Source organism: Curvibacter sp. EU05-FHT14A10 (assembly GCF_058791075.1).
In genome coordinates this window covers 169934-226515 of record NZ_JBYTDE010000005.1, presented here as the reverse complement: position 1 = coordinate 226515, position 56582 = coordinate 169934, and the positions used below count along the sequence as shown (strand labels likewise).

Here is a 56582-nt window from a genome sequence, read left to right as displayed (position 1 = left end):
ACCCGGCTGGCATCGATCGACACTTCGGCAAACTCATCCACAAAACGGCCTGCTGTGTCATGCTCGAGCAGGCTGTAAAGCGCTCCCAGTGGATCGTACTGGGCGTCGGCGCTGGCCTTGTCGATCTCGTCAATGACGATCACCGGGTTGGCATACTGACCGTCGACCAGGGCTTCAAACACCTTGCCGGGCCGCGCACCCTTCCATTGAGACGACGCACCGGAGAGCAGCCAGCCCGCCGTCATCGAACTCATCGGCACCAGTGACATGCCTGTGCCCAGCAATTCGGCCAGTTGACGGGCGAAATGGGTCTTGCCAATGCCTGGGGCTCCCAGCAGGAGCATGGGGGTCACCTCCAGGCCGTCACGGCTGTCCTGAGACAGGGCCAGGTGGCGCTTGACGTCATCCAGCACCTCGGTGAAGTTGGGCAAGGCCTCATAAAGAGGTGTCATCTCCGGAACCCCGCAGGGACGAACCTCGAAGCGATCAGGCCCGCGCTCCAGCATGCGTTGGTAGGTGCTGCGCAGGGATTCATGTTCGCGCTCGCTGAGCTTGGCCAGCTTGCGTTCCACTTCCGAGGGTTCGAACACGCTGCGCATCTGGGCAATGGGCAGTTTGAAAGCGGTCGAATGGGGGACAAGGCTGCGGGATTCCATGACGCTCTCCAGATCAGGACACACGCTTTGATTCAAGCACAAGCCGTGCCCGTCCTCAAGCGCTGGCGCTGACGCCAGAAGCAGAAAAGCCACTGTAGACAGTGGCTTTTCGAGAGGGTGGGGGCAGGGCTCAGCCGGGCTGGCCGCCGATCACCTGTTGCAGCTCACCCGATTCGTACATCTCCATCATGATGTCCGAGCCGCCGATGAACTCACCCTTCACGTAGAGCTGCGGAATGGTGGGCCACTGGCTGTATTCCTTGATGCCCTGACGGATTTCCGGGTCTTCCAGCACGTTCACGGTCTTCAGGCTCTTGGGGTCGACGCCGCAGGCCTTGAGGATCTGAATGGCGCGGCCGGAAAAGCCGCATTGGGGAAAGCTGGCAGTGCCTTTCATGAACAGCAGCACGGGGCTGTTCTTGACCAGGTCATCGATGCGTTGTTGGGTGTTGCTCATGAAGTTTCCTCTTGGGGCGGGCCCGGTGTGCGGGCAGATAGCGACAGATTATCTCAGTCCTGGCCAGAGTCCGCCCGAGCAGCGCTCAATGCCGGCGAGGTCTTTGCGGCTTTGCACCTGTTCAAACCCCCGGGCTTGCAGCAGTTCGCGCACCTGGGGGGCCTGGTCCCAGCCATGCTCCAGCAGCAGCCACCCGCCCGCCATCAGGTGTGCGGGGGCCTGCGTGATGATGCGCCGCAGGTCATCCAGGCCATCGGGCCCGCTCACCAGGGCCTGCAGCGGCTCGTGACGCAGTGCCGGCAGATGCGGGTCGTGGTCGGCAATGTAGGGCGGGTTGGACAGCAGCAAGGCGAAGGGCGCATCACCCAGTGGTGCGCACCAGTTGCCCTCAAGAAAGCACACTGCCAGGCCCAGGCGCTGGGCATTGCCCGTGGCCACGGCCAAGGCCTCGGCGCTGGCATCCACGGCGTAGACCTCGGCATCTCGGCGCTGGCTGGCCACCGCCAGTGCGATCGCACCGCTGCCGGTGCCCAGGTCGGCCACCCTGGGGCGGGGCCATGGGGCCATTACTTCCAGGCCCCAGTCGACCAGGGTTTCGGTGTCGTCGCGCGGGTCCAGCACCCGGGCATCCACGGCCAGGTCCAGCCCATAGAACTCGTGCCTGCCCGTGAGGTAGGCCATCGGTTCGCCTGCCAGTCTGCGGGCCACGACTCCGGCCAGGTGGGCTTGTTGCGTCTCGGTCAACGTGTCGGTGTCGTGGGCCATCAGCCAGCCTCGGTCGTGCGGCGCCCGTTGCACGGCCAGCAACACCAGCATCTGGGCCTCCAGCCTGGGCAGGCCCTGCTCCTGGAGCTCGCGCAGGGCACGGGAAAGGGTTGGCCGCGCGTTCAAGACAGCCCCACTTCCAGTTCGGCCAGTTGTTCGGCCTCGTGGGCGGCGCGCAGCGCCGCCAGCACGTCGGCCAGATCGCCTTCCATGATGGCGCCCAGCTTGTAAAGCGTGAGGTTGATGCGGTGGTCCGTCAGTCGGCCCTGCGGAAAGTTGTAGGTGCGAATGCGGTCGCTGCGGTCGCCGCTGCCGATCAAACCCTTGCGCAGGGCGGCATCCTTGGCGGCGCGCTCGCTGCGCTCCTTTTCCTGGATGCGCGCCGACAGCACCTGCAGGGCCTTGGCCTTGTTGCGGTGCTGGCTGCGGTCGTCCTGGCATTCGGCGACGATGCCGGTGGGCAAGTGGGTGATGCGCACGGCCGAATCGGTCTTGTTGATGTGCTGGCCGCCGGCGCCGCTGGCACGGAAGGTGTCGATGCGCAAATCGGCGGGGTTGATCTGCACGGCCTGCGCTTCGTCGGGTTCCGGCAGCACAGCCACGGTGCAGGCACTGGTGTGGATGCGGCCCTGGGTCTCGGTGGCGGGTACCCGCTGTACCCGGTGACCGCCGGATTCGAACTTCAGCGCGCCGTAGACCTGCTCACCCTCCAGGCGCAAGACCAGTTCCTTGTAGCCCCCGAGTTCGCTTTCGTTGGCGCTGACGATCTCGCAACGCCAGCCGGCACGCTCGGCGTAGCGCGTGTACATGCGTGCCAGATCGCCCGCGAACAGGGCCGACTCATCGCCGCCCGTACCGGCGCGCACCTCCAGAAAGGCATTGCGCGCGTCGTCAGGGTCTTTGGGCAGCAACAGGCGCTGCAACTCGCTTTCAAGCTTCAGCAATTCTTCGCTGGCGCTCGCAATCTCTTCCCGGGCCATGTCAGCCATGTCCGGGTCTGTCAGCATCTCTTGGGCGGTCTTCAGGTCGGATTCGCACTGCCGATAGCGCTGGTAGCGCCCGGCCACCTGGGTGACCTCGGCGTGTTCGCGCGACAGCGTGCGGTACTGCGCCATGTCGCCCATGATGTCTTCGCGCGACAGCAGAAAGTCGAGCTCCTCAAGGCGCGCGGCATAGCGTTCAAGTTGCTGGCGTAGGAAGTCTTTCATGGGGCACTTTGCAGGGCCGCTGGCTGTTGCATCAGAAGCGGCAGGCTGGAGAAGGCTTGCGCCCGAGCAGGCGCAAGAGCAAGCAGGTCGGGCCACAGGGCCGCGCCACACCTGCGCCGCTAACGGTCTTTGCGCAGGAAGAAATGCTGGATGGCCTGGCTGGCGCGTTCGCGCGACGGGCCATCGCCGGTGTGCAACTCGGCCATCGCGCCGTGCAGCATTTTCTGGGTCAGGCCCTTGGCCATGGCTTGCAGCACGGCCTCGACATCTTCGCCGCGCGCCAGCAGCTTGCGGGCACGTGCCAGTTCGGCTTCGCGCCAGGCTTCGGCCTGGCTGTTGAGCTGCCGGATCAAGGGCACGGTGCCGCGCTGGTCCATCCAGTGCAGAAAACTCTGCACGCCGGCGTCGATGATGGCTTCGGCCTGGGCCACGGCAGCCTGCCGGTTGGCCTGGCCGGTCTGCACCACGGTGGCCAGATCGTCCACGGTGTAGAGGTAGACGTCTTCGAGGGCCTTGACTTCGGGCTCGATGTCGCGGGGCACTGCCAGGTCAACCATGAACATGGGGCGGTGGCGCCGTTGCTTGAGGGCGCGCTCCACGGCACCGAGACCAATCAGGGGCAGGGTGCTGGCCGTGCAACTGATCACGGCATCAAATTCGTGCAACCGGGTGGGCAGGTCGGCCAGTCGCATCACCTCGCCCCCAAACCGTCCGGCCAGCTTTTCGCCGCGCTCCAGGGTGCGGTTGGCAATGGCAATGGCCTTGGGGTTGCGGGCCGCGAAGTGGGTGGCCGCCAGTTCGATCATTTCGCCCGCGCCCACAAACAGGATGCGGATCTTGCTCAGGTCTTCGAACAGCTGACCGGCCAGGCGCACGGCAGCTGCGGCCATGCTGATGGAGTGGGCGCCGATCTCGGTCGAGCTGCGCACCTCTTTGGCCACGGCAAAACTGCGCTGGAACAGCTGATTCAGCGTCGTGCCCAGTGCACCAGCGCTTTCGGCGGCACGCACAGCGTCTTTCATCTGCCCCAGGATCTGGGCCTCACCCAGCACCATCGAGTCCAGCCCGCTGGCGACGCGGAAGGCGTGGCGCGCCACTTCGTCGTGTTGCAACAGGTAGGCATGTGAGCGCAGCACCGACGGGGTCACCCCGCCGGTCTGGGCCAGCCAGCCCAGAGTGTGGTCCAGTGCCTGCTGGTCGCCTGCGCAGTAAATCTCGGTGCGGTTGCAGGTGGAGATGATGGCGGCTTCGACGTCCGGGTGGCGCTGGTTGCCAAAGGATTCTCGCAGGCCATGCAGCGTGGGAGCCATTTGATCGACGGCAAAGGCAAAGCGACCGCGCAGATCGAGCGGTGCCGTCGTGTGGTTGATGCCCAAAGCCCAGACTGCTGCCATCGGATGATTATAAAATTGATCGAGGTCGAGGCGGGCGCGCTATCTTTGCCCTTTCCTATGGCCGCCATTGTCCCGCATGGTCTTGAATGACCCGGGTCAGGGCCTCAGAACCTGATCAACATGGGCCCCATCGAGTTGCTTTTTCACCTGGCCAACTTTGTTGCACCGGCACTTTGCGTGTCGGTGTTGCTCACTTTGGTCAGCCCGATTTTGGGCGGCGAAAGCCCCTTTCGCCTTGCCTGGCATTGGAAGCTTGCTATCAATTTTGCTGTCGGTGTGCTGGCGTTGATGCTGGCCGTGCTGATTTTGGGGCGCGATGGCAAGGTGGCGGGCTATGGCCTGCTGGTGCTGTCCGTGACCACCAGCCAGTGGTTTTTGCAGGGCGCCTGGCGCCGCTGAGGAAAACGGGTTTTCTTGATATCGGTCAATTGAGGTCCAGAGACCGGGGCGGGCCGACTGGTTTGGCCTCAGCCCTGCGGGCTGAACAGGTCCACCCGGTCGGTGATGATGCCGTCGGTACCCAGTTCGATCAGCCGTTGCGCGGCCCATTCGTCGTTCACGGTGTAGCTCAGCGTTCGAAGGCCGGCAGCCTGGGCCTTGGCCACGGTGTCGGCATCCCACAGCGCGTGATTCAGGACCACGGCCACACAGCCCAGTTCCACAGCCTTCTCCAGCCAGCCGCGAAAGAGCGTGTCGGCCAGCAGTCCGCGGGGCAGGTGCGGGGCGGTGGCGGCAGCGCCTTCCAAGGCCTCGATCTTGAACGAGGTCAACAGCGGCGGCTCCGAAGCCGAGGCCCACAGGTGCGAGGCATAGGCGGCCACGATTTCGCCGGTGGCGCGCTCGGTGTCGGGGGTGGGCTTGATCTCGATGTTCAGAAAGTAGCCGTTGTGCAGGCAGTAACGTGCCACATTTTCGAAGCTCGGGATGACCTCGCCCGCATAAGTGCGCGAATGCCAGCTGCCGGCATCCAGTTGGGCCAGTTCGCCGTAACTCAGGTCACCGGCGATGCCGCGGCTGTTGGTGGTGCGCTGCAAGGAGGCGTCGTGCAGCAGAAACGGCACGCCGTCGGCGCTCAGCTTCACGTCGCATTCGAACATGGTGTAGCCGAAGCTTGCACCGTGCCGGAACGCGGCCAGGGTGTTTTCGGGGGCCAGCTTGCCGGCGCCACGGTGGGCAATCCAGCGGGGGTAGGGCCAGTGGGGAAGGCTGGGGTTCATGGCAAGGCGAAGGCAGAAGTCTGGGTCAGAGACGCTTGCTGGTGGCGGCGTCGAAATGGTGGATGCGGTCTTCACGGGGCGCCACGTGGATCAAGCTGCCAGGTGCAGGCACCTGGGCGCTTTCCTCGATGCGCACGATCAGTTGCTCCTGGGCCGAACCTTGGCCCAGTCGGCCGTAGATCAGCCGTTCGGCACCCAGCAGCTCGGTGGTTTCCACCGTCACGGCCCAGCCTGTGCTCGTCACGTCCAGGTGCTCGGGGCGGATGCCCGTGATCACGCCTTCGCGGGTCCCGGGGGCGTGTTTCAGCAGGTTCATGGAGGGGGATCCGATGAAACTGGCCACAAACGTGGAGGCCGGGCGGTGGTACATCTCTTCGGGCGTGCCGAACTGTTCCATCACGCCGGCGTTCATCACGATCATGCGTTGCGCCAGCGTCATGGCCTCGACCTGGTCGTGGGTCACGAACAGCGAGGTGATGCCCAGCTCGCGGTGCAGCTTCTGGATCTCAAGGCGGGTCTGGCTGCGCAGCTTGGCGTCCAGGTTGGACAGCGGCTCGTCGAACAGGAACACCTGAGGCTGGCGCACGATGGCCCGGCCCATGGCCACACGCTGGCGCTGGCCGCCCGACAGCTCACGCGGCTTGCGCTGCAGCAGGTGGCCCAACTCCAGAATGGTGGCCGCCTTGTCCACGCGCTGCTTGATCTCCGCCGTGGGGACCTTGGCGATCTTGAGGCCATAGGCCATGTTGTCGAACACGCTCATGTGCGGGTACAGCGCGTAGTTCTGGAACACCATGGCGATGTCGCGCTCGGCAGGTTCGAGCTGGTTGACCACTCGGGGGCCGATGGCGATCTCGCCACCGCTGATTTCCTCGAGACCGGCCACCATGCGCAGCAGGGTGGATTTGCCGCAGCCCGAGGGCCCGACGATGACGATGAACTCGCCGTCGGCAATCTCGGCGTTCACGCCGTGGATCACCTGGTTGGCCTTGGGGCCCTGGCCATAGCGTTTGACGACGTTGCGAAGGGAAATGGAAGCCATCGTGTTGCTCTCTTATTTCTCGGTATCAACCAGGCCCTTGACGAACCATTTCTGCATCAGAACCACCACCACGGCGGGGGGGAGCATGGCCAGCACGGCCGTGGCCATGACCACGTTCCAGTCCACGGGCGATTCACCCGCGCCGATCATCTGCTTGATGCCGACCACCACCGGGTACATGTCTTCACTGGTGGCTGCGATCAGGGGCCACAGGTACTGGTTCCAGCCATAGATGAACTGGATCACGAACAGGGCAGCAATGCTGGTGGCCGACAGGGGCACCAGGATGTCCTTGAAGAAGCGCATCGGGCCTGCGCCGTCGATGCGGGCGGCCTCGACCAGTTCGTCGGGCACCGTCAGAAAGAACTGCCGGAACAGAAAAGTGGCGGTGGCCGAGGCGATCAGCGGCACCGACATGCCGGCGTAGGTGTTGATCATGCCCAGATCGGCCACCACCTGGTAGGTGGGGCCGATGCGCACTTCCACCGGCAGCATCAGCGTGATGAAGATCAACCAGAAGCACAGGTTGCGCAGCGGGAAGCGGAAATACACCACCGCAAAGGCCGACAGCAGCGAGATGCTGATCTTGCCCACGGTGATGATCATGGTCACCACCAAGCTCACCCACATCATGCGGGCCACCGGGGGCGTGGAACTGATGCGGCCCGAGCCACGCAGTGCCGCCTCGTAGCTGGCCCAGAAGTTGTGCCCCGGCCACAGCGGCATGGGGGCTTGCATGATCTCGGGTGCGGTGTGGGTGGAGGCCACAAAAGCCAGGTAGATCGGAAAGGCGACGATCAACACGCCGACGATCATGACCAGATGGGCCAGCACGTTCAGGGCGGGATTGCGTTCAACCATGACGGCGGCCTCCGGGCTGGGCGAAAAGGGAAGGGCGGGCGGGCTTCATCAGTACTGCACCTTCTTTTCGACATAGCGGAACTGCACGATGGTCAGGGCCACCACGATCACCATCAGCACCACCGACTGGGCGGCCGAGCCGCCGAAGTCCATGCCGCGGAAACCGTCGAAATACACCCGGTAGACCAAGGTTGAGGTGGCCTTGCCCGGCCCGCCCTGGGTGGTGGCGTCGATGATGGCGAAGGTGTCGAAGAAGGCGTAGACCATGTTGATCACGCCGAGGAAAAAGGTGGTGGGCGACAACAGCGGGAACTGGATGCTCCAGAAACGACGCCAGGGGCCTGCGCCATCGATGGCCGCAGCCTCGATCAGCGACTTGGGAATGGCGCTGAGCCCGGCCAGGAAGAACAGGAAGTTGTACGAGATCTGCTTCCACACCGAGGCCATCACGACCAGCGCCATGGCATGCTGGTCGTTGAGCAGGTGGTTCCATTCAAAACCGATCTGGCGCAGGCCATAGCTGACCACCCCGATCGAGGTCGAAAACATGAAAGACCACAGCAGGCCTGACACCACCGGCGCCACGGCATACGGAAGAATCAGCACCGTCTTGTAGAACGTGGCCCCCCGCGTGATGCGATCGGCAAACACCGCCAGCAGCAAGGCCAGGCTCAGGCCCAGCACGGTCACCAGCGCTGAGAAGATCAGCGTGGTCTCGAACGATTCCACGTAGGTGGCATCCGCCCACAATGTGCGGAAGTTGTCCAGCCCGACCCAGGTCACGGTGGTGCCAAAGGCATCCTGTTGCTGCAGCGACTGGATCAAGGCCTGGCCTGCGGGCCAGAAGAAGAAGACGCCGACGATGATCAGCTGGGGTGCCAGCAAGGCCCAAGGCAGCCAGCCGGACCTGAATAAAACTCGTTTTTCCATGGAGGGTGCCCTGGTGAGTCAAACAGCCCGTCCGCTGGTGGCGGGCGGGCTGTCAAGGGGCGTGCAGCGCCCCTTTGGGCGCATGCACGTTTGTGAAGGGCAGGCAGCATAACGCAGCCTGACGGGCCTTCTTGTCGCCTGAGCGGCTTATTTGTTGGCGGCCTGGAACTTCACCAGCAGCTCGTTGCCGCGTGTCACGGCCGTGTCCAGGGCTTCCTTGGCTGTCTTCTTGCCGGTCCAGATCTGTTCGGTTTCCTCGTCCAGGATGGCGCGGATCTGCACAAAATTGCCCAGGCGCACGCCACGCGACTTGTCGGTGGTCTTGCGGATCATCTGGTTCACGGCCACGTCGGTGCCCGGGTTCTTCTTGTAGAAACCCGACTTCTCGGTCAGCTCGAAAGCGGCGGTGGTGATGGGCAGGTAGCCGGTGCGCTGGTGGCTGGCGGCCTGCACATCCGGCTTGGACAGGAAGTTGAAGAACGAGGCCACGCCCTTGTAATGGGCTGCTGGCTTGCCTGCCAGCACCCACAGGCTGGCGCCGCCCACGATGGTGTTCTGCGGTGCGCCCGGCACATCGGGGTAGTAGGGCAGGGTGGATTCGGCAAACTTGAACTTGGAGTCGCGCTGGATGCTGGCGTAGCTGCCCGACGAACCCACGAACATCGCGCATTCACCCGAGGTGAACGAGGTGATCGCCTTGCTGGCGCGCCCCTTGTAGACGAACAGGCCTTGCTTGGCCATGTTGCCCAGGTTCTCGAAATGTCGCACATGCAGGGGCGAGTTGAACTCCAGGCGGGCGTCCAGACCGCCAAAGCCATTGCCCTTGCTGGCATAGCTGGTGTTGTGCCAGGTGGAGAAGCTTTCCAGTTGGGCCCAGGTCATCCACGAAGTGGTGAAGGGGCACTTGCTGCCGCTGGCCTTGAGCTTGGCGGCGACCGAGACCACATCGGGCCAGGTCACCGGGGCTTTTTCGGGGTCCAGGCCGGCCGCCTTGAAAGCGTCCTTGTTGTAATAGAACACGGTGGTCGAGCTGTTGAAGGGCAGCGACATCATCTGGCCATTGGGGGCCGTGTAATAGCCGGCCACCGCTGGGATGTAGGCCTTGGGGTCGAACTTGACGCCGCCTTCCTTCATCACTTCGGCCACGGGCTTCACGGCACCCTTGGCGTACATCATGGTGGCTGTTCCCACTTCGAACACCTGCAGGATGTCGGGGGCATTGCCGGCGCGGAAGGCAGCGATGCCTGCGGCCATCGATTGGTCGTACTCGCCCTTGTAGGTGGGCACCACCTTGTATTCGCTCTGGCTCTCGTTGAACTGCTTGGCCAGGTCATTGACCCAGTCGTTGAGGGCGCCATCCATCGAGTGCCACCACTGAATCTCGGTCTGGGCCTGGGCGGGTGCACCGATCACGGTGGCCAGCGCGGCCACGAGGGCCAGGTTGCGGAATTTCATGCAATCTCCTGCGGGGGGTACGAAAAGCGCGGATGCTAGTCGCAAGGTGTGACAAAAGGAAGTCGGTTTTGTCATACGTGTTGCAATCACTCCATCCGGAGATTCCCTGGGCCCCTGCCGCAGATAACCCTGAAACTCGTCAAGGATTGGGTGGATGCGTTAAATTGTGCATTGCAACAGTTTCGATTCAGGCCCTGCCTGACCCTGATGCCCGCCATGACCTCACTGCTCACGCTCTTGTCCGATCTGCCTCAACAGCCCGCCCGGGTGCTGGCGTCGGTGCGTGCGTCCTCCTGGCGATCCCGGCGCTGGCTTTGACGCCCTGGCCGGGTTGGCGGCGGGCTTTCCTGCCTTCCATCCGAGCCCTTCTTCCCGGTACCGTAAAATCCGGGCCCCAAGGTCCATGGGCATGTCCATGCCCACCCCCCAGGTTTACTCCATGAATGCACCCACCGCGTTGGCCGCCATCTTGTCGCAGGCCGCAGAGCCTGCCCGACTTCGCGAAATTCCGTACAACTACACCTCGTTTTCCGACCGGGAAATCGTCATCCGCCTGCTGGGCTCGCGGGCCTGGGAGCTGCTGAGCCAGTTGCGCGGTGAGCGCCAGACCGGCCGTTCTGCCCGCATGTTGTACGAGGTGCTGGGCGACATCTGGGTGGTGCAGCGCAACCCCTACCTGCAGGACGACCTGCTGGACAACCCCAAGCGCCGTGGCCTGCTGGTGGAGGCCTTGCGCCACCGCCTGGGCGAGATCGAGCGCAGGCGCACCCCGGGTGATGACGCTGCCCGCGATGCGTTGGTGGGCGAGGTGCTGGGCATGGCTGAACAGGCCGTCAAGACCTTCGATGCGGCATTTCAAGAGGCCGCCACCCTGCGCGCCCAGGTCAGCAAGCGCCTGCGCAAGGTCACGGCCAAAGACAACATCAAGTTCGACGGCCTGTCGCGTGTGGCCCACGTCACCGACGCGACCGACTGGCGGGTGGAATATCCCTTCGTGGTGCTGACCCCGGATTCCGAGGCCGAGATGGCGGCCCTGGTGCGTGCCTGCATCGAGCTGGGGCTGACCATCATCCCGCGTGGCGGTGGCACCGGTTACACCGGTGGCGCCATCCCGCTGACCTGGAAGAGCGTGGTCATCAACACCGAAAAGCTCGAAGCCATGACCGAGGTCGAGAAGGTGCAGCTGCCCGGCATTGCCGAGTCGGTGGCCACCATCTGGACCGAAGCCGGTGTGGTCACGCAACGCGTGGCCGACGCCGCCGAGCGAGGTGGTTTTGTCTTTGCGGTCGACCCGACCTCGGCTGAAGCCTCGTGCATCGGCGGCAACATCGCCATGAATGCAGGCGGCAAGAAGGCCGTGCTGTGGGGCACCGCCCTGGACAACCTGGCCAGCTGGCGCATGGTCACCCCCGATGCCCAGTGGCTGGAGGTGACGCGACTGGACCACAACCTGGGCAAGATCCACGACGCCGAGGTGGCGACCTTCGAGCTGAAGTATTTCGAAGCCGACGGCAAGACCCCGGTGCGCACCGAGCGCCTGGTGATTCCGGGCAAGACCTTCCGCAAAGAGGGCCTGGGCAAGGACGTGACCGACAAGTTCCTGGCCGGCCTGCCGGGCATCCAGAAAGAAGGCTGTGACGGCCTGATCACCAGCGCGCGCTGGGTGGTGCACCGCATGCCTGAACACACCCGCACGGTGTGCCTTGAGTTTTTCGGCAATGCCAAGGATGCGGTGCCCAGCATCGTCGAGATCAAGGACTTCATGTTCGCCGAGCAAAAGCGCAGCGGCGTGTTGCTGGCCGGTCTGGAGCACCTGGATGACCGTTACCTGAAGGCGGTGGGGTATGCCACCAAGAGCAAGAAGGGCAACGGCGGCCTGCCCAAGATGGTGCTGATCGGCGACATCGCGGGCGACAACGCCGACGACGTGGCCCGCATCACCTCCGAAGTGGTGCGCATCGCCAACTCGCGCCATGGCGAGGGCTTCATCGCCATCAGCGCCGAGGCGCGCAAGAAGTTCTGGGCTGACCGCAAGAAGACGGCTGCCATCAGCCGTCACACCAACGCCTTCAAGATCAATGAAGACGTGGTGATCCCGCTGCCGCGCATGGCCGAATACACCGACGGCATTGAGCGCATCAACATCGAACTGTCGCTGCGCAACAAGCTCAAGCTGTGCCACGAGTTGGAGGCCTTCTTCAAGCAAGGCAAGCTGCCCCTGGGCAAGGCCGACGACGCCAGCGAGATGCCCTCGCCCGAACTGCTCGAACAGCGCGTGGCCCAGGCCATCGCGGTGCTGCAGGAAACCCGTGACCTGTGGGCGGGCTGGCTCAATGACGTCGACACCCTGTTCCCGCAATTGCAGGATCACAGCCTGCGTGCCAGCTGGAAGGCGCAGATCCGCAGCCCGCTGCAGGGCATCTTCACTGGCGCGGCGTTCAAGCCCATCCTGGACGAAGTCAACACCCTCCACCAGAGCGTGCTCAAGGGCCGTGTCTGGGTGGCGCTGCACATGCACGCCGGTGATGGCAACGTGCACACCAACATCCCGGTCAACAGTGACAACTACGAGATGCTGCAGACCGCCCACGAGGCCGTGGCCCGCATCATGGTGCTGGCCCGCAGCCTCGATGGGGTGATCTCGGGTGAGCACGGCATCGGCATCACCAAGCTCGAATTCCTCAGCGATGCCGAGCTGCGTCCGTTCACCGAGTACAAGCAGAAGGTCGACCCCGAAGGCCGGTTCAACAAGGGCAAACTTCTGCGTGCCCCGGCCGGTACGCTCGAAACCCTGCACGCCGACCTGACCAATGCCTACACGCCGAGCTTCGGCCTGATGGGCCATGAGTCGCTGATCATGCAGCAAAGCGACATCGGCGCCATCGCCGATTCGGTCAAGGACTGCCTGCGTTGCGGCAAGTGCAAGCCGGTGTGCGCCACCCACGTGCCGCGTGCCAACCTGCTGTACAGCCCACGCAACAAGATCCTGGCCACTTCGCTGCTGGTCGAGGCCTTCCTGTACGAGGAACAGACCCGCCGGGGTGTGTCGATCAAGCACTGGCAGGAGTTCGAAGATGTGGCCGACCACTGCACGGTGTGCCACAAGTGTCTCAGCCCTTGCCCGGTGAAGATCGACTTTGGCGACGTCACCATGAACATGCGCAACCTGCTGCGCAAGATGGGGCAGAAGAGCTTCCGCCCGGGCAATGCCGCGGCCATGTTCATGCTCAACGCCACCAACCCCGAAACCATCAAGCTGGCCCGCTCGGCCATGGTGGGCGTGGGCATGAAGGCGCAGCGGGTGGCCAACGATCTGCTGAAAGGCTTGGCCCGCAAGCAGACCGGTGCGCCGCCGGCCACGGTGGGGGCGGCTCCGATCAAGGAGCAGATCATCCACTTCATCAACAAGAAGATGCCGGGCAACCTGCCCAAGAAGACGGCGCGCGCCCTGCTCGACATCGAGGACAAGGACTACGTGCCCATCATCCGCAATCCGCAGGCCACCACCGCGGACAGCGAGGCCGTGTTCTATTTCCCGGGCTGTGGATCGGAGCGCTTGTTCAGCCAGGTGGGTCTGGCGACCCAGGCCATGCTGTGGCACGCCGGGGTGCAGACCGTGCTGCCGCCGGGCTACCTGTGCTGTGGCTACCCGCAGCGCGGCAGCGGCCAGTTCGACAAGGCGGAAAAGATCATCACCGACAACCGGGTGCTGTTCCACCGCATGGCCAACACGCTCAACTACCTCGACATCAAGACCGTGGTGGTGAGCTGCGGCACCTGCTACGACCAGTTGCAGGGCTATGAGTTCGAGAAGATCTTCCCGGGCTGCCGCATCATCGACATCCACGAGTACCTGCTCGAAAAGGGCATCACGCTCGACACCTCGGGCGGCGGTGTGGGCTATCTGTACCACGACCCCTGCCACACCCCCATGAAGCTGCAGGACCCGATGAAGACCGTCAAGGCCCTGATCGGTGACAAGGTGCTCAAGAGCGAGCGTTGCTGCGGCGAGTCGGGCACCCTGGGCGTGACCCGCCCCGACATCTCCACCCAGGTGCGCTTCCGCAAGGAAGAGGAAATCCGAAAGGGTGAGGCCGCCTTGCGTGCCTCGGGCGCCGTCGGGCCGAAAGACAATGTCAAGATCCTCACCAGCTGCCCGAGCTGCCTGCAAGGCCTGACCCGCTACGGCGATGACCTGAACACCGGCCTGCTGGAGGCCGACTACATCGTGATCGAGATGGCTCAGCAGATCCTGGGCGCCGACTGGCTGCCGCAGTACGTGTCCGCTGCCAATGCCGGCGGCATCGAGCGCGTGCTGGTCTGATTTCGTCGTCAACTTTGTTGTGGAGCATGTCATGTCGATTGTTCGTCGAGCCCTGATGGTCAACACCCTGCGCGGCTTGGTGGCCGCCGCAGCCCTCACGGCCGCCGGCCTGGTCGGGGCGCAGACTGCCAAACCCATCCGTCTGTTGGTGGGTTTTCCGGCCGGCGGGGGTACCGATGTGATCGCCCGTACCCTGGCCGACAGGCTCAAGGACGAGCTCGGTGTACCGGTGGTGGTGGACAACCGCCCCGGTGCGGGGGGGCAGGTCGCGGCACAGGCCCTCAAGGCCTCGGCCCCGGACGGCAGCACCTATTTCCTGAGCCATGACCACACCATCTCCATCCTGCCGCTGGTGGTGAAGAACCCCGGCTTCGACCCGGCGCACGATTTCGTGGCTGTGGGCGGCTTGGCCACTTTTGTGAATGCCTTTGCGGTGTCGAGCGGCACGCCAGCCAAGTCGTTCAAGGACTACGTGGCGGCGGTGCATGCGGCGGGCGGCAAGGGCAACGTCGGGGTGCCGGCACCGGCCTCGGTGCCGGAATTCCTGGTCAAGGTGATTGGCGAGAAGAACAAGCTGGACCTGGTCTCGGTGCCCTACCGTGGCAGTGCGCCCATGTTGGCCGACATGCTGGGCAATCAGATCGGTGCGGGCGTTGCCTCAGTGCCAGATTTCATCGAGAACCACCGTGCCGGCAAGCTGCGCGTGGTGGCCGTGCTGGGTGACAAGCGTCAGGCGGCCCTGCCGGATGTGCCCAGCTTTGCTGAGCTGGGCTTGGCCGGCTTTGAGGATGTGCCCTACTACGGCATCTTCGCTGTCGCTGGCACGCCCAAGGCCTCGCTGGACCAGTTTTCTGCCGCACTCGCCAAGGTGCTGGCCCAGGCGGATGTGCATGAGCGCCTGACGGCCATGGGCCTGAGCGTGGGCTACTCGACCGGGGCTCAACTGGCTGCCCGCGAGCGCAGTTATGCCCAGACCTGGGCGCGCATCATCAAATCCAGCGGGTTCCAGCCTCAGTGAGTGGGTTGACTTGAGGGGCCGCCTTGACGCGGGTCAGGTTCGAGGAGGCCTGGCCTGGCCGATTTGCCCCTTCTTGTCGCAGGCTTCCTGCGGGTGGTGGGACAATGCGGGCTGTGCCGCTCCAGGCGGTTTCACCCTCAAGCAAGGCAGGTAGGTATTCATGGCAGGACTCACGGCTGGCGCCCCAACCCCCACGGCGCTCACGGTGCACGGGCAGTCGCGCGTGCTGGAGGTGGCATTTTCGGACGGTGCCGTGTTTCGCCTGCCTTTTGAATTGATGCGCGTCTATTCGCCCTCGGCCGAAGTGCAGGGCCATGGGCCCGGGCAGGAAACCCTGCAGACCGGCAAACGCGATGTGGGCCTGCTGGGCCTGGAGCCGGTGGGCAACTACGCCGTCAAGCCCTTGTTCACCGATGGTCACGAGAGCGGCATCTTCACTTGGGATTACCTGTATTCGCTGGGCAACCGCCAGGCCGAACTCTGGGCCGAGTACGAGGCCCGCCTGCAAGCCGCTGGCCGCGGCCGCGATGACCCGATGCCCGTCAAGGGCGGTCATGGCTGTTCCAGTCACTGAACCCCTCCGCCCGGACCGGGCCACCCCTGCCGCAAGCGGGGTTGTCGCCGAGGCCCGAGGCACTAACGTATAGCATTCAGCCATGAGCACGACACATTTCGGTTTTCAGTCGGTGGACGAGCAGGAGAAGGCTCGCAAGGTCCGTGGGGTCTTCGACTCGGTCGCGTCACGCTACGACATCATGAACGACCTGATGTCCCTGGGCCTGCACCGGGCCTGGAAGGCCTACACCGTCATGGTGGCCAACCTGCACGAAGGCGATCAGGTGCTCGACATCGCAGGGGGCACCGGTGATCTGGCCATGGCCTTCTCCAAGAAGGTCGGCCGCAGCGGCCGCGTGGTGCACACCGACATCAACGAGGCCATGCTGCGCACCGGCCGCAATCGTCTGCTGGACGCGGGCGTGGTGCTGCCCACCCTGGTATGCGACGCCGAGAAGCTGCCTTTCCCCGACAACCATTTCGATGTGGTCAGCGTGGCCTTCGGTTTGCGCAACATGACCCACAAGGACCAGGCCCTGGCCGAGATGAACCGCGTGCTCAAGCCGCGTGGCAAGTTGCTGGTGCTGGAGTTCTCCAAGGTGGCGGCGCCGTTGGCCAAGCCCTACGACTGGTATTCCTTCAAGATCCTGCCCCGCCTGGGGCAGATGGTGGCCGGCGATGCCGACAGCTACCGCTACCTGGCCGAATCGATCCGCATGCACCCTGGGCAGGAAGAGCTCAAGGCCCTCATGAAGCAGGTTGGCTTTGGTCATGTGGACTACCACAACCTCACCGGCGGGGTGGTGGCCCTGCACGTCGGCATCAAGTGCTGAGGGCGCGCGCCCGAACCGAATGAACGGGGCTTGCCCCACTGTACGAGAAGATGGAGATGACATGAAGAAGCTTTGGTCTGTGGTGCTGGCGCTGGCGCTGGTGATGGCTGGCCAGGAGGCCGAGGCGGCACGCAGGCTGGGGGGCGGCCAATCGATCGGGCGTCAATCCTCGAACGTGACCCAGCGCGCGGCAGCATCGCCTGCACCGGCAACCCCCGCTTCGCCCTCTGTGGCACCCGCCGGCGCCCCTTCTTCGGTTGCGAAACCAGCACAGGCACCCGCCCCGGCTGCGGCGCAGGCGCCGCGTCGCCCGTGGGGGGCCATGCTCGGTGGTCTGGCGGCCGGCCTGGGTCTGGCCTGGCTGGCGCACTCGCTTGGTTTTGGTGAAGCCTTTGGTCAGATCCTCATGGTGGCCCTGCTGGCCATGGTGGCCATGGGCGTGATCGGCTGGATCATGCGCAGCCGCCGTGGCGCGGCATCAGTCTCCGGTCCTTACGCCTTCCAGGGGGCGGGCTCACCCGCGGCGGCGCCTGCCCTGCGTCAGTACAGCCCCGATCACGTCGGCAACGACGCCTCTGCCCGGCCCTGGGAGCGTCAGAGCCAGTTCGGCGCTGAGGCTGCGGGCCGCCAATCCGGCGGCGCCTTGATCGGCACTTCGCTGGGGGGCAATCAAAGCTGGGGCATTCCGACCGGTTTTGATACCGAAGGGTTCTTGGGCGCCGCCAAACGCAACTTTGTGTCACTGCAGGCGGCCTGGGACCGTTCCGACATCCCGACCCTGCGCGCCATGATGACCGATGGCATGCTCGACGAGATCCGTGTGCAGCTCAACGAGCGTGAGGCCCATCGCCCGGGGCAGCAGAACAAGACCGACGTGGTCATGATCGAGGCGCAATTGCTGGGCATCGAGGATCTGGGCGAGGGCTACATGGCCAGCGTCGAGTTCTCCGGCATGATCCGCGAGGAACCCTCGGCCGGCCCGAATCCTTTCCGCGAAGTCTGGAACATGACCAAGCCCAAGGATGGCAGTGCAGGCTGGCTGGTGGCTGGCGTGCAGGCTCTGCAGTGAGCCTGAGCCCGCTTTGAGGCTGCCGCCTGCCCAGGCCCGTGCAGGGTCATCGGGCTGGCGACCTACTTTCGGGGAATAATCGCCGGCTATGGCCCAAGCAACCCCTTTCTCCCTGATCGATCAACTGTTTGACCGTGTCACCAGCACATTTCAGCCCCCTGCCTGGCTGGTGAGCGAGTTGCAGCACCGTGGTGTGCTGCTCATCAACCACGTGCTGATGCAAGAACCCGAGGCCATGGCCCGGCTGGCTCGCCAGAAGGGCCGCGTGGCCAGCGTGCAGTGGCGGCTGTTCGACATCAAGCTGCTCATCACCCCGGCGGGGCTGATCGACCTGGCCGAGCCGGGGGCAGCCTCTGATCTGCATCTGGCCGTCACCGAGAGTTCGCCTGCGTCCCTGGTGCAGGCGGTTGTGGCGGGTGAAAAGCCGCCGGTGCGCATCGAAGGCGATGTGCAATTTGCGGCTGAAATCAACTGGATCGTCGATCACGTGCGCTGGGATCTGGAAGAAGACCTGGCCCGTGTGGTGGGCGATGGTCCGGCCCACGCAGCCGTGCAGGCTGTGAAAAACCTGGCCCGCGGCCTCAAGGACTTCGTCACCCGCTTCCCCGCCACCTCCATCGTGCGTGACAAGGACGGGCTATGAGCCGTCTGTTGCGGGGGTGCTACATCCTCTGGGTGGTGCTGCGCTATGGCCTCGATGAGATGGCGCTGACCCATTTCGGGCGGCCCTGGATGATTCGGCTGGCACGCATCATCACCGTTGGCCGCTCGCTCGACGCACCGCGTGGCCAACGCCTGCGCGAGGCGTTGGAGCAACTGGGTCCGATCTTCGTGAAGTTCGGCCAGGTGCTTTCCACCCGGCGCGACCTCTTGCCACCCGACATTGCCGAAGAACTGGCCCATCTGCAGGACCGGGTGCCTCCGTTCAGCTCCGACGTTGCTGTTGCCACCATCGAGCGCGCCTTCCGTCGCCCGGTGGATCAGGTGTTTCAGTCCTTTGACCGTGAGCCCGTGGCCAGTGCCTCGATCGCCCAGGTGCATTTCGGTCTGGTCCGGACGGCCAACGGTCAAGAGCGCGAGGTGGCGATCAAGGTGTTGCGTCCGGGCATGCTGCCTGTGATCGACAAGGATTTGGCGCTGATGCGCATGATGGCCGGTTGGGTCGAAGGCCTCAGCTCGGACGGCAAGCGCCTCAAGCCGCGCGAAGTGGTGGCCGAGTTCGACAAGTACCTGCACGATGAGCTGGATCTGGTGCGCGAGGCCTCCAATGCCGCCCAATTGCGGCGCAACATGACCGGGCTGGATCTGGTGCTGATCCCCGAAGTGTTCTGGGACTTCTGTCACCCCGAGGTGATGGTCATGGAGCGCATGAAGGGCGTGCCCATCAGCCAGCTTGAACGCCTGCGCGAGGCTGGGGTCAACATTCCCCAACTGGCGCGCGATGGCGTCACCATCTTCTTTACCCAGGTGTTCCGTGATGGCTTCTTCCATGCCGACATGCACCCGGGCAACATCCAGGTCAGCCTGGCGCCTGGCACGTTCGGGCGCTACATTTCGCTGGACTTCGGCATCGTCGGCACTCTGACCGAGTACGACAAGGAGTACCTGGCGCAGAACTTCACGGCGTTTTTCCGGCGCGACTACAAGCGGGTGGCCGAGTTGCACATCGAAAGCGGCTGGGTGCCTCCGGAAACCCGGGTGGATGAATTGGAGGCCGCCATCCGCAGTGTGTGCGAGCCCTACTTCGACCGGCCGCTCAAGGAAATTTCGCTGGGCATGGTGCTGATGCGCCTGTTCCAGACCTCACGTCGATTCCAGGTCGAGATCCAGCCCCAGTTGGTGCTGTTGCAGAAGACCCTGCTCAACATCGAGGGCCTGGGGCGACAACTGGACCCCGAACTGGACCTCTGGAGCACTGCCAAGCCCTTCCTGGAGAAGTGGATGCTCGATCAGGTGGGCCCGCAGCGCCTGTTCAAGCAGTTGCGCGACGAGTTTCCGCGCTACGCCAAGCTGTTGCCTGAGCTGCCGCGCTTGCTGGCCGGCTACCTGGAGCAAGGGCCGGCCGGTCACAAAAAGGAACTGGCGCTGTTGCTGGCCGAGCAGCGGCGCACCAACCGCCTGCTGCAGTCCATTGTTTACGGTGGCATGGGATTTGTATTGGGCCTGCTGGTGTTGCAACTGGTGATCAGGATCCGCCTGTTCTGACGCCAGGCCCGATTTCGGGATAATCCGCCGTCTTCCTGGAGGTTTCCGTGCTGCTGACCCTGGTCATCATCTACTTGCTCGTCACGATTGCCATCGGCCTGTGGGCGGCCAAACGGGTGAAAAACACCGCCGATTTCGCGATCGCGGGGCGCCATCTGCCCCTGTTCATGATCGTCACCACCACGTTTGCGACCTGGTTCGGGTCCGAGACGGTGATGGGCATTCCGGCCACCTTCATCAAGGAGGGCTTGCATGGCGTGGTCGAAGACCCGTTTGGCGCCGGGTTCTGCCTGATCCTGGTGGGGTTGTTCTTCTCGGCGCGGCTGTACAAGATGTCGCTGCTCACCATCAGCGACTATTACCGCGAACGGTATGGCCGGGTGGTCGAGATCCTTTGCTCGCTGATCATCCTTCTCAGCTACCTGGGCTGGGTGGCGGCCCAGGTCACGGCCCTGGGGCTGGTCTTCAATGTGTTGTCCGAAGGCGCCATCTCGCAACCGGTCGGCATGTTGATCGGCACGGCCTCCATCCTGGCCTATACCCTGTTCGGTGGCATGTGGTCGGTGGCGGTGACGGATTTCATCCAGATGATCATCCTGGTCTGCGGGTTGCTGATCCTCGCCGTGTTTGCCGGACAGCAGGCGGGTGGGGTGGACAAGGTGCTGGCCTACGCCCAGGAAAAGGACCTGTTCGCCTTCTGGCCGCCCATGCAGTTCAAGGACATCCTGTTTTTCATCGGTGCCGGCATGACCATGATGCTGGGCTCGATCCCGCAGCAGGACGTGTTCCAGCGGGTGATGTCGGCCAAGGACGAGCGGGCTGCCACCCGGGGCCCGGTGATCGGTGGCATCTGCTACATCTTGTTTGCCTTCGTGCCCATGTTCCTGGTCACCAGCGCCTTGATCATCATGCCCGAGACCACGGGGCAACTGTTGTCCACCGGCCGCAAGGTGGACAGCCAGATGATTTTGCCCACCCTGGTGCGCACGCACATGCCTTTTGTGATGCAGGTGCTGTTTTTTGGTGCCTTGCTGTCGGCGATCAAAAGCACTGCCTCGGCCACTTTGCTGGCGCCCTCGGTCACTTTTGTGGAGAACATCTGGCGTCAGTTCTTTCCGCGCCAGAGTGACCGGCAGGAGCTGCGCACCATGCGCATCACCGTGCTGATCTTCAGCGTCTTTGTGTGCACCTATGCCATCCTGTCCAAGGACAAGCCCATCTATGAGATGGTGTCGGGCGCCTACCAGGTCACCTTGGTGGGGGCCATCGTGCCCTTGACGGCCGGGCTGTACTGGAAACGGGCCACCACCCAGGGGGCACTGTTCTCGATCGTGCTCGGCATTTTGTGCTGGCTGCTGTTCATCATGACCCCGGCCGGGGAAGAGGTGCCGGCCCAGTTGGCCGGCTTTGTGGCCGCGCTGGTGGGCATGCTGATTGGTTCGCTGGGGCCGCAGGCCATCCGCAACAGCCATGCTGCGCACCACGCCTTGCCGGGCCTTTGAGACCTGGGAACCCATGCACATCGACCGGGCGCCTCTTGCAGAATGACCGCCCGCCTATAATTGAGGGTTTTGGTGCGACACGTAATGTGTCGCTCTGAGAAGAGGTAGCTAGCCTCACAAAATAATTAGCAATACACACCCGCTTGACGGGTACAGAACTGGAGGCGGCTTGCTGTCCTCCAAGTGGCCTCCTTAGGGAGGTCCTTACCACGGTTGGCTGGCTCGCTGGTCCAACCTAATCCGACACCTTCTTGGAGGATGTCGAGAAATAAGACGGCTGTAATGCCGTTTGTGGCGCTCGCGCACATAGCCGACGACTTCGCCACAAGCGGAGTTCTGTCGTCCTGAATGTCCCTATGGGGCGTTCACATGTGCGCAGTGGTTCTGGGTGTTCTATCTCGGAGCGTACTGCTCTGATGTGCCTTGTCACGTCCTCCTAAAAGAGGGCCGTGACCTCGTGTGCGACCACGAGTAGCCTACGGTGGCATGCACGGCTGGTAACGGCCGTGTTTGAAGCCCACCTGACAACGCAACCCCGCGTATGCGGCGGTGTCGGCCCGTGAGGGTCGGCTCCGGATGCTGCCAGCAGAAAGGCGGCAAAGGTGCCAGGCTAGTTCCGCATGGGCAACACATGTGAATCATCGTTTGAACCTGGGTAACAATTGAATGGCCAAATCTGCTGATAGGCCATAACCAAAAGGTACGCTGCCGGCATCACTTGTCGAAACTAAGTGATCGTCGCCACCAGTGCAGCCCCAGGAGAGATGAGCCCTACCCGGATAGACGACCATACGCGCAAGCGGCGGGTCGTCGGTATGTCAGGGAACGTGGTAAGCCCCACCATCCGCCACAGCATGTTCAATGATGTGGCAGGGAAGCCGTAAGGTGACCTGTTGGGTGAGGGGGTATGGGATCGTGGAAAAAGCGAATGGCCGTTAGTAATAGATGGCATAGGGGTTCAAGCTTTGCCCCAGCGTGAAAACGCGCAGACTTCCACGTGGTGCAACCGTCGCTAGACGGCTGCTTATGTTCATTCGACCCCAATGGGATTCGCGGATCCCTTTGGGGTGAAGCGCGTCCTCTGCAAGGTTAACTTCCGGAGGAAAGCATGAGAAAGACCATTGATCTCAATGGTTCTGCGTCCTCACGCGAACCGCAGGATTGGCATTCCATTGATTGGAGGCTAGTTGAGCGATTTGTGCGAACGACGCAGCAAAAACTAGCGAAGGCTTCGCTAGATCAGGATTGGCGCAGGGTTAAGTCCTTGCAACGATCCTTAATACACTCGTTCTCCGCCAGGGCACTGGCTGTGCGACGAGTTACCGAAAACCAAGGCAAGCGAACAGCGGGTGTTGATCGCCAGCTTTGGGACACTCCGATCCAGAAATGGGTGGCGATTGGTCGGTTAAAACAGCAACGAGGTTATAGACCTCTGCCTCTGAGGCGGGTCTTCATCCCCAAGTCGAATGGAAAGGATCGTCCTTTGGGCATCCCGGCGATGTTCGACCGGGCGATGCAAGCACTTCACTTGCTCGGCCTCGAACCCGTGGCGGAATCCACGAGCGACCCCAACAGCTACGGCTTTAGGCGGAATCGCTCCACGGCGGACGCTATGGCGCAGATTTTCGTTTCCACCGCTCAGAGGGCCTCGGCTCATTGGGTGTTGGAGGCGGATATCAAAGGCTGTTTTGACCATATCAACCACGATTGGCTGATCCGACATGTTCCCATGAACACAAGGATTCTGCGCAAGTGGCTGAAAGCCGGGGTGATCCACCAGGGTCACCTATCTCCAACTATTGAAGGAACGCCGCAAGGCGGGATCATCTCGCCTACTTTGGCGAATATGACGTTAAACGGGCTGGAATCTTCTCTAATGGCGCATCTCGATGCGAAATACGGGAAGAGAAAAGTCAAGGAACTGAAAGTTCATGTGGTCCGGTACGCCGACGATTTCGTTGTGACTGGTAACTCCAGGGAGTTGCTGGATACCGAAATCAGGCCTTGGATAGAAACATTCCTTGCACAACGAGGTCTGCAGCTATCACTGGAAAAGACGCGAGTCGTACATTTGGATGACGGTTTCGATTTCCTGGGTTGGAACTTCCGCAAGTATCAGGGGAAGTTGCTAATCAAACCGAGCAAGAAAAACGTTCAAACGTTCTACCGCAAGGTGCAGGAAATCGTGAAGACGCATATATCGGTGAGCCAAGAGAGTCTCATTGCAAAACTGAATCCAATCCTCAAGGGTTGGGCTCAGTACCACCATCCGGTGGTGGCGAAAGAGACATTCAGTCGGATGGATAGTCTGATCTACTGGCGGCTTCTCCGCTGGGCGAGAAGGCGACATCCGAGGAAGTCCCGACCATGGTGCAAAGGCCGCTACTGGCAGAGCACCGGGGGAAGGACTGTGTTTGCTGCAACGATCAAAACGGCAGATGGTCCACTCACGAAAAAGCTGACAAGGCTCTCGGATACAGAGATCGTGAGACACCAAAAGATCAAAGGGGAATACAACCCTTTTGATCCAAAGTGGGAGGCCTACGGTGAAGACTTGAGGACCAAGCGTATGTTGAAAAACATGCACTATCGGTCTGAGACGTTCGAACTGTATGTCTCACAAACGGGGCGTTGCGCGCTTTGCGAGCAGCCCCTGGACTACGAGGGCGGATGGCACGACCACCACATTGTTCGCAAGGTGGATGGTGGTCCGGATGTTCTCTCTAACCGGGTGCTTCTGCACCCGGTCTGCCACATCAGACTGCATGCCTTGGGTCTGACGGTAGCGAAACCGGCCCGTGACGGGCTTAGAGCGCAGACTGTCAAGACGTCTTCGAGTTAAAATCGAAGGTTGTTCGACCAGTTTGCCTATGTTGTGCTTGAGCCGGATGCGATGAAAGTCGCACGTCCGGTTCTTAGGGGGGGATGATCCAGCAATGGATTGTCCCTACCCTCCCAACCCCCTTCCAAGCTCAGAAAGCCATGCCAATCTACGCCTACAAATGCGAGTCCTGCGGGCACAGCAAAGACGTCTTGCAAAAAATCTCCGACGCTCCGCTGACGGAATGCCCCGCCTGCCATGCTTCGGCCTTCCGCAAACAGATCACGGCGGCCGGTTTCCAGCTCAAGGGCTCGGGCTGGTATGTGACTGATTTCAGGGGTGGCAACAGCGGCGGAAACGGTGCCAGCCCAGGCACCAGTGCTCCAGCAGCAGCCCCGGCCTCGGGCGCTGAAGCGGGTACTTCCAGCGCGCCGGCCGAGTCATCGTCTGCCAGCACGGCCAAGTCTGACGCTGCCCCCACCGCCTCGGGTGGTTCGTGCGGCGGCGGTTGCGCCTGTCACTGATGGCCTCCCCCATGGCTGCCATGCGCAAATGGTTGTTCGCGGGTCTGTTGGTCATCGTGCCGGTGGCCATCACCATCTGGGTGCTCGACTGGATCATCGGCACCCTGGATCAGACCCTGCTCATCCTGCCCCAGAAATGGCGGCCAGATGAGTTGCTGGGCTTCCACATCCCGGGCTTCGGGGTGGTGCTCACGCTGCTCATCCTGTTGGTGGTGGGCGCCGTTGCCAGCAACTTTCTGGGCCGCAAGCTCGTCAAGCTGGGCGACGCCATCGTGCACCGCATCCCGGTGGTACGTTCGATCTATTCCAGCGTCAAGCAGGTCTCGGACACGCTGTTTTCGGAAAGCGGCAATGCATTCCGCAAGGCCGTTCTGATCCAGTGGCCGCGTGACGGCGTCTGGACCGTGGCGTTCGTCACGGGTACGCCTGGCGGTGATGTGCTCACCTACCTCAAGGACGACTTCCTCAGCGTTTATGTGCCCACCACGCCGAACCCCACGGGGGGGTATTTCGTCATGTTGCGGCGCAGTGACTGCATCGAACTCGACATGAGCGTGGACGAGGCGCTCAAGTACATCGTTTCCATGGGCGTGGTCGCTCCTGCGGGCCCGGCCATCCTCTCTCAATCTTCTCAGTAATGCGCCTGCTGGCGCTGGATGTTTCTTATGGCTATGCGTTCACACTATTGCGGTCTCGTGACCGAAGCCCTGCTGGGCCAAACCGTTACCTTGTCGGGCTGGGTCAATCGTCGTCGTGACCACGGTGGTGTGATCTTCATCGACCTGCGTGACCGCGAAGGGTATGTGCAGGTGGTCTGCGACCCGGACCGTGCCGAGATGTTCAAGGTTGCCGAAGAAGTGCGCAATGAGTTCTGCGTGCAGGTCAAGGGTGTGGTGCGTGCCCGCCCGGATGGCACGACCAACGACAAGCTCAAGAGCGGCCAGATCGAAGTGCTGTGCCATGAGCTCAAGGTGCTCAACCCCTCGGTCACGCCTCCCTTCCAGATCGATGAGGACAACCTCAGCGAGACCACTCGCCTGACCCACCGCGTGCTGGACCTGCGCCGCCCGTACATGCAGAACAACCTGATGCTGCGCTACCGCGTGGCCATGGAAGTGCGCAAGTTCCTGGATGCCAATGGCTTCATCGACATCGAAACGCCGATGCTGACCAAGTCCACGCCCGAAGGCGCGCGTGACTATCTGGTGCCCAGCCGTGTGCATGACGGCCAGTTCTTTGCGCTGCCCCAGTCGCCCCAGCTGTTCAAGCAGTTGCTGATGGTGGCGGGCTTTGACCGCTACTACCAGATCACCAAGTGCTTCCGTGACGAAGACCTGCGCGCTGACCGCCAGCCCGAATTCACGCAGATCGATATCGAAACATCGTTCATGGAAGAGCAGGACATCCGTGACATGTTCCAGGGCATGATCAAGACCGTGTTCCAGAACACCCTGGGTGTGGACCTGGGCGAGTTCCCGGTCATGACCTACCAGGATGCGGCCTTCCGTTTCGGCTCTGACAAGCCCGATCTGCGCGTCAAGCTCGAATTCACCGAGCTGACTGACGTGATGGCCGATGTCGATTTCAAGGTGTTCTCCACCCCCGCCACCACCAAGGGTGGCCGTGTGGTGGCCCTGCGTGTGCCGGGCGGTGCCAAGGAAGGTACCGGCCTGTCGCGCGGTGAGATCGACAGCTACACCGAGTTCGTCAAGATCTATGGCGCCAAGGGCCTGGCCTGGATCAAGGTCAACGACCTGAGCAAGGGCCGTGACGGCCTGCAAAGCCCCATCGTCAAGAACCTGCACGACAAGGCCATCGCCGAGATCCTGGCACGCACCGGCGCTCAGGACGGTGACCTGCTGTTCTTCGGGGCCGACAAGGAAAAGATCGTCAACGACTCCATCGGTGCCCTGCGCATCAAGATCGGTCACAGCGAGTTTGGCAAGAAGAATGGCCTGTTCGAGAGCCGCTGGGCCCCGCTGTGGGTGGTCGACTTCCCGATGTTCGAGTTCGACGAAGACGGTCAGCGCTGGAATGCGGTGCACCACCCCTTCACCGCTCCCAAGGACGGTCATGAGGACTGGATGGTCACGGCGCCCGAGAAGTGCATCTCCAAGGGCTACGACATGGTGCTCAATGGCTGGGAAATGGGTGGCGGCTCGGTCCGTATCCACCGCGCCGATGTGCAGCAGAAGGTGTTCGATGCCCTGAAGATCAGCCCTGAGGAAGCTCAGCAGAAGTTCGGCTTCCTGCTCGACGCGCTGCAATACGGTGCGCCCCCGCACGGTGGCCTGGCCTTCGGCCTGGACCGCATCGTGACGCTGATGACGGGGGCCGAGTCGATCCGCGACGTGATTGCCTTCCCCAAGACCCAGCGTGCCCAGTGCCTGTTGACCCAGGCCCCGAGCCCGGTGGACGAAAAGCAGTTGCGCGAACTGCACATCCGCCTGCGCAACACCACGCCCGCCGCCTGAGTCCGGCAGATCACCTGAGCGGCCCCGAGCGGCCTGCCAGGACCACAGCGGCCACGGCGCAAGCCCTGGCCGCTTTTTTATTGCCTCGGAGATCGCCATGCCTGAGCCGCGCGCCTACAAGATTCCCGAATCGGTGCTGGTCCTGATCCATACGCCCGACCGGCAGGTGTTGCTGATCCGGCGCACCGATGCCGGCGAGCACTGGCAATCCGTCACCGGCAGCAAGGACCACACGGGCGAAAGCTGGGTCGACACTGCCGTGCGCGAGGTGATGGAGGAAACCGGGATTGATGCGCTGGCCCCAGGGCATCGGTTATGGGACTGGGGCCTGGAGAATGTCTACGACATCTGGCCTGAATGGCAGCATCGCTATGCCCCTGGGGTGCTGCGCAATCGCGAACGCGTGTTGGGGCTGACCGTGCCCACCCCCTTGTCGGTGCGCCTGAGCCCTCGTGAGCACACGGCCAGCCAGTGGCTGCCCTGGTTGGAGGCGGCGGATCGGTGTTTCTCCCCGTCGAATGCCGAGGCCTGTCTGATGTTGCCCCGGTTTCTGGTGTGACTTCAGCCCGGGCCTCAGCGCCCTGGGCGCAGACGCAGCGCGTCCAAGCCCTGCGCCAGGGGCTCTGATTTCGATTCGGCTTGAGGCTTGGGTGGCGCCTCTGCTGGCGCTTGGGCGGCTTGCAGGCTCTCGGCCGCCTGGGCTTTGGCTTCAGCACGTTTGCGCAGGCGCAGTGTCACTCCGCCGGGTTGGCGTTCGCTGTCCTGACCCAGCACGGCCCGAGCCGGGGTGGTGCCGCAGCGGCTTCGCAAGGTGTCGATCTGTTGTTGCAGCGGCTCGGCCTGGGTAATGCGGGCCTGGTGGCGCAACAGCACCTGCTGCGACATGTCGAGCAGCTTGACGTTCAGGGTGGCTTCGCTGTGTTGCAGCAGGCTGCGCACTGCACCGGCCGGATCGCCCGACAGGCTCAGGCCCATGGCACGTTCTGCGGTGCCGTTGATTTCTTGCAGGCACGCGCGGATGGTGTCCGCATAGGGTGTGTGCAGGTGGCAGGCGTTGGCCATCAATTCGCTCAGGCCCCGGGTGTTGGCGTAGCGCATGCCCAGTTGCTTGATCCAGCCACTGCCCTCGGGCAGGTCGATCGATGTGTTGGCCAGGACCGACAGCAGGCCTGCCAGGTTGCAGGACGCTTCGAAGTCAAAGTCGACGGCGCTCAATTGCGCGGCCATGTTGCGCACCATCTCGACTGCGCGCGCAAACTGCCTTTGCAGGATCTGCTGCAGCGCACCCGTCACTTCGACGAAGCGGCGTACGCGGGGGCTGTCAGGGTGCCGCTCCAGGATGCGGGCGCAGTCGGCCATGCAGCGTTCCATGCCCTTGCGGTCGTTGTCCGCAAAATACGCAAAGGCCAGCAACACGATCGATTGAAAGTCAAACAGCTTCGAATCAATGCCCAGGATGGTGGCCCGGGCCAGGGCCTTGGTGGCGGTGACACGGTCGCCCATGTAGAACGCCATCATGCCGAACTTCTGCTGCCGCCCGACCGAGTCAGGTGTCAGCGTGCTGGCGGTTCGGTAGGTCTCCAGGGCCTCGGCAAAATTGCCCACCTCGACCTGGGCGCGTCCGAGCACGTCGTAGGCATCGGTGTAGCTCGCGTCTTCACCGATCAGGCCCATCAAGGTGGTGATGGCCCGGGTGGCCTGGCCTGACTCGACCTGGGCTCGGGCCACGCCCAGCTTGGCCCAGGGCAGGGCACGGGCGGCAATCACCGCCTCGAACAGGGTGCGGGCCTCGTCGTGGCGCCCCAGGCGCAGCAGCAATTCGGTACCGATGCGGGCCGCGTACAGCCAGTAGGGCTGCTGGGTCTCGAAGCGCTGCACGCACAGGCTGGCGGCCAGTTCAAAGTTCTCGTCTTCAATCGCATTGAAGATCGGCATCAGGTGCACCTTGCGCAGTCGGGCCAAACTGAGCCGGTCGAACAGTGCCACGGGGGTGAAGGGCTTGAGCAGGTAGCCGTCGAGGGCGGATTCTGCAGCTTCGGCCACCGACGCGTACGAGGCCTCGGCCGTCACCATGAAGAACACCGTCGAGAACGGCAGCAGGTGGGCTCGGCGCAGGTCATCGAGCAGGGTCTGGCCCGACTCGTTGGTGTCATCAAAATACTGTTCACACAGCACAAAATCGAACACCGTGTGTTCCAGCCGGTTGCGGGCATCCCGCACGCGGCTGCACTGCACCACCTTGCCCACCCCGTAGTCACGCAACTGGCCAGCCAGAATGCTGCGCGAGGTGGCATTGCTGTCGATGACCAGTGCCAGGCAGTCGCCGATGTCGCGTTGTGGGGCTGTTGCCATGTTGTGTTGTGCAATGGAAAGTGGCTACAAGCCAGATATTCTCCAGGCTCAGTGTAAAGCGGGCGACAGATCCGAAAATCAGAAAAATCACCTAGGGTGTGTCGGATTCCGGTCATATTCGCGGCCAGACGGATGGTCCACAATCCCCGGATGGACAAAGATGGCGTTTTCCGGGTAGCCACCTGGAACATTCACAAAGGTGTGCGAGGCGTGGGGCCGACGCGCAGGCTTGAGATTCATGACATCGGTCATGGTGTGGAGCAACTGGACGCCGATGTGGTCTGCCTGCAAGAGGTGCGCAAGGTGCATCGGCGCGAGCAGAGCCACTTTGCGCGTTGGCCTGCCATGCCGCAGGCCGATTACCTGGCCCCTGAGGGGTACGAGGCGGTGTACCGCACCAACGCGATTACCCGCCATGGCGAACATGGCAATGCCCTGCTCACCCGCTGGCCCGTGGTGAACCATCAGCATGAGGACATGTCTGACCACCGTTTCGAGCAGCGTGGCCTGCTGCATGTGGAGATCCAGGTGGCCGATCGGCTGTTGCACGTGATCGTGGTGCACCTGGGCCTGATCCCAGGCAGCCGGGTGCGCCAGGTTGACCAGCTGCGCCGCTTCATTGCCCGTGAGGTGCGGGTCAGCGAGCCCCTGATCGTGGCGGGCGACTTCAATGAGTTTGGTGGCTCGCTGAGCAGGACATTGCGCCACGATGGCCTGATCGAGTTCGAGGCCTCGCGCCACCCCACCTTTCCATCGCGCCTGCCCCTGGCCCAACTGGACCACATCTACGCCCGAGGCCTGGCCCCGATCAGCGCCCAGGTGCCACACGGGCGGGCCTGGGCACGCATGTCCGACCATCTGCCCCTGATCACCGAGTTCCGGTTCTAGACATGCCTCGGGCCCATGGTTTGAGTTACCGCGCCGGCCATGAGGTGCAATTGCTGCAAGGCAGCACCGAGTTTTTTCCGGCGCTGATCTCAGGCATGGACGCCAGTCGCCACAGCATTTGGCTGGAGACCTACATCTTCGATTTCACGGGCAGTGCACAAGGCGTTGCCCAGGCCCTGGAGCGGGCGGCACAGCGTGGCGTGGCGGTGCGTGTGGTGGTGGACGGTGTGGGCACCGATGCCATGCCCGCGCTGTGGCTGCAGCGCTGGCAGGCTGCGGGCGTGCAGTGGCGCGTCTTTTCCCCCCTGGGACCGGGCGGCCTGTTGATCCCCAACCGCTGGCGCCGCCTGCACCGCAAGCTGTGTGTGCTGGATGGGGAACGCCTGTTCTGCGGCGGCATCAATGTGCTGGACGACTGGTACGACCCGCACCATGGGCCGCTCAGGCAGCCGCGCTTTGACCTGGCCGTGAGCCTGTCGGGCCCGGTGGTGGCGGAGGCCGTGGACACCATGTCCCGGTTGTGGTGGCGGCTGGAGGCCGCCCGGGCAATCCGGTCGCGGCGGCTGCCGCATGCACTGGAGGCCTGGCGTCAGGGTTTGCCGGCACCCGCCCCGGGCGCGCTGCGCAGCGCGCCACAGGGCCTGCGCGCGGCCCTGGTGCTGCGTGACAACCTGCGCCATCGCGCGCGCATCGAAAAGGCGTACCTGCGCGCCATCGGGTCGGCGCGCGAAGAGGTGTTGATTGCAAATGCGTACTTTCTGCCGGGGCGAAAGTTGCGCCGTGCCCTGGTGATGGCCGCGCAGCGTGGCGTGCGGGTGCAGCTGCTGCTGCAAGGGCGCTATGAGAGTTTCATGCAACACCATGCGGCGCGCCCGGTGTACGGTCCCCTGCTGGCCGCGGGCGTGGAGATCCACGAGTACGAACCCAGCTTTCTGCATGCCAAGGTGGCGGTGGTGGATGGCAGCTGGAGCACGGTCGGCTCGTCCAATCTCGACCCCTTGAGCCTGTTGCTGGCGCGCGAAGCCAATGTGGTCATTGATGACCGCGAGTTTGCGGCCGGCTTGCGCCGGTCCTTGCAGGCCGCCATGCGGCAGGCTGGGCGCCTGGTCCAGCCTGAGTTACTGGCCCAGCGCCCCTGGCATTTGCGGGTGCTGGACCGGCTGGCCTTTGGTTTGATGCGGCTGGCCTTGTGGCTGACGGGCTACCGCTACTGAGCCCAGGCCCGTTCAACAGGGCTTCAGTGCTATTCATTGTGTAGCTTGAAACCCTTGCGCTGCAGTGGCTATCAGCCCATAAACCCCAAAATTCAATCGCTGTTACCATCCTTGGCTGTTTGGACAGAGTACAAGCCGCAATGAACCCAATCAACCCGGACGAGGGCACCCCCGTCTCGCTGAAAATCCGTGAGCGACTGGCCGCAGCGCGCAAGCGTTTCAACGCCAATGACAACATCGCCGACTTCATCCAGCCCGGTGAACTTGAGAAGTTGCTCGACGAAGTCGAGCACAAGATGCAAGGCGTGCTCGACAGCCTGGTGATTGACACCGAGCGGGATCACAACACCAACAACACCGCCCGCCGGGTGGCCAAGATGTATCTGAACGAGGTGTTCAAGGGCCGCTATGTGGCGGCGCCGCCGATCACCGAGTTCCCGAACGCAGAACACCTCAATGAGCTGATGATCGTCGGCCCGATCACCGTGCGCAGCGCCTGCAGTCACCATTTCTGCCCGGTCATGGGCCGCATCTGGATCGGGGTGATGCCCAATGAGCACACCAATGTGATCGGCCTGTCCAAGTACGCCCGTCTGGTCGACTGGGTGATGGGGCGCCCTCAGATCCAGGAAGAGGCCGTGGTTCAGCTGGCCGACCTGATCCAGGAGAAGACCCAGCCCGATGGCCTGGCCATCGTGATGGAGGCCAGTCATTTCTGCATGTCCTGGCGCGGTGTGCGCGAAATGGACAGCAAAATGATCAACTCGGTGATGCGTGGCGTGTTCCTCAAAGACTCTGCGCTGCGCCGTGAATTCCTCTCCCTGATTCCTCGCAAGGACTGACCATGCTTGTTCGTCTGCTCTATGCCAGCCGCGTGGTTGACAATTCGCCAGCCGCGATCGACGCCATCCTGGCCCAGTCGCGGCAACACAACCCGGGCTGTGGCATCACGGGGGTGCTGTGTTACGGCGGCGGTATTTTTCTGCAGGCCATCGAGGGCGGCCGCTCCGCCGTCAATGAGCTGTATGGCCACATCTTGCGCGACACCCGTCACAGTCAGGTCGAGTTGCTGGTGTACGAAGAAATCTCTGAACGCCATTTTGGCGGCTGGACCATGGGCCTGGTGAACCTGTCCAAGCTCAATACCTCCATCCTGCTCAAGTACTCTGAGCGCCCCGAACTGGACCCCTATGCCGTGTCCGGCCGCGTTTCCCTGGCCCTGCTCGAAGAGTTGATGGCCACCGCCTCCATCATCGGTCGGGCCTGAGCGCGGTTGGGTGTCCCCGGCGCTCCTGGAGCGCTGGGCCGGTGTCATGAGCCTTCTGTCCTTCTCGCTGGTCATGCTGGCCGGCCTCATCCATGCCTTGTGGAACATCGCAGCCAAACGGGCTGGCGGTGACTCTCGCTTTGCCTTCTTCACCTCGTTCCTGATGATGGGGGTGTGGGCGCCGGTGGGCCTGTGGATGGGGTGGAGCGTGGTGGGCGCCTGGGGGCTCGCCGAGTGGGGCCTGGTCGTCATCAGCGGCCTGCTGCATGTGGTCTATTACGTCACGCTGCTGCGCGGCTACCAGCGGGCCGACCTCACGGTGGTGTACCCGCTGGCGCGCGGCTCCGGGCCCTTGCTGTCATCGGCCGTGGCTTTGGTGCTGCTGGGCGAGCATTTGACTGCCTCCAGCGGGCTGGGCCTGCTGGGTGTGGTGTTGGGGGTGTTTCTGGTGGCGGGCGGGCCTGGCCTGTGGCGGGCCGGCCGAGACGCCGAACACCAGGCGCGGGTGCGCCTGGGCCTGGTGTATGGCCTGCTCACCGGGGCCTTCATTGCCAGCTACACGGTGGTCGACGGCTATGCCGTGAAGGTGATGCTGATGTCGCCGGTGCTGATCGATTACATGGGCAATTTCGTGCGGGTGGCTGCGCTGGCCCCCCAGGTCTGGCGAGACCGGCCTGAGGCCGCCCGGCTGTGGCGCCTGCAGTGGCGGCATGCCCTGCTGGTGGCCACCATCAGCCCGGTTTCGTATGTATTGGTGTTGTATGCGATGCAGACAGCGCCCTTGTCGCATGTGGCGCCGGCGCGCGAGGTCTCGATGTTGTTTGCCGCACTGATCGGCGGGCATCTGCTGGGCGAGGGCGACCGGCTGGCCCGCGTCGGGGGGGCGGTTTTGATCGCGGCGGGTGTGGTGCTGCTGGGGCTGGGCTGAACATGGCGGATCCCCTGTCCCCGATGTTGCTGCTGGGCTGCGACTTCAGCAGCCGGCCGACCCGGCGCAAGCCGGTGCTGCTGGCATTGGGGCATGAGCGTGCGGGCCGGGTGGTGCTGAGCCACCTGGAACGGCTGCAGACACTGGAGGCCTACGCCGCCTGGCTGGCCGAGCCCCGCGCGTGGGTAGGGGGCTTCGACCTGCCTTTCGGGCTGCCGCGCGAGCTGGTCAGCACCCTGGGCTGGCCCACCGACTGGGCGGCCTGCATGGCGCACTACGCCAGCCTGACGCGGGAGCAGATCCGGGCCGCGTTTGCGGCCTTTTGTGATGCCCGCCCCGTGGGCGGCAAGTTTGCCCACCGCGCCACGGATGGGCCCGCCGGGTCCAGCCCGTCGATGAAATGGGTCAACCCCCCTGTGGCCTACATGATGCATGCCGGCGTGCCTCCTTTGCTGGCTGCGGGCGTGCAACTGCCTGGCTTGTGGCAGCCCGCGGCGTGCCCTGGTGCCCCGACCCGGGTGGCTCTGGAAGCCTACCCCGGCCTGCTGGCGCGCGAGCTGCTGGGCAAACGCTCGTACAAAAGCGATGACCCTGCCAAGCAGACCCCCGAGCGCCTGATCGCGCGCAAAGACCTGATCACCGCGCTGGAGCATGGGCAAACCCGCCTGGGCCTGCGCCTCAAACTGAGCCATGCCCAGCGTGATGCCCTGGTGGACGACGCCAGTGGCGACAGCCTGGATGCCGTGCTGTGCCTGCTGCAGGCGGCCTGGGCACATCGCCAGCATGCCGCCGGTGATCCGCTGTATGGCTTGCCGCCCGGCCTGGATCCACTCGAGGGCTGGATCCTCAGCGCTGCCTGGCCCGCTTGAGGCGAACTGGCACCGAACATCGACATAGGGCCGGGGCCATCGCTACACTTGGCGTATCACCGTGCTTCACCCTGCAGGCCTCAGACCGACCTGCACTGGGAGAACAACACCATGAAATCGACCCGATACTCGTCTTATCAGCCCTTGCTGAAAGTCTTGGCGCAGGCCGCCATCGCCGACCGGCCTGAAGGCTGGTCGGAGGGCGAACTGTGCCTGAGCCAGCAGGGGCCTGCCCTGGTGTGTCGGCTGCGGCGTCCCGAAGGCGGGGCAGAGCAGCCGGCGCCCGCACGGGTGCAGGCCGCGGCACAGGCCCTCGCGCAGGCGCTGGCCCACGATGGCCTGCCTTGGGTGGGATGTCGGATCGGGTTTTTTCGCAAGCCTGTGGGTTGGGGTGTGCGGGTGCGCATCACCCCCAGCCATGGTTCTCCCGAGCTGGACCTGACGCCCGACCGGCCCCCCTCTGCACCCTCCGCCAAGCCGGCCGCGCCGGGCGCTGTGACAGCGAACCCGTCGAGGCTGCCGAATCTGGATGACCCATTCGCCTTGCAGCCCCAGGCACGGGTCAGCCTGGGTGCGGTCCCACCTGAGCATCCTCGGGCCGACGCCATGCCGCTCTCACCTCGTCCTGCGCCACCTGATCCGGCCTTGCTGGCGGGGCGCCGGCATTGCCCGCATTGCCGCGAGAACAGCCTGCGCTTCGTGTTGCGCGACGCAGGCACCGACCACTACCAATGCGAACGCTGCGGCTACAAACTCGCCATGGTGGCGCCGGAGTTTGGCGACGTGGCCTATTCAGTCAAACCCCATGCCGACCAGCGCGATGGCCCGCACCCGGCGCAGGCTGAGTTGCAGCCCGATGGGCGCATCACCGGGCCCGATTACTCGATGCACCTGAGCAGCCCGGAGACCTTGATGTACCAAAGCGGCAACATGCGGGTGCCGGTTCGGGTGGTGCAGGATGTGGCGCGTGGTTTGCGCGTGCTGGAGGCCGAGCGGCTGTCCACGGTCGACACCCCCTTCGGGGTCCGCATGCTGACGCCCCGTGAGCACGAAGGCATTCTCCAACACCTGCGGCAGTCGGTTCACCTGCTGCCTGGGCGCTACCTGGTCGAGTGAGGGCATGGGTATCTTGCGCTCACCCCTTTCAGGTTGGGTCTTCTGGCGGGTCTGTCTGGTTGGCTGCCTGGTGGGCTGTCAGCTCGTCGGGCTGGCCCAGGCGGGGCCCGCTCCCTGGTATGTGTGGCGCAGCAAGCTGGATGGCAAAGAGGTTTGTGCCCAGGCTTCGCCAGGGGTGGGCTGGATTCAGCAAGGGGGGCCATTTTTGGACGCCGACTGCCGCAAGCTGCCACCCCGCCTGCTGCCGATGTGAATCAGCCTGGCGCAGCGCCAGTCTGGGCCACGACCTCCGCCAGACCCAGATCCTTGTAAAGCTGGGTGGCCATGGCGGCGAGGCGACACGATTCGGGTTGCTGGTTGCAAAGGGGCTGCAGCAGGTTCTGTGCACCCACCCACTGGCCCGATTGCCGCAACGCATCCAGGTGGATCTGGGCAAACAGGTCACGCTGCGCATGGCTGCCACCGATCTCGCTCAGGCGCGGCAGCGCCTGGCCCAGGCGCTGGGCGCTGTGCGCGTACTGGCCTTCGGCGTGGGCCAGCAGGGCTTCGGCGGCAGGCACCGCCACCTGCTGCCAGGCGGGGCGCAGGGGGCCGGTGGCTTGTTCCGCATAGCGGCGCAGGGCTTGCAGCCGCGCCTGGGCCTCGTCACCATGGCCTGCGCGGGCCAGCCCATAAAGGTATTGCAGATCCAGAAAAGGCAGCACGTGGTCAGGCCTGCGTTGCAGCAGGTGCTGGCCCAGGTCCTGCCAACGTGGGCCGACCGCCACGCCAGCCAGTTCCAGCCGGGCCAGCAGCGAGATGGCGTTGATCTGGTCCTGGCTGTAGTCCTTCACCACGCCCCAGACCTGCTCATCAAACAAGCGCAGGGTCTCCTCGGCGTGGCCGCGCTCCAGTTCGAACAAGGCCAGGTGCCACCAGTTGTGGGTCTGCATGAAGGAGTTCAGACCCACCCAGCTGACACTGGCCTCGCGCATGAAGCCACGCCCTTCCTCCAGTCGGCCCTCGGTCAGCATCACGTGGGCCAATGCGTGCTGTGCCCAGGGCTCTTTGGGGCTCAGGCGCAGGGCCGTGCGCGCAGCCGATTCGGCCTGGCGCAGCAGGTGGCATTGTTCCCAGGCAAAAGCCGCCATGCCGTGCAGGGAGGGCACATCGGCTGCGTGGGGCAGGGCGGCCAGTGCCAGGCGCAGCATGCCGGTCGACTGGCCCTGGTTGAACAGGTGGTACTGCCCCAGCTTGAGCGAGGCCAGATCGCGCGGGAACAGGCGCGCCTGCTCTTCGTGCAGGGCCACGGCGCGGGCCAGGTCACCGCGTACCCAGGCCGCCACCGCGGCAATGAAGCGCTGCTCGCGCTCGGTGGCGCCGGCCGCCTGTGCTTCGGCCCGTTCGATGAAGGGCCGGGCCTGGGTGGGTGCCTCACCGGTCTCGGCAAACATGTGCAGGGCCGCCGCATAGGCTTGCACCAGCGGGCTGCTGTCTTCGGCCGCCACCAGCACGTTGACGCACCGGGCCTCGCAGGCGATGAAGCCCTCGACAAAGTCATTCAACGGCCCCAGGCTGGCCGGGTCGTGCAGGGTGACCGGGTTGCCCAGGCTGTCGGTGGCGGGCCGCGCATCGGATGAAGCAAGGTGGGAGGTCGGCATGAGCCGATTGTGCCCGCCTCGGTGTCCGCGTGCCAGGCTCAGACTCCCGCTTGCTGATGCCGCCATTCTTGTGTGTGCCCGCCGTAGCCATAGGCCGCGGCGCGGGCATCGATCACATGGCAGTAACTGACCTCGTGCAGACGTGGCAACAACTGGCTCATGAAGGCGTGGACCTCCTTCAGAAAGCGGGCTTTTTCCGCCTTGGTATTGGTTTCGTCGGTGACGCTGATGTCCACGTAGTAGGCGTTCTGATCCAGATCAGCCAGGTTTTGCTGACCGATGAACCAGCTGTCAGTCGCAATGAATTGCACTGTGGTGGCCATCACCGCTTTCACTTTGCCGAGGTGTCGGTGGGTCAGCTCGGTGAGCGCGTGGGTCGCCTGGCGAGCCAGCACGGGATCGGGCTGACCAGACAAGTGGATGACGATATGAGGCATGGTGATCTTCTCGACTCAAGGGTTGGACAGGGGTCTATTCTGGTTTTTTGAGAAAATTCGGAAAAGCAGGAAATAATGTTTGAATCCATTTGATAAACCGTTGGATAGAAGCGATGGCCACACCTGTGTTTCCCCTGGACCAACTGCGCACTTTGGTAGCCGTGGTGGAGGCTGGCAGCGTGACTGCCGGCGCCCCGCGGGTCTTTCTGTCCCAGTCTGCGGTGAGCGAGCAGTTGCGCAAGCTGGAAGAGCTGGCGGGACACTCCCTGTTGCTGCGCTCTAAGTCCGGGGTGGTGCTGACGCCCCAAGGGCAACGCCTGATGGGCTGGGCTCGGCAACTGCTGGCGCTCAACGATGAGGCCTACAGAGATTTGAAGGGGGTGCCTCTGGCTGGACAGTTGCGGGTGGGGGTGACGGACTATTTCCGCCCGTCTGAGTTGACCCTTCTGTTGGCGCGCATGCAGGCCCGCTACCCCCGGGTGAGCCTGCAGGTGTCTGTGCTCAAGAGCGGATTGATCGAGGCGGCTTATGCCGCCGGTGAATTGGATGTGGGGCTGACCTTGCGCGTCGCGGGTGCATCGGGTGGACGGCCGGGCCAATTGCTCAAGCGTGAGCCTTTGCGATGGCTGGCGGCGTCGGGGTGGCGGCCTCCGACAGGCGAGCCGTGGCGTTTGTTGGCACTGCCAGACACCTGCTCACTGCATCAATTCACGGTGGGCATATTGCAGCGACGGCGTGTGCCTTTTGTGCTGGTTCATCAGGCCTCGGGCGTGGCAGGTCTGCAGTCGGCGCTGGCTGCAGGCCTGGGCATCGCGTGCCTGAATGAGTCAGCCCAAGGTGTTGGCATCGCGCCAGTGCCCGAACCCCATGGCCTGCCCGTCTTACCTCAGGCCGAATTCCGGGTGTTGCCGGCCCGCGCCGGGGAAAGCGCCTTCGTGACCCAGGCGCGCTCATTGCTTGTCGCCGATCTTGCCTGAACTCAACCGGGCGTCATGCTTGCGGCGGTTCTGGCCAGGGGCGTTGCGGATCGCGGATCAGCTCGAAGGCTCGGGCCACCTGCAGCACGCCCAGGTCATTGAAACGGGCACCGGCGATCTGCAGGCCGATGGGCAGGCCGGCGCGGGTGTAGCCGCAGTTGATCGACGCAGCAGGCTGCTCCGACATGTTGAAGGGCACGGTGAAGCCAATGTGCTCCAGACCATGCAGCGGGTCGTTGGTGGGCGAGGGGAGCTCGGCTGCAAACGCCGGCATGGGGGACGTGGGCGAGATCACGTAGTCGAAGGCGTTGCAGGCTTTCACACTGGCCAGCCGGGTCTGGTGGAACTGGTGACTGGCGTTGAAGACCTCGACCCCGCTCATGCCGGCGGCGCTGTCGGCCCATTGGCGGATGTAGGGCAGCACCTTGTCGGCCTGGGCGGGGGGCAGGGCCGACAGGTCGATGTGCGAGCGCATGCGCCAGTAGTGGTCCATGCCTTCGAGCATGGCCTGGGTCATGAAGGGGGCCATGGGCTCGACGTGGGCACCGGCCTGGGTCAGCAGGGCCGCGGCGCGTTCAACGGCGGCGCGCACCTCGGGCTCGACCGGCAGGCCGCAGCCGGCATCCAGCAGCAGGCCGATGCGCAGGCCACGCAAGGCGTCGACGCCGGCATCGAACTGCGACCAGGCGAGGTCCTGCCAGGGCAGGCTCATGCTGTCACGGGCATCAGGCCGCGACAGCACCTGCATCATCAGCGCCGCGTCGGCCACGCTGCGGGTCATGGGGCCGGCGGCGCGGCCGGTGTAGGGCGGGTCGATGGGAATGCGGCCCAGACTGGGCTTGAGGCCGAAGATGCCGCACCAGCCCGCGGGCAGTCGGATCGAGCCACCGATGTCGGTGCCGATGTGCAGCGGACCGTAGCCGGCCGCGGCAGCGGCCCCTGCGCCGGCACTGGAGCCACCGGGGCCCTTGCTCAGGTCCCAGGGGTTGCGCGCCAGCGCATGGAAGGTGGACAGCCCGGAGGACAACATGCCGTAGTCGGGCATGGTGGTCTTGCTGACGATCACCGCGCCGGCTTCCTTCATGCGGGCGGCAGGCGGGGCGTCGGCCGTGGCCGGGGTCAGGCTGACGGCGGCGCTGCCCAGGGGGGTGGGGTCGCCTTCGGTGGCAATGTTGTCCTTGAGGGTGGCCGGCACCCCGTCGAGCAGGCCCAGAGGCTGGCCCTTGAGCCAGCGCGCCTCAGCTGCGCGGGCCTGGGCCAGGGCGGCTTCGGGCCGGTACAGCCAGGTGGCGCACAGAGCGGGCTCCCAACGCTCGATCTGGCGGATCACGGCCTCGGTCACCTCCACCGGTGACAGGGCGCGTTGCCGGTAAGCCTCGATCAGCGTGTGGGCTTCAAGGTTGTGCAGGGGCTGGCTCGAAAGGGCGGCGGTGGACATGGTTTACCAGGAGAGAGCAGAGAGGTCGTTGACGAAGACCGGCATGTCTTTCCACAGACCCTTGAGGTTCTTGTGGCCGATCGTGATCCATTGCGGCTGGAACAGGAAGGCGTGCACCGAGTCTTCGGCCAGCAGCTTCTGCGCCTCGCCCAGCAACTTGGCCCGGTCGGCCTCACGCGGGGTGTTGTTGATTTTCTTGAACAGCTCGTTGAACTTGGGCGATTCGTAGTTCCAGTAGTAGCCTGGCTTGGCGAAGTTGCCCAGGTCGAAGGGCTCGACGTGCGAGATGATGGTCAGGTCGTAGTTCTTGTTGGTGTACACGCCGCTGAGCCACTGCGCCCATTCCACGTTCTGCGTCTTGGCCACGATGCCGATCTTGGCCAGTTGCGAGGTGATCACCTCGCCGCCCTGACGGGCATAAGGGGTGGGGGGCAGGAGCAGGCTCAGTTCGAGCGGCGTGGTGACGCCGGCTTCCTTGAGCAGGGCCTTGGCCTTTTCGGGGTTGAAGGGGTTGATGCCGGTGGTGTCGACATAGCCCAGGGCGCCGGGCACGTAGTGGCTGCCGATGGGCACGCCGTAGCCGTCCACGGCGCCTTCGATCACGGCCTTGCGGTCGATGGCGGCGGCAATCGCGCGGCGCACCCGCACGTCATCGAGCGGCTTCTTCTTGTTGTTGATGGCCAGAATCGTCTTGGCCCGTGAACCCGCCACGATGACCTGAAACTGCGGGTTGGCCTTGAACTGGGGCACAGCCCGCTGGGTCACGCGCTGGAAGGCATCGACATCGCCAGCCAGCAGGGCGGCCACCTGGGCGGCCGGGTCGCCGATGAAGCGGAAGGTGGCTTTCTTGATCTTGATGGCGGCCGCGTTGCGGTAGCCGTCCCACTTGCCCAGCACCACCGAGGCGCCCTTGTTCCAGGCATCGAGCTTGTAGGGGCCGGTGCCCACCGGCTTGGTGGCGTTGGTGTCGGCACTTTTGGGCTCGACGATGATGGCCGTGGCCTGGCCCAGCACGAACAGAAAGTCGGGATCGATCTCTTTGCGCAGCACCACCACCGTGCTGTCGTCGACCACCTGGGTGCTCATTTCGGCAAAGGTGCGCTTGTCCTTGTTGGTGCTTTTTTCACCGCCAGCGCGGTCGAACGAGAACTTGACGGCCGCTGCGTTGAAGGGTTCGCCGTTCTGGAACTTCACGCCCTTGCGCAGCTTGAAGGTGTAGGTCTTGAGGTCGGGTGACACCTCCCAGCTTTCGGCCAGCAGGGGGGTGACGCTGCCGTCGGCGTTGATCTTGGTGAGGGTCTCGAAGAGGTTGTACTGCACCACTTCAGCAATGGCCGAGGCGGCGCCAGCGGTAGGGTCCAGGCCTGGCGGCTCCAGGGTCATGCCCAGGACCACCGAGTCTTTGCGGCTTTGAGCCAGGGCTTCCAGGGAGGTGGTCGCGCTCAGGGCAGCGAGGGCACCAGAGCTCAGGACAGTACGGCGGTTGATCATGGGGTCATGCTCCAGAAAAAGCCAGGGATGGACAGAGGTCGCACCCGCGCCGCCGTGTGCCCCGGGGGGCGGTCTCCGGCAGGCGGGTGGGTCGAAATTTCATTGTAGAAGCCTGCCGCCGGCCGGCGATATGCGGTGTCATCATCTCGCGCTTCATGCTGAGTCGGTCCGGCGTGCCTTGCGCTGGCGCTGGCCAGGGCGGGCCTGGGGAACGGCCTGCATCAGGGTCTGCGTATAGGGGTGGGTGGCGGCACTGAAGAGCACATCGGGGGCTCCCTGCTCGACGATCTGCCCCTTGAACAGCACGGCCACGTCGTCGCACAGGTGGTTGACCACCGCCAGGTCGTGGCTGATCAGCATGTAGGTGATGCCGTGGTGGGTCTGCAGCTCTTGCATCAGGTTCAGGACCTGGGCCTGTACCGACACATCGAGCGCGCTGACCGGTTCGTCAGCCACGATCAGGCGCGGGCGGGTGATCAGGGCCCGGGCGATGGCGATGCGCTGGCGCTGGCCACCCGAGAACTCGTGCGGGTATTTGTCGAGATCGGTGGGGCGCAGGCCCACTTCACGCAGCACCTCGCCGGCTTGCAGGCGGGCCTGTTCGCGGGTGATGCGGCTGTCCACCTGCAGCCCGAACAGCGGCTCCGTGACGATGCGCTCCACGGTTTGACGTGGGTCGAGCGAGCCGTAGGGGTCCTGGAACACCATCTGGAAATGCTGGCGTGCCTGGCGCAGCGCCGCAGGCGTCAGCGCGTGCAGGTTCCGGCCTTCGAGCTCGACCGTGCCTGCTGTGGGCTGGTCGAGGGCCATCACCAGGCGGGCCAGGGTGGACTTGCCTGAGCCGGATTCGCCCACGATGCCCAGGCTGCGGCCGGCCTGGATCTCGAAGCTGACGCCTTGCAGCGCTTTCACGCTGGCCGGCGGGCGCCACAGGCTTTCGCGGGGCAGGGTGTACTCGCGCACCAGCTGCTGCACGCGAAGCAAAGGGGCCTGGGTTGGCGGGATGGGGGCGCGCGCGTTCATGCTTTGGCCTCGGTGGGCAGTTCGGGGCTGTGCCAGCAGCTCACCAGGTGGGGGCTCAGGCCCTCCGATGCTTCGGGGCTGCCCACCTGGCGTGCGACAGGGCGTTGCTGTTCGCATTGCGCTGTGCTCAGGGCGCAGCGGCCGGCAAAGGCGCAGCCCGCAGGCAGGTCGACCAGCTCGGGCACGGTGCCTGCGATGGTGGCCAGGGCAGGGCGCGGCCCGGGCGGGCGTGGGCCCAGGCGGGGCCGGGCGGCAAACAGGCCGCGCGTATAAGGGTGCGCCATGCGGGCGAACACCGCCTCGGTCGGGCCGCTTTCGACCACGCTGCCGCCATACATCACCAGCATGCGGTCAACGTTGTTGGCAATCACGCCCAGGTCGTGTGAGATCAGCATCAAGGCCATGCCGCGCTCGTCCACCAGCTCATTGATCAGGTCCAGGATCTGGCGCTGCACCGTCACATCGAGAGCGGTGGTGGGCTCGTCGGCAATCAGCAGATCGGGGTTGCAGGCCAGGGCCATGGCAATGGTGATGCGCTGGCGCTGGCCCCCTGAGAACTGATGGGGGTAGGCGTCCACGCGCTGGGCTGCGTTAGGGATGCCCACCCGGTCGAGCAGCGTGATGGCTTCGGTGCGTGCCGCTGCGGCGCTCAGGCCCCGATGCAGGCGCAGGGGTTCGGCCACCTGGTGGCCGATGGTGTGGACCGGGTTGAGGGCCGTCATGGGCTCCTGGAAGATCATGGCCAGGCGGTCACCGCGCAGGCGGCACAAGCGGCTTTCGTCCAGGCCCACCAGCTCCTGGCCCTCAAAGCGGATGCTGCCGCGCACCTGGGCACCTTCGGGCAGCAGGCCCATCAAGGCCATCACGGTGAGCGACTTGCCACAGCCTGATTCGCCGATCAGGCCCAGGGCGTCGCCTTTGTCGAGCGAGAAACTGAGCCCGCGCACGGCGTCGGCCGGGCCGCGCGGTGTTTGCAGACGGATGTGGAGGTCTTGGACTTCGAGCAGGGCCATCGTTGCTTGCGGGTGGGCGGTTGGATCAGCGTTTGCGCGCGAGGCGAGGGTCGAGCAGGTCACGCAGGCCGTCACCGAGCAGGTTCAGACCCAGCACGGCCAGCGCGATGGCCAGGCCCGGGAACACTGCCAGCAGTGGCGCCTGGAACAGCATGCTCTGCGCTTCGCTGAGCATGCGGCCCCAGGAGGGTTGGGGCGGCTGGGTGCCCAGGCCCAGGTAGGACAGCGCGGCCTCGGCCAGGATGGCCAGTGCGAACTGGATGGTGGCCTGCACCACCAGCACCGAAACGATGTTGGGCAGCACATGGTCACGGCTGATCTGCCAGGTGCTGCGGCCGCAGGCCCGGGCGGCCAGCACGAACTCGCGCGACCAGACCGCATTGGCCGAGGCCCGGGTGACGCGGGCAAAGGTGGGGATGTTGAAGATGCCGATGGCGATGATCGAATTGACCATGCCGGCCCCGAAGACCGCCGTCAGCATGATGGCGGACAGGATGGCCGGAAACGCGAAGGTGAAGTCGGCCAGGCGCATCACCAGTTCCTCGGTCCAGCCTCGGCGGGCCGAGGCCAGCAGGCCCAGGGCCGTACCCAGGCCGATGCCGATGCCGACCGCGATCAGGCCCACCGCGATCGAGCTGCGTGCACCCACCAGCAGCAGTGAAGCCACGTCGCGCCCGAAGGTGTCGGTGCCCAGCCAATGCTGCCACGATGGGCCCTGCAACTTGAGGCTGAGGTCGACCTCGTAGGGCGACCAGGGCGTCCAGGCGTAGGACAGGGCAGCCGCCAGGATCAGCAGCACGGTCAGCACACCCCCCAGCACAAAGCTGGGGTGCCGGGCGGACCGCTTTGCGAAGCCGGGCGGGTTTGCCGCGGTGTTGGGGAGGGCGCCCGGTGGGGCCGTATGGGGCTGCGGGTTCATATGTCGCTGGCTTTCACACGGGGGTCGATCACGGCATACAGCAGGTCGACCACAAAGTTCACCACCACCACCATGCTGGCCAGCAGCATCACGCAGTTGCGCACCACGATCAGGTCACGGTTGGCAATCGACTGGAAGATCAGCCGCCCCAGGCCGGGCAGAAAGAACACGTTCTCGACCACGATGGTGCCCGCCAGCAGGTTGGCGAACTGCAGGCCCATCACGGTGATCACCGGGATCAGGGCATTGCGCAGCACGTGGCGCCACAAGGTGGCGCGCCGGCTCAGGCCCTTGGCCCGGGCGGTGCGCACAAAATCTTCGCGCATCACTTCCAGGACGGCCGAGCGGGTGATGCGCGCCAGGATGGCCGCCTGCACCACGGCCAGCGAGATGGCGGGCAGCAGCAGCGCTTTGAGTGCCTCCAGTGGATCATCCTCCCAGCCCGGAAAGCCGCCTGCAGAGAACCATTTGAGGTGTACCGAGAACAGCAGGATCAACAGGATGGCAAACCAGAAATTGGGGATGGCGATGCCGATCTGGGCCAGGCTCATCACCCCAACGTCGCCGGCCTTGTTGTGGTGCGAGGCGGCATACAGCCCGGCCAGCAAGGCGATCAAGGTGGTGATCAGCATGGCCAGCAGGGCCAGGGGAACGGTCAGGGCCAAGCGCTCCAGCACCAGCTCAAGCACGGGGGTGCTGTAGGTGTAACTGTTGCCCAGATCGCCCTGCAGCATGCCGACCACCCAGTGGCCGTAGCGTGTCAGTGCGGGTTGGTCGAGCCCCAACTGGGTGGCCAGGGCCGCCACAGCCTCTGGTGCGGCGTCAGGCCCCATCAGCATCTGGGCCGCATTGCCCGGCAGGATCTCCAGCACGGTGAAGATCACGACAGACGCTCCGACCAGGGTGGCCAGAAAGGTCAGAAAGCGTTTGAACAGGAACAGACTCATGGGCCGCTGGGCTGCCAGGGCAGGGCCGTGGCGTTGGGGTTGTTTCCGTGAAAGCAGATCAGCATATCGGAAACTGCCGCGTCTGGTTGTCGCGCTTGCGGAGTGCCGCAGAAAAGCGACAAATGAATGGAGTGTTCACTTAACCAAGAGGCAGCCGCCCTGCATTTGCGCTGAATGCCTGTGGCCGCAGAGTGGGCAGGGCGATCGCGGGATAATGGAGCCTATGCTTTGCAAGCCCTGTCTACCGTTGAAGCGGCCGTCTGCGCGACGTGCCAAGGAGTGCGCATGGCACTGATGATCACCGATGAATGCATCAATTGCGATGTCTGCGAGCCCGAGTGCCCCAACCAGGCGATTTTTCTGGGGCCCGAGATCTATGAGATCAACCCCGACAAATGCACCGAGTGCGTGGGGCACTTTGACGAGCCCCAGTGTGTGCAGGTATGCCCTGTGGCCTGCATTCCGGTGAATCCGCAGCGGGTCGAGAACTCTGAGACGCTGATGCAGAAGTACTTGCGCCTTCAGGGCGCGGCTCAGGCCTGAGGCGCTTGGGGCGTGGCGTCTGGGGTTGGTTCAGCCTCAGTCTTTGGGGCCGGCTTCGGGGGCTTGGGCCGCGGCGGTTTGCTGGTGTGGATCAGCAGCGTGGCCTTCTCCATCTGCCCTTCCATCAAGGCCGGCGCCGCCTTCAGGGTGCGCTCGATGCAGATCTCGATGGCTTCGCGTTGCTCGGGCGCCGGTTTCTTGAGCACCCAGTTCACCACTTCCGATTTCACGCCAGGGTGGCCGATGCCCAGTCGCAGTCGCCAGTAGCGGTCGGTGCCCAGTTGGGCGTGGATGTCGCGCAGCCCGTTGTGCCCGGCGTGGCTGCCACCGAGTTTGAGCTTGGCTTCGCCAGGCACCACGTCGAGTTCGTCGTGCACCACCAGGATCTCTTCAGGCTGAATTTTGTAGAAGCGCGCCAGCGCTGACACCGATTTGCCCGACAGGTTCATGAAGGTCTGTGGTTCCAGCAACCAGATCGTCTGCCCACTGACATTGGCCCGTGCCACCTTGGCGTGGTAGGCCTTGTCGGGCGTCAGGCTGACTTTCAGGGTGCGTGCCAGCTCGTCAATCCACCAAAAACCGGCGTTGTGTCGGGTGGCTTCGTATTCGGTGCCGGGGTTGCCCAGGCCTACAAACAGCTTGATCATGGGGAGAGATTATCTGCGGGGTCTGATGGGGATGCTCCATGCAAAACGGCCCACCGAGGTGGGCCGTCTGGCGCAGAGGGCAGGCTTGAAGGCCTGCCATCCGAGGGGTGGGTAAAAACAGGCCAGGCCTGAGATTACTTCTTGCCCTTCTTGGCGGGAGCCGCAGGCGCAGCAGCCACCGGAGCGATGACTTCTTCCACCGGAGCCACCACCGACACCAGAACCGGGTTCTTCTTGCCATGGGTGACAGCCGTCACGCCCTTGGGCAATTGGATGTCGGCCAGGTGCAGGGACACGCCCTTGGTCAGGTTCTTCAGGTCCACGGCGATGAACTCAGGCAGGTCGGCCGGCAGGCAGGCGACTTCGAGTTCGGTCACAACGTGGTTGATCAGGCACTTGTCGCCCTTCACAGCAGGCGATTCTTCTTCACCGCTGTAGTGGAGAGGCACCTTCATCGACAGGCGGGTCTTGGCATCGACGCGTTGGAAGTCAATGTGCAGAACCAGTTGCTTGAACGGGTGGTATTGCACGTCGCGCAGCAGAACCTTGCCTTCTTGGCCGTTCAGTTCCATGTCCAGGATGGAGGCGTGGAAGGCTTCCTTCTTCAGGGCGTGCCACAGAGCGTTGTGGTCCAGCTCGATCAGCTGGGGTTCTTTGCCCTCACCACCGTAGACGATACCGGGCGTGCGGCCCGTGATGCGCAGACGGCGGCTCGCACCCGTACCCTGCTTGGCGCGCTCAAAAGCGACGAATTTCATAGTGAACTCCTGATGGGGTCGACCGCGACCAGTGCGACCCTGATTTGAAAATGGGCTGGCGGCACATGGCCGTCAGCCCTCTGTGTGTTCTACCGAGGCAATGCGGGTCAGTTTTGACCGTCTTGATCGGAGAACAGGCTCATCACCGACTCGCCGCGGGCAATGCGCTGGATCGTTTCGGCGATCAGCGGAGCCACGGAGAGTTGGCGGATCTTGCTGCATTCCTTGGCGGCATCGCTCAAGGGAATGGTGTTGGTGACCACGACTTCATCCAGGGCCGAGCCCTTGGAGATGCGTTCGATGGCCGGGCCCGAGAAGATCGGGTGGGTGCAATAGGCATACACCTTCTTGGCGCCGCGTTCTTTCAAAACCTCGGCCGCCTTCACCAGCGTGCCTGCGGTGTCGATCATGTCGTCCATGATCACACAGTTGCGGCCTTCGATTTCGCCGATCACGTGCATCACTTCGCTCACGTTGGCCTTGGGCCGACGCTTGTCGATGATGGCCAGATCGCAGCCCAGTTGTTTGGCCAGGGCGCGTGCGCGCACCACGCCGCCCACATCGGGCGACACGACGATCAGGTCTTCGTAGTTCTTTTGACGCAGGTCGCCCAGCAGAACGGGCGAGGCGTAGATGTTGTCCACCGGGATGTCGAAGAAGCCCTGGATCTGGTCAGCGTGCAGATCCATGGTCAGCACGCGGGCCACGCCCACGGTCTGCAACAGGTTGGCGACGATTTTCGCGGAAATGGGCACGCGGGTGGAGCGAGGACGGCGGTCCTGGCGGGCGTAGCCGAAATAGGGGATCACGGCACTGATGCGCTCGGCCGATGCACGCTTGAGGGCATCGACCATGATGAGCAGTTCCATCAGGTTTTCGTTGGTCGGAGCGCAGGTGGACTGAACCACGAACACATCGCGAGCACGAACGTTTTGATTGATCTCGACAGTGACTTCACCATCGGAAAAACGACCCACATGGGCCGCGCCGAGCGTGGTGCCGAGGTTTTTTGCAATTTCAGCGGCCAGACCAGGATTGGCGTTGCCCGTGAAAACCATGAAATCAGGAGGGGTGGCTTGCATGAGCGTCCAGCGGTCTGAAGGAAATTGGCCTGTGCGTGCAAAGAATTTGGCAGGGGAGGAAGGGCTCGAACCCTCGAATGCCGGAATCAAAATCCGGTGCCTTAACCAACTTGGCGACTCCCCTACACAGGTTGATGTCTAAAGCTAGACACCCACCGACAACTTTTCGCTGGAAGCCCAACCCAATAATGGATGGACTTCCATGTTGCTGCACTCTCGGATCTTCCAGATGCCTGGCGCATCTTTCAGATCTACCGAGTCAGTGATGTGTGAAAACACAGCACTTCCTGAGCCTGTCATTCTAGCATCTAAATCTTGTTGTTTCAGCCAATTGATGGCATTTGAAACTTCAGGACAAAGTTGCTGAGCAACTGACTGCAGGTCATTTTTACCGTATCGGTAGTGATCAGCAGCGAAGCCTTCGATTGTAGCAGCGTTTTTTGACCACTCCAGCAAAGGCGATGAAAAAATTTTTGCAGTTTCCAGTCCGGCTTCGGGTTTCACCACGATGAAACGCGCCGGCGGGCACTGCGCAGAATTTTCCAACGGCCGGATTATCTCACCAATTCCTTCGACCCAGGCGTTGCGGCCCCGGATGAAGAACGGCACATCGGCACCCAGCCGGATCGCCAGTTCGCACAGGCGTTCGGTGCTGAAGTTGAGCTTCCAGAGTCGGTTGAGGGCCAGCAAGGTGGTGGCGGCATCCGATGAGCCCCCCCCCATGCCGGCCTGCGCCGGGATCTGCTTGTCGATGCTGATGTGCACCCCCTCTTGCACCTGGCCGGCTTGCTGCAACAAGCGGGCGGCACGCACTGCCAGGTCATCGGCGGGCAAGGGGGCGGTCAGGTCGGTGCGTTCGATGCGGCCATCGGGGCGTCGCTCGAAATGCAGGGTGTCGCACCAATCGATCAGCATGAACACCGACTGCAGCAAGTGGTAGCCATCCGGGCGGCGCCCGGTGATGTGCAGGAACAGGTTGAGTTTGGCGGGGGCCGGAACGTCGTAAATCGCCTTCATGGGCTCATTATCCGGCTCGCCTGCGGTTCAGCGCTCCAGCACGATGCGCAATTCGAGGGCAGGTTGAGGTTGCTCGCGCCGGGCTGTCAGCCGCCCGTTGTCAAGCTGGCTGAGGTCGGCCTGCCAGCCGGGCAGGGTGGGCTGCTGGCCTTGCAGCCAATGAAACAATGCCGCGATCGGCACGGGTGTGCCGGTGGCGTCGGTGGCCAGCTGCTCCAGTGTGGCGTATCGGCGGGTTTCGCCCCGCGCCTGCCAGAGGGCTTGATCGGCTGACCATTCAAGGTGAGCCACCGTGCTGCCCAGCGGGCTGAACAGATCGAGCGAGCCTTGCTCGGGCGTGCCCAGCAACTCGAAGCTGGCCGACCAGGATTGAGGGGCGTCGCCTTCCACCTTCAAGGCCAGGCGCCCGCTCCAAAAATGAGCGGGGCGCGGTGAGCCATCGTCGGGCAAAGCTCGCCTGCCGCTGGCGCAGCCTAGCAACCCAAGCGCAGACATGGCGCCGGCTATGAGCAACTGTCTGCGCAGGTGGCGCGGTGTTGGGGTCATGGCTTGACGTTGAACCGGCGCATCGTGTCCTGAAGTGTTTCGTTGTCCCGGCTCAGTGCCATGCCTTGCTTCCAGACGGCGGTGGCCCGGCTGCGCTGGCCGGCAACCCACAGCACTTCGCCCAAGTGAGCCGCGATCTCGGGATCGGGCTTGCTCTGGAACGCCTTGTCCAGGATCTGGATGGCTTCCTGCAAGCGGCCCCGTTTGAACTCCACCCAACCCAGGCTATCGCTGATGAAGGGATCGTTGGGGGCCAGCTCCAGTGCTTTGCTCACCAGCTGGTGGGCCTCGTCGAGGCGCACGCCGCGGTCTGCCAGCGAGTAGCCGAGCGCGTTGTAGGCGTTCTGGTTCTCGGGTTGCTGCGCCATGATGTCGCGCAGCAGTTTTTCCATCTGCTCGAAGCGCCCGAGCTTCTCGGCCATCATGGCCAGGTCGTACATCAGGTCGGTGTCGTCCGGGCTCGATTGCAGGGCCGAGTCCAGCAACTGCAGGGCGGCGTCATAGGCCTTCTGGCTGCGCAGCAATTGCACCTCGGCCATCAGCCGGGTGCGTGCTTCGCTGGGTGTGTTGGTAGGCAAGGTCTGCAACAGTGCGCGGGCCTCGTCGACCTTGCCCTGGGCCCCGAGAATGGCGGCGCGCCGGGTGCGCGCCGTGGCCTGCAGCGAGGGGCTGTCGATCTTGCTCAACCAGGCGTTGGCTGCCGCGTAGTCCTGCCGTTTCTCTGCCAGTTGGGACAGCGACAGATAGGCCTGCGAGAGCCCGCGCTGACGTGCTTCGGATTCGGCTTGTGCGCTGGCCAGGCCGAGATAGTGCTCCAGCGACTTCTGGGCCTGTGCTTGTTGGTTCTCTTCCGTCTGCAGGGCACCGAGGATGAGCCAGGCCTCGGCCAGTTCGGGTTGGTTGACGGTGACGGTGGTGAGCTGTTGCTGGGCGTCGTTGTAGCGCTGGGCGTCCAGCAAGGTGCGGGCGTAGGCAATCCGCATCTCGCCCTTCTTGGGATAGCGGTCCAGATAGCCTCTGACCAGGGGTTCTGCGGTGGGACTCTTGGGGCCCATGATCTGCAGCGCCAGGCGCACCGGCGCCTCTGAGGCCGGTTGCAGCTTCAAGCCGGCCTGGGCGGCCTCCAGGGCCTGCGGCGTCTGGCCGGCTGCCAGGCGCAATTGGCCCACGGCAGCCCAGGCGTCGCCGGCCATCTCGGGGTCGTGCAGTTCTTTGTCGAGCGCTTCTTCAACCACTTTGGCGGCCAGGGCGCGGTCGCCAACCCGCCCATACAGCGCGGGGATGGCCGCCAGCAATTGGGGCTTTTGCGCGGCAGAAGCCAGTGCCAGTTCGCGTTGCAGGGCCGGGATCGAGTCGCTGACCCGGTTCAACGCCAGCAGGATCTGCAGCACGTAGCGATTGGCTTCGCGGGAATCGGGTTGGGCCAGGCGCCAGTTTTGCGCCGCCTGCAATGCCGAGTCGCCGGAGCGTGCCTGCAGTGCGATCTCCATGGCGCGCTGATACAGACGGCTGTCGTTGGTGCGGCGGGCGCTGTCGAGGATCAGAGCAAAGCCGGTCGCAGGGTCAACCCCCTTGGCATTCATTTCGCCCAGCAAGATCTCATAGAACAGTTGGGCATCCATGAGCGAAGGGGGCTCTGGGGCTTCGCGCTCGGGCGCGGGAGGCGTCTGGGCCTGAACTGGCTGAAGAAGGGCCAGCAGGACGGCGGCGGCAACAGGAACCAAGCGGCGAAAAGGCTTCATCGACTCATAATAATCCATGCTTGCAAACGAAATGTGCGATGCCTGAATTACCCGAAGTTGAAGTCACCCGGCGCAGTTTTGCCGATCGCATCGCAGGCGCCCAGGTGCTGTCTGTCAGCCTGGGCAAGCCGCTGCGCTGGCCCTTGGGCTGCGAGCCTTCCACGCTCGTGGGTCGGCAGGTGAGAGGCGTCAGGCGGCGCGGCAAATACCTGTTGCTGGACCTGGATCAGGGCCTGCTGCTGCTGCACCTGGGCATGTCGGGCAGCGTGACTTTTGGCGCGGTCGCAGCCCCGGCGGGTGTGCACGACCACTTTGACCTGCTCACCAGCCAAGGTCTGTTGCGCCTGCATGATCCGCGCCGTTTTGGTGCCGTGGTGCATGCCCGAGATGAGTCGGACCCCGTGGCGCACAAGCTGCTGGATCACCTGGGCCTGGAGCCGCTGGGCGATGATTTTCAGGTGGAAAACTTCCATGCCGGTTTGCGACAGCGGCGCGCCGCGATCAAACAGGTGCTGCTGGCGGGCGATGTGGTCGTGGGCGTGGGCAACATCTACGCCTCCGAGGCCTTGTTCCTGGCGGGCATCCGCCCCACCACCCGGGCTGACCGCATCAGCCTGGCGCGGGCGCGGCGCCTGCATGGTGCCATCCGCGACGTGTTGGCGCGGGCGGTCGAAAAAGGCGGCAGCACCCTGCGTGACTTCAGCAACGCCGAGGGGCAGTCGGGGTACTTTCAGCTGGAGGCCATGGTGTACGGGCGCGCCGGCCAGCCCTGCCGGGCCTGCGGCACCCTGGTGCGGCAGCTCAAGCAGGGTCAACGCTCCACCTTCTATTGCCCGCAATGCCAGCATGCCTGAGTGTGCCGGCATGAGCCTTGGCGCAACAGGGGCCGATGCTATAGTCAATCGCACATCGTTTCGGGGCCGCCGTGGGCACAACTTTCAATGAACAATTCGACCAGCATGGGGCTTGGCGGCGTGATTTTGCGCTGCGCCTGAAGCAGCTGGGCGAATGGGCGCGCACGCACCGCCTGGCAGATGCCGCCGTGCAGGGCCAACTGCAGCGCCTGGAGGCTCAGGTGCGCGCCGACAAGGTCACCGTGGCCTTTGTGGCCGAGTTTTCTCGCGGCAAATCTGAGCTGATCAACGCCTTGTTCTTTGCCGGCTACGGGCGCCGCATCATGCCGGCTGCCGCGGGGCGCACCACCATGTGCCCGACCGAACTGGGCTACGAGCCGGATCTGCCGGCCTGCCTGCGGCTGCTGCCGGTGCAGACGCGGCTTGAACCCCTGGCGTTGGCCGAATGGCGCGAACGGCCCGCGCAGTGGACTCGCATCGACCTTGACCTGCAAGACCCCGAAGCGCTGGCGCAAACCCTTGAGAAAGTCTCGGATGTGATCCGGGTCACCCAGGACGAGGCGCGTGCCCTGGGCTTCTGGCATGACGAAACCCCCGAAGACAACCCCTTGCCCGATGCGGCAGGCCTGATCGAGGTGCCACGCTGGCGCCATGCACTGATCAACCTGGCGCACCCCTTGCTGGAGCAGGGCCTGGTGATCCTGGACACCCCGGGGCTGAACGCGGTGGGGGCCGAGCCCGAGTTGACAGTCAGCCTGATCCCGCAGTCGCACGCCGTGGTGTTCATCCTGGCCGCCGATGCCGGCGTGACCCGCTCCGACCTCACCATGTGGCGCGATCACCTGGCGCCCCCCGAGGGGTCGTCGGTGTCGCGCCTGGTGGTGCTCAACAAGATCGACACCCTGTGGGATGCCTTGAGCAGCCCCGAGCAGATCGAGGCCCAGATCCAGCGCCAGCGTGCCCAGTCGGCCGAGATGTTGGGCGTGCCGGTTGAGCAGGTGCTGGCCGTGTCGGCCCAGAAGGGGCTGGTGGCCAAGGTGTCGAACGATGCGGCCTTGCTGGCGGCCAGCCGCCTGCCGGCGCTGGAAGACGCGCTGGGTCAGGGCCTGCTGGGCAGTCGCCGTGCGATTCTTCAGCAGGCGGTGGCGCAGGGCGTGGGGGACTTGCGAACCGAGCTGGGGCGTGTGTTCAACATCCGCCGTCGCGACCTGGCCGAGCAGATGCTCGAACTCAATGGCCTGCGCGGCAAGAATGCCTCGGTGATCCATGGCATGCGCATCCGGATCGAGCAGGAGCAGGGTGAGTTCGACGAAAGCAATGCCCGTGTGCAGGCCGTCAAATCGGTGCACCTGAAGCTGCAGCGCGAGGCTTTGCAGACGCTGTCGGCCAGCAACCTCAAGATCATCCTCAGCCAGTTGGCGCAGGCGCTGCGCCAGCCCGGCATCAAGCTGGGCGCGCGCAAGGCCTACCTGGACACCTTTGCCGAATTGCGCCGGGTGCTGAAAAGCGCCATCAGTGCCAGCGGCGAGTTGCAGACCATGTTGTCGAGCTCGTTCAAGCAGTTCAATGCCGAATATGGCTTTTCGCTGCAGGTGCCCACCGCGCCCGACATGACCCGCTATGAAGCCGAGCTGCTGCGCATCGAGAGCAATCACTTGCAGTACCTGAGCTTGGGCAACGTGCTGCGCCTGGCGCAGCCGGCATTTGGCGAGCGCCTGGTGCGAGCCCTGGGCACGCGCCTGCGCGTGGTGCTTGAATCGGCCGCCAACGACCTGGAGCTCTGGAGCCGGGCCGCCATGGCGCAAATGGACGCCCAGGTGCGCGAGCGCCGCCGCAGCTTCATCCGTCGGCTGGAGGCGATCGATCGCATCCAGCAGGCGGCCACCAGCCTGGCCGACCGGATTGCCGAAATCGAGGCCAGTGAACAGCAGCTTGAGCGACAGTCGCGCCAGCTGCAGGGCCTGACCCAGGACCTGCTCGAAGCGGTCGACCAGGTTCCCCAGCGCCCTGAAACCATCACCGGGTGAGCAAATGACTGAAACACTGGCCCAACGGGTCGTCCGTTGGCAGCGCGAGCATGGGCGCCATGATCTGCCCTGGCAAAACACCCGCGACCCGTATCGGGTCTGGCTGTCGGAAATCATGCTGCAGCAGACGCAGGTGTCGACCGTGCTGGATTACTTTGACCGCTTTCTGGCGCGCTTTCCCGACGTGGCTGCGCTGGCCGCGGCCGAACAGGACGAGGTGCTGGGCCTGTGGAGTGGCCTGGGCTACTACAGCCGGGCGCGCAACCTGCACGCCTGTGCCCGCCAGGTGATGAGCCTGCACGGCGGCGCGTTTCCGCGCAGCGCCGAGTTGCTGACCACTTTGCCGGGCATTGGCCGCTCGACGGCGGCAGCGATCGCGTCCTTCTGTTTTGAAGAGCGGGTGGCGATCCTGGATGGCAACGTGAAGCGGGTATTGACCCGGGCGCTGGGCTTTGGCGATGACCTGGCCGTGGCGGCCCACGAGCGCCGCCTGTGGGATCTGGCCACGGCCCTGCTGCCCGACGCGCCGGCCCCAGATGATGCTGGCAGTTCACCCGACATGCCGGCCTACACCCAGGGCCTGATGGACCTGGGGGCCACGGTCTGCACCACGCGCAAGCCGGCCTGCCTGCTGTGCCCGCTGCAGGGTACCTGCCGGGCCCTGGCCGAGGGCGAGCCCGAACGGTATCCGGTGCGTACCCGCAAACTCAAACGGCGTGCCGAAAGCTGGTGGTTGTTGTGGCCAGTGGGCCCGCAGGGCCAGGTCTGGCTGCAGCGTCGTCCGCAAAAAGGCATTTGGGCCGGATTGGAATGCCTGCCCGTTTTCGACAGCGAGGCCGCATTGCCGATCGGCCCGGTTGGCACCTCGGTGCAGGCACTGCCGGCTTTTCTGCATGTGCTCACCCACCGCGATCTGTACCTGCACCCGGTTCAATGGCGCTGTGCCCAGGCCGATCAGCCCCCGGTGCCAGGCCTGGAGGGGCGTTGGGTAGCGGCCGCCGACTGGCCTGCGCTGGGCCTGCCCACGCCAGTGCGGCGCCTGCTTGAGGCTCAGTGACTGTCGAGTTCGCGGTGCCGGCTCAGGGTGACCCAGTCGGTTGCGAAATGCCGTGACAGTTGCTCCACCAGGTACACCGAGCGGTGCTGGCCCCCGGTGCAGCCCACGGCCACGGTGACGTAGCTGCGGTGATCGCTGGCCATCGAGGGCAGCCAATTGGCCACAAACTCGGCCACCTGGCGCTGCATCTCGCGCACCGGAGGGCTGGCCGCCAGGTAATCGGCCACCGCGGGGTCCTTGCCGGTCAAGGCGCGCAGTTCAGGCTCGTAGTGCGGGTTGGGCAGCATGCGCACGTCAAATACAAAATCGGCATCTACCGGAATGCCGCGCTTGAATGCGAAGGATTGGAACACCAGCGTCAGCTGGCTGGCTGGCGCTGAGACCAGGTCCTTGACATGGCGCTGCAGCTGGGCCGCCCGGATGAAGCTGGTGTCGATCACATGGGCCTGCTCACGCAGGTCGGCCAGCAGTTCGCGCTCA

At 64.2% G+C, this 56582-nt stretch carries 52 protein-coding genes and 1 tRNA gene (2 of these 53 running past the window's edge); 26 read left to right on the top strand and 27 right to left on the bottom strand.

The features are described 5' to 3' along the window. The 5 genes from AC3WUT_RS11720 to hemA all read right to left on the bottom strand — a co-directional run. Positions 1-656: the 5' portion of an AAA family ATPase gene (locus tag AC3WUT_RS11720; RefSeq protein WP_492347250.1), read on the bottom strand. The gene continues 340 nt to the left of window position 1, outside the view; 656 of the gene's 996 nt are visible here — the first part of the coding sequence; it begins with the start codon at positions 654-656; its stop codon lies beyond the left edge, outside the window. A gap of 130 nt (positions 657-786) precedes the next feature. Next, a complete protein-coding gene (gene grxD, locus AC3WUT_RS11715) occupies positions 787-1113 on the bottom strand; it encodes a Grx4 family monothiol glutaredoxin (protein WP_492347249.1) in 327 nt (108 codons plus the stop codon). 48 nt (positions 1114-1161) lie between these two features. Further along, positions 1162-2004: a peptide chain release factor N(5)-glutamine methyltransferase gene (prmC, locus tag AC3WUT_RS11710; protein WP_492347248.1), complete on the bottom strand. Its 843-nt coding sequence runs from the start codon at positions 2002-2004 to the stop codon at positions 1162-1164. Then, the gene (gene prfA, locus AC3WUT_RS11705) at positions 2001-3086 is read right to left on the bottom strand and encodes a peptide chain release factor 1 (protein ID WP_492347247.1); all 1086 of its coding nucleotides are present in this window, start codon (positions 3084-3086) and stop codon (positions 2001-2003) included. Before prfA ends, prmC begins: the two co-directional genes overlap by 4 nt. Positions 3087-3205: 119 nt before the next feature. Continuing rightward, positions 3206-4480, bottom strand: a complete 1275-nt coding sequence (gene hemA / locus AC3WUT_RS11700; protein WP_492347246.1) for a glutamyl-tRNA reductase — start codon at positions 4478-4480, stop codon at positions 3206-3208. Positions 4481-4600: 120 nt separating this feature from the next. On the opposite strand from hemA, the gene AC3WUT_RS11695 reads away from it, so the two are divergent. Next, positions 4601-4879 carry a hypothetical protein gene (locus AC3WUT_RS11695; protein WP_492347245.1) on the top strand — a complete coding sequence of 93 codons (279 nt, stop codon included), beginning with the start codon at positions 4601-4603 and terminating at the stop codon, positions 4877-4879. Positions 4880-4947: 68 nt separating this feature from the next. Here the strand turns inward: AC3WUT_RS11695 and ugpQ are convergent, their stop codons facing one another. The 5 genes from ugpQ to ugpB all read right to left on the bottom strand — a co-directional run bounded on the left by ugpQ (position 4948) and on the right by ugpB (position 9985). After that, on the bottom strand, positions 4948-5697 hold the full coding sequence (gene ugpQ / locus AC3WUT_RS11690) for a glycerophosphodiester phosphodiesterase (RefSeq protein WP_492347244.1): 750 nt from the start codon (positions 5695-5697) through the stop codon (positions 4948-4950). A gap of 25 nt (positions 5698-5722) precedes the next feature. Further along, positions 5723-6739 (bottom strand): sn-glycerol-3-phosphate ABC transporter ATP-binding protein UgpC, encoded by a 1017-nt coding sequence (gene ugpC / locus AC3WUT_RS11685; RefSeq protein ID WP_492347243.1) that lies wholly within the window; start codon positions 6737-6739, stop codon positions 5723-5725. Between the two features lie 12 nt (positions 6740-6751). Beyond that, entirely contained in the window at positions 6752-7600 is an 849-nt protein-coding gene (gene ugpE, locus AC3WUT_RS11680) for a sn-glycerol-3-phosphate ABC transporter permease UgpE (RefSeq protein ID WP_492347242.1), read from the bottom strand. Between the two features lie 48 nt (positions 7601-7648). Beyond that, positions 7649-8530, bottom strand: a complete 882-nt coding sequence (ugpA, locus tag AC3WUT_RS11675) for a sn-glycerol-3-phosphate ABC transporter permease UgpA (RefSeq protein WP_492347241.1) — start codon at positions 8528-8530, stop codon at positions 7649-7651. A 147-nt stretch (positions 8531-8677) separates the two neighbouring features. After that, a complete protein-coding gene (gene ugpB, locus AC3WUT_RS11670) occupies positions 8678-9985 on the bottom strand; it encodes a sn-glycerol-3-phosphate ABC transporter substrate-binding protein UgpB (RefSeq protein WP_492347240.1) in 1308 nt (435 codons plus the stop codon). Positions 9986-10424: 439 nt separating this feature from the next. Between ugpB and AC3WUT_RS11665 the strand changes: the two genes are divergently transcribed. The 13 genes from AC3WUT_RS11665 to nudB all read left to right on the top strand — a co-directional run bounded on the left by AC3WUT_RS11665 (position 10425) and on the right by nudB (position 27869). Beyond that, positions 10425-14309, top strand: coding sequence for a DUF3683 domain-containing protein (locus AC3WUT_RS11665; protein WP_492347239.1), 3885 nt, complete (start codon positions 10425-10427; stop codon positions 14307-14309). Positions 14310-14340: 31 nt separating this feature from the next. Continuing rightward, the gene (locus AC3WUT_RS11660) at positions 14341-15327 is read left to right on the top strand and encodes a Bug family tripartite tricarboxylate transporter substrate binding protein (protein ID WP_492347238.1); all 987 of its coding nucleotides are present in this window, start codon (positions 14341-14343) and stop codon (positions 15325-15327) included. Positions 15328-15487: 160 nt separating this feature from the next. Beyond that, positions 15488-15901, top strand: coding sequence for a gamma-butyrobetaine hydroxylase family protein (locus AC3WUT_RS11655; protein WP_492347237.1), 414 nt, complete (start codon positions 15488-15490; stop codon positions 15899-15901). A gap of 82 nt (positions 15902-15983) precedes the next feature. After that, positions 15984-16715, top strand: a complete 732-nt coding sequence (ubiE, locus tag AC3WUT_RS11650; RefSeq protein WP_492347236.1) for a bifunctional demethylmenaquinone methyltransferase/2-methoxy-6-polyprenyl-1,4-benzoquinol methylase UbiE — start codon at positions 15984-15986, stop codon at positions 16713-16715. A gap of 61 nt (positions 16716-16776) precedes the next feature. Beyond that, a complete protein-coding gene (locus AC3WUT_RS11645) occupies positions 16777-17784 on the top strand; it encodes a Tim44 domain-containing protein (protein ID WP_492347235.1) in 1008 nt (335 codons plus the stop codon). A gap of 88 nt (positions 17785-17872) precedes the next feature. Continuing rightward, positions 17873-18427, top strand: coding sequence for a hypothetical protein (locus tag AC3WUT_RS11640; RefSeq protein ID WP_492347234.1), 555 nt, complete (start codon positions 17873-17875; stop codon positions 18425-18427). Next, the gene (gene ubiB / locus AC3WUT_RS11635) at positions 18424-19989 is read left to right on the top strand and encodes a ubiquinone biosynthesis regulatory protein kinase UbiB (RefSeq protein ID WP_492347233.1); all 1566 of its coding nucleotides are present in this window, start codon (positions 18424-18426) and stop codon (positions 19987-19989) included. Before AC3WUT_RS11640 ends, ubiB begins: the two co-directional genes overlap by 4 nt. Positions 19990-20036: 47 nt before the next feature. Beyond that, positions 20037-21491: a high affinity choline transporter 1 gene (locus tag AC3WUT_RS11630; RefSeq protein ID WP_492347232.1), complete on the top strand. Its 1455-nt coding sequence runs from the start codon at positions 20037-20039 to the stop codon at positions 21489-21491. 1108 nt (positions 21492-22599) lie between these two features. Then, positions 22600-24333, top strand: coding sequence for a group II intron reverse transcriptase/maturase (gene ltrA, locus AC3WUT_RS11625; RefSeq protein ID WP_492347231.1), 1734 nt, complete (start codon positions 22600-22602; stop codon positions 24331-24333). 140 nt (positions 24334-24473) lie between these two features. Next, the gene (locus tag AC3WUT_RS11620) at positions 24474-24836 is read left to right on the top strand and encodes an FmdB family zinc ribbon protein (protein WP_492347230.1); all 363 of its coding nucleotides are present in this window, start codon (positions 24474-24476) and stop codon (positions 24834-24836) included. An 11-nt stretch (positions 24837-24847) separates the two neighbouring features. Then, positions 24848-25474 (top strand): DUF502 domain-containing protein, encoded by a 627-nt coding sequence (locus AC3WUT_RS11615; RefSeq protein WP_027478325.1) that lies wholly within the window; start codon positions 24848-24850, stop codon positions 25472-25474. Between the two features lie 27 nt (positions 25475-25501). Further along, positions 25502-27310 (top strand): aspartate--tRNA ligase, encoded by a 1809-nt coding sequence (gene aspS, locus AC3WUT_RS11610; RefSeq protein ID WP_492347229.1) that lies wholly within the window; start codon positions 25502-25504, stop codon positions 27308-27310. A gap of 97 nt (positions 27311-27407) precedes the next feature. Continuing rightward, positions 27408-27869, top strand: coding sequence for a dihydroneopterin triphosphate diphosphatase (gene nudB / locus AC3WUT_RS11605; RefSeq protein ID WP_492347228.1), 462 nt, complete (start codon positions 27408-27410; stop codon positions 27867-27869). A gap of 14 nt (positions 27870-27883) precedes the next feature. Here nudB and AC3WUT_RS11600 read toward each other — a convergent pair whose 3' ends face one another. Then, on the bottom strand, positions 27884-29662 hold the full coding sequence (locus tag AC3WUT_RS11600) for a response regulator (protein ID WP_492347227.1): 1779 nt from the start codon (positions 29660-29662) through the stop codon (positions 27884-27886). 132 nt (positions 29663-29794) lie between these two features. On the opposite strand from AC3WUT_RS11600, the gene AC3WUT_RS11595 reads away from it, so the two are divergent. The 7 genes from AC3WUT_RS11595 to AC3WUT_RS11565 all read left to right on the top strand — a co-directional run bounded on the left by AC3WUT_RS11595 (position 29795) and on the right by AC3WUT_RS11565 (position 35944). After that, entirely contained in the window at positions 29795-30550 is a 756-nt protein-coding gene (locus tag AC3WUT_RS11595; RefSeq protein ID WP_492347226.1) for an endonuclease/exonuclease/phosphatase family protein, read from the top strand. 2 nt (positions 30551-30552) lie between these two features. Further along, the gene (gene clsB, locus AC3WUT_RS11590) at positions 30553-31764 is read left to right on the top strand and encodes a cardiolipin synthase ClsB (RefSeq protein WP_492347225.1); all 1212 of its coding nucleotides are present in this window, start codon (positions 30553-30555) and stop codon (positions 31762-31764) included. A 140-nt stretch (positions 31765-31904) separates the two neighbouring features. After that, positions 31905-32606, top strand: coding sequence for a GTP cyclohydrolase I (gene folE / locus AC3WUT_RS11585; RefSeq protein ID WP_492347224.1), 702 nt, complete (start codon positions 31905-31907; stop codon positions 32604-32606). A gap of 2 nt (positions 32607-32608) precedes the next feature. Next, positions 32609-33031: a BLUF domain-containing protein gene (locus AC3WUT_RS11580; RefSeq protein WP_027478319.1), complete on the top strand. Its 423-nt coding sequence runs from the start codon at positions 32609-32611 to the stop codon at positions 33029-33031. A 46-nt stretch (positions 33032-33077) separates the two neighbouring features. Continuing rightward, positions 33078-33959 carry an EamA family transporter gene (locus AC3WUT_RS11575; protein ID WP_492347223.1) on the top strand — a complete coding sequence of 294 codons (882 nt, stop codon included), beginning with the start codon at positions 33078-33080 and terminating at the stop codon, positions 33957-33959. Positions 33960-33961: 2 nt separating this feature from the next. Then, positions 33962-34828, top strand: a complete 867-nt coding sequence (locus AC3WUT_RS11570) for a DUF429 domain-containing protein (protein WP_492347222.1) — start codon at positions 33962-33964, stop codon at positions 34826-34828. A 111-nt stretch (positions 34829-34939) separates the two neighbouring features. Beyond that, the gene (locus AC3WUT_RS11565; protein ID WP_492347221.1) at positions 34940-35944 is read left to right on the top strand and encodes a hypothetical protein; all 1005 of its coding nucleotides are present in this window, start codon (positions 34940-34942) and stop codon (positions 35942-35944) included. Positions 35945-36198: 254 nt separating this feature from the next. On the opposite strand, the gene AC3WUT_RS11560 is transcribed toward AC3WUT_RS11565, so the two are convergent. Beyond that, positions 36199-37584, bottom strand: coding sequence for a tetratricopeptide repeat protein (locus AC3WUT_RS11560; RefSeq protein WP_492347220.1), 1386 nt, complete (start codon positions 37582-37584; stop codon positions 36199-36201). A 38-nt stretch (positions 37585-37622) separates the two neighbouring features. Further along, positions 37623-38021, bottom strand: a complete 399-nt coding sequence (locus tag AC3WUT_RS11555) for a tautomerase family protein (RefSeq protein WP_492347219.1) — start codon at positions 38019-38021, stop codon at positions 37623-37625. A 113-nt stretch (positions 38022-38134) separates the two neighbouring features. Between AC3WUT_RS11555 and AC3WUT_RS11550 the strand changes: the two genes are divergently transcribed. Beyond that, positions 38135-38998, top strand: coding sequence for a LysR substrate-binding domain-containing protein (locus AC3WUT_RS11550; RefSeq protein WP_492347218.1), 864 nt, complete (start codon positions 38135-38137; stop codon positions 38996-38998). Positions 38999-39011: 13 nt separating this feature from the next. Here the strand turns inward: AC3WUT_RS11550 and AC3WUT_RS11545 are convergent, their stop codons facing one another. The 6 genes from AC3WUT_RS11545 to AC3WUT_RS11520 form a co-directional block, all read right to left on the bottom strand. Next, a complete protein-coding gene (locus AC3WUT_RS11545; RefSeq protein ID WP_492347217.1) occupies positions 39012-40436 on the bottom strand; it encodes an amidase in 1425 nt (474 codons plus the stop codon). A gap of 3 nt (positions 40437-40439) precedes the next feature. After that, entirely contained in the window at positions 40440-41927 is a 1488-nt protein-coding gene (locus AC3WUT_RS11540) for an ABC transporter substrate-binding protein (RefSeq protein ID WP_492347216.1), read from the bottom strand. 153 nt (positions 41928-42080) lie between these two features. Beyond that, on the bottom strand, positions 42081-42950 hold the full coding sequence (locus tag AC3WUT_RS11535; RefSeq protein WP_492347215.1) for an ATP-binding cassette domain-containing protein: 870 nt from the start codon (positions 42948-42950) through the stop codon (positions 42081-42083). Beyond that, positions 42947-43963, bottom strand: a complete 1017-nt coding sequence (locus tag AC3WUT_RS11530) for an ABC transporter ATP-binding protein (protein ID WP_492347214.1) — start codon at positions 43961-43963, stop codon at positions 42947-42949. Before AC3WUT_RS11530 ends, AC3WUT_RS11535 begins: the two co-directional genes overlap by 4 nt. A gap of 25 nt (positions 43964-43988) precedes the next feature. Then, the gene (locus AC3WUT_RS11525) at positions 43989-44882 is read right to left on the bottom strand and encodes an ABC transporter permease (protein WP_492347213.1); all 894 of its coding nucleotides are present in this window, start codon (positions 44880-44882) and stop codon (positions 43989-43991) included. Next, positions 44879-45829 carry an ABC transporter permease gene (locus AC3WUT_RS11520; RefSeq protein WP_492347212.1) on the bottom strand — a complete coding sequence of 317 codons (951 nt, stop codon included), beginning with the start codon at positions 45827-45829 and terminating at the stop codon, positions 44879-44881. The genes AC3WUT_RS11525 and AC3WUT_RS11520 overlap by 4 nt, the downstream gene beginning before the upstream one ends. A 285-nt stretch (positions 45830-46114) precedes the next feature. Here AC3WUT_RS11520 and AC3WUT_RS11515 point away from each other — a divergent pair, with 285 nt between their 5' ends. Beyond that, positions 46115-46372: a YfhL family 4Fe-4S dicluster ferredoxin gene (locus tag AC3WUT_RS11515; RefSeq protein WP_492347211.1), complete on the top strand. Its 258-nt coding sequence runs from the start codon at positions 46115-46117 to the stop codon at positions 46370-46372. Here the strand turns inward: AC3WUT_RS11515 and pth are convergent. The 7 genes from pth to AC3WUT_RS11480 form a co-directional block, all read right to left on the bottom strand. Then, entirely contained in the window at positions 46363-47019 is a 657-nt protein-coding gene (gene pth, locus AC3WUT_RS11510; RefSeq protein WP_492347210.1) for an aminoacyl-tRNA hydrolase, read from the bottom strand. The genes AC3WUT_RS11515 and pth overlap by 10 nt on opposite strands. 134 nt (positions 47020-47153) lie before the next feature. Next, a complete protein-coding gene (locus tag AC3WUT_RS11505; RefSeq protein ID WP_492347209.1) occupies positions 47154-47777 on the bottom strand; it encodes a 50S ribosomal protein L25/general stress protein Ctc in 624 nt (207 codons plus the stop codon). A 107-nt stretch (positions 47778-47884) separates the two neighbouring features. Then, positions 47885-48859 (bottom strand): ribose-phosphate pyrophosphokinase, encoded by a 975-nt coding sequence (locus tag AC3WUT_RS11500; protein ID WP_019576050.1) that lies wholly within the window; start codon positions 48857-48859, stop codon positions 47885-47887. A gap of 47 nt (positions 48860-48906) precedes the next feature. After that, a tRNA-Gln gene (locus tag AC3WUT_RS11495) sits at positions 48907-48983 on the bottom strand. Between the two features lie 20 nt (positions 48984-49003). Next, entirely contained in the window at positions 49004-49876 is an 873-nt protein-coding gene (ispE, locus tag AC3WUT_RS11490; protein ID WP_492347208.1) for a 4-(cytidine 5'-diphospho)-2-C-methyl-D-erythritol kinase, read from the bottom strand. Between the two features lie 27 nt (positions 49877-49903). Continuing rightward, positions 49904-50371 carry a lipoprotein insertase outer membrane protein LolB gene (locus tag AC3WUT_RS11485; protein ID WP_492347207.1) on the bottom strand — a complete coding sequence of 156 codons (468 nt, stop codon included), beginning with the start codon at positions 50369-50371 and terminating at the stop codon, positions 49904-49906. 47 nt (positions 50372-50418) lie between these two features. Beyond that, a complete protein-coding gene (locus AC3WUT_RS11480) occupies positions 50419-52164 on the bottom strand; it encodes a tetratricopeptide repeat protein (RefSeq protein ID WP_492347206.1) in 1746 nt (581 codons plus the stop codon). 38 nt (positions 52165-52202) lie between these two features. Here AC3WUT_RS11480 and mutM point away from each other — a divergent pair, with 38 nt between their 5' ends. The 3 genes from mutM (at position 52203) to mutY (ending at position 56102) form a co-directional block, all read left to right on the top strand. Beyond that, positions 52203-53018: a bifunctional DNA-formamidopyrimidine glycosylase/DNA-(apurinic or apyrimidinic site) lyase gene (mutM, locus tag AC3WUT_RS11475; protein WP_492347205.1), complete on the top strand. Its 816-nt coding sequence runs from the start codon at positions 52203-52205 to the stop codon at positions 53016-53018. 71 nt (positions 53019-53089) lie between these two features. Continuing rightward, positions 53090-55045 (top strand): dynamin family protein, encoded by a 1956-nt coding sequence (locus AC3WUT_RS11470; protein WP_492347204.1) that lies wholly within the window; start codon positions 53090-53092, stop codon positions 55043-55045. Between the two features lie 4 nt (positions 55046-55049). Continuing rightward, entirely contained in the window at positions 55050-56102 is a 1053-nt protein-coding gene (mutY, locus tag AC3WUT_RS11465; protein WP_492347203.1) for an A/G-specific adenine glycosylase, read from the top strand. Here the strand turns inward: mutY and rapZ are convergent. Continuing rightward, positions 56096-56582: the 3' portion of an RNase adapter RapZ gene (rapZ, locus tag AC3WUT_RS11460; protein WP_492347202.1), read on the bottom strand. Its footprint extends 365 nt past the window's final position; 487 of the gene's 852 nt are visible here — the last part of the coding sequence; its start codon lies beyond the right edge, outside the window — the gene reads right to left on this strand; it ends in the stop codon at positions 56096-56098. The two genes, mutY and rapZ, sit on opposite strands and share 7 nt — an antisense overlap.

Excerpts from the sequence above, each read along its gene's own strand:
- AC3WUT_RS11580 (WP_027478319.1), top strand. The coding sequence starts at position 32,609 with ATGCTTGTTCGTCTGCTCTATGCCAGCCGCGTGGTTGACAATTCGCCA.
- AC3WUT_RS11525 (WP_492347213.1), bottom strand. The coding sequence starts at position 44,882 with ATGAACCCGCAGCCCCATACGGCCCCACCGGGCGCCCTCCCCAACACC.
- AC3WUT_RS11560 (WP_492347220.1), bottom strand. The coding sequence starts at position 37,584 with ATGCCGACCTCCCACCTTGCTTCATCCGATGCGCGGCCCGCCACCGAC.
- hemA (WP_492347246.1), bottom strand. The coding sequence starts at position 4,480 with ATGGCAGCAGTCTGGGCTTTGGGCATCAACCACACGACGGCACCGCTC.
- prfA (WP_492347247.1), bottom strand. The coding sequence starts at position 3,086 with ATGAAAGACTTCCTACGCCAGCAACTTGAACGCTATGCCGCGCGCCTT.
- AC3WUT_RS11615 (WP_027478325.1), top strand. The coding sequence starts at position 24,848 with ATGGCTGCCATGCGCAAATGGTTGTTCGCGGGTCTGTTGGTCATCGTG.
- mutY (WP_492347203.1), top strand. The coding sequence starts at position 55,050 with ATGACTGAAACACTGGCCCAACGGGTCGTCCGTTGGCAGCGCGAGCAT.
- AC3WUT_RS11480 (WP_492347206.1), bottom strand. The coding sequence starts at position 52,164 with ATGAAGCCTTTTCGCCGCTTGGTTCCTGTTGCCGCCGCCGTCCTGCTG.
- clsB (WP_492347225.1), top strand. The coding sequence starts at position 30,553 with ATGCCTCGGGCCCATGGTTTGAGTTACCGCGCCGGCCATGAGGTGCAA.
- ugpE (WP_492347242.1), bottom strand. The coding sequence starts at position 7,600 with ATGGTTGAACGCAATCCCGCCCTGAACGTGCTGGCCCATCTGGTCATG.
- ugpB (WP_492347240.1), bottom strand. The coding sequence starts at position 9,985 with ATGAAATTCCGCAACCTGGCCCTCGTGGCCGCGCTGGCCACCGTGATC.
- ubiE (WP_492347236.1), top strand. The coding sequence starts at position 15,984 with ATGAGCACGACACATTTCGGTTTTCAGTCGGTGGACGAGCAGGAGAAG.
- AC3WUT_RS11595 (WP_492347226.1), top strand. The coding sequence starts at position 29,795 with ATGGTCCACAATCCCCGGATGGACAAAGATGGCGTTTTCCGGGTAGCC.
- folE (WP_492347224.1), top strand. The coding sequence starts at position 31,905 with ATGAACCCAATCAACCCGGACGAGGGCACCCCCGTCTCGCTGAAAATC.
- pth (WP_492347210.1), bottom strand. The coding sequence starts at position 47,019 with ATGATCAAGCTGTTTGTAGGCCTGGGCAACCCCGGCACCGAATACGAA.
- AC3WUT_RS11505 (WP_492347209.1), bottom strand. The coding sequence starts at position 47,777 with ATGAAATTCGTCGCTTTTGAGCGCGCCAAGCAGGGTACGGGTGCGAGC.
- AC3WUT_RS11520 (WP_492347212.1), bottom strand. The coding sequence starts at position 45,829 with ATGAGTCTGTTCCTGTTCAAACGCTTTCTGACCTTTCTGGCCACCCTG.
- AC3WUT_RS11550 (WP_492347218.1), top strand. The coding sequence starts at position 38,135 with ATGGCCACACCTGTGTTTCCCCTGGACCAACTGCGCACTTTGGTAGCC.
- AC3WUT_RS11600 (WP_492347227.1), bottom strand. The coding sequence starts at position 29,662 with ATGGCAACAGCCCCACAACGCGACATCGGCGACTGCCTGGCACTGGTC.
- AC3WUT_RS11640 (WP_492347234.1), top strand. The coding sequence starts at position 17,873 with ATGGCCCAAGCAACCCCTTTCTCCCTGATCGATCAACTGTTTGACCGT.
- grxD (WP_492347249.1), bottom strand. The coding sequence starts at position 1,113 with ATGAGCAACACCCAACAACGCATCGATGACCTGGTCAAGAACAGCCCC.
- AC3WUT_RS11515 (WP_492347211.1), top strand. The coding sequence starts at position 46,115 with ATGGCACTGATGATCACCGATGAATGCATCAATTGCGATGTCTGCGAG.
- AC3WUT_RS11500 (WP_019576050.1), bottom strand. The coding sequence starts at position 48,859 with ATGCAAGCCACCCCTCCTGATTTCATGGTTTTCACGGGCAACGCCAAT.
- AC3WUT_RS11695 (WP_492347245.1), top strand. The coding sequence starts at position 4,601 with ATGGGCCCCATCGAGTTGCTTTTTCACCTGGCCAACTTTGTTGCACCG.
- aspS (WP_492347229.1), top strand. The coding sequence starts at position 25,502 with ATGGCTATGCGTTCACACTATTGCGGTCTCGTGACCGAAGCCCTGCTG.
- ugpQ (WP_492347244.1), bottom strand. The coding sequence starts at position 5,697 with ATGAACCCCAGCCTTCCCCACTGGCCCTACCCCCGCTGGATTGCCCAC.
- AC3WUT_RS11645 (WP_492347235.1), top strand. The coding sequence starts at position 16,777 with ATGAAGAAGCTTTGGTCTGTGGTGCTGGCGCTGGCGCTGGTGATGGCT.
- AC3WUT_RS11570 (WP_492347222.1), top strand. The coding sequence starts at position 33,962 with ATGGCGGATCCCCTGTCCCCGATGTTGCTGCTGGGCTGCGACTTCAGC.
- ubiB (WP_492347233.1), top strand. The coding sequence starts at position 18,424 with ATGAGCCGTCTGTTGCGGGGGTGCTACATCCTCTGGGTGGTGCTGCGC.
- AC3WUT_RS11620 (WP_492347230.1), top strand. The coding sequence starts at position 24,474 with ATGCCAATCTACGCCTACAAATGCGAGTCCTGCGGGCACAGCAAAGAC.
- AC3WUT_RS11540 (WP_492347216.1), bottom strand. The coding sequence starts at position 41,927 with ATGATCAACCGCCGTACTGTCCTGAGCTCTGGTGCCCTCGCTGCCCTG.
- AC3WUT_RS11545 (WP_492347217.1), bottom strand. The coding sequence starts at position 40,436 with ATGTCCACCGCCGCCCTTTCGAGCCAGCCCCTGCACAACCTTGAAGCC.
- AC3WUT_RS11665 (WP_492347239.1), top strand. The coding sequence starts at position 10,425 with ATGAATGCACCCACCGCGTTGGCCGCCATCTTGTCGCAGGCCGCAGAG.
- AC3WUT_RS11485 (WP_492347207.1), bottom strand. The coding sequence starts at position 50,371 with ATGTCTGCGCTTGGGTTGCTAGGCTGCGCCAGCGGCAGGCGAGCTTTG.
- AC3WUT_RS11660 (WP_492347238.1), top strand. The coding sequence starts at position 14,341 with ATGTCGATTGTTCGTCGAGCCCTGATGGTCAACACCCTGCGCGGCTTG.
- AC3WUT_RS11535 (WP_492347215.1), bottom strand. The coding sequence starts at position 42,950 with ATGAACGCGCGCGCCCCCATCCCGCCAACCCAGGCCCCTTTGCTTCGC.
- AC3WUT_RS11565 (WP_492347221.1), top strand. The coding sequence starts at position 34,940 with ATGAAATCGACCCGATACTCGTCTTATCAGCCCTTGCTGAAAGTCTTG.
- ispE (WP_492347208.1), bottom strand. The coding sequence starts at position 49,876 with ATGAAGGCGATTTACGACGTTCCGGCCCCCGCCAAACTCAACCTGTTC.
- ugpC (WP_492347243.1), bottom strand. The coding sequence starts at position 6,739 with ATGGCTTCCATTTCCCTTCGCAACGTCGTCAAACGCTATGGCCAGGGC.
- ugpA (WP_492347241.1), bottom strand. The coding sequence starts at position 8,530 with ATGGAAAAACGAGTTTTATTCAGGTCCGGCTGGCTGCCTTGGGCCTTG.
- ltrA (WP_492347231.1), top strand. The coding sequence starts at position 22,600 with ATGAGAAAGACCATTGATCTCAATGGTTCTGCGTCCTCACGCGAACCG.
- AC3WUT_RS11655 (WP_492347237.1), top strand. The coding sequence starts at position 15,488 with ATGGCAGGACTCACGGCTGGCGCCCCAACCCCCACGGCGCTCACGGTG.
- AC3WUT_RS11575 (WP_492347223.1), top strand. The coding sequence starts at position 33,078 with ATGAGCCTTCTGTCCTTCTCGCTGGTCATGCTGGCCGGCCTCATCCAT.
- nudB (WP_492347228.1), top strand. The coding sequence starts at position 27,408 with ATGCCTGAGCCGCGCGCCTACAAGATTCCCGAATCGGTGCTGGTCCTG.
- mutM (WP_492347205.1), top strand. The coding sequence starts at position 52,203 with ATGCCTGAATTACCCGAAGTTGAAGTCACCCGGCGCAGTTTTGCCGAT.
- AC3WUT_RS11555 (WP_492347219.1), bottom strand. The coding sequence starts at position 38,021 with ATGCCTCATATCGTCATCCACTTGTCTGGTCAGCCCGATCCCGTGCTG.
- AC3WUT_RS11530 (WP_492347214.1), bottom strand. The coding sequence starts at position 43,963 with ATGGCCCTGCTCGAAGTCCAAGACCTCCACATCCGTCTGCAAACACCG.